Origin of the sequence: Enterobacter cloacae complex sp. 382A5 (genome assembly GCF_050031095.1) — a bacterium.
Classification (GTDB): domain Bacteria; phylum Pseudomonadota; class Gammaproteobacteria; order Enterobacterales; family Enterobacteriaceae; genus Enterobacter; species Enterobacter cloacae.
The window spans coordinates 2,698,079-2,755,749 of the sequence record NZ_JBLGVK010000001.1; the positions used below are offsets into that span (position 1 = coordinate 2,698,079).

The following is a 57,671-nucleotide window of genomic DNA, read 5'->3' on the forward strand; positions in this document are numbered from 1 at the left end:
TGCTGAACTTTCCCCCCCAATAACTTGCCAACCTGTTCTACGTTGACGTTCACTTCTTTAAATCGGTTCCAGGCGGCACCAAAAGCAGGACGCATATGAGACATCTTGTTTCTCCTTGAAAAGAAGCTCAGGAAAAAGTGGGCCCTTTCGGACCCACTACTATTATGCTTCTTTGTTTTCTTTGATGTTCCAGCCAGCGCTGCTTTCAGCACCTTTACCACCAGAGGTGGTCTGCTCCCAGTACTGCTGTTTCACTTTCGCAGCCTGGAATGCATAGGTCACACCAACGGTATCGCCGTTGTCTGCACCGGTGTACTGAACAGACGTTACCAGAACGTCTTCCAGGGTAATGCGAGAGTATTCCACCTGCTGGCCACCGGCTTTACAGACGGACAGCTCAACTTTGGTCAGGTGTTTACCGCTGGCGCAGTGTTTCAGAATTGCTGTGGTGGATTTGTCGATCAGAGCGTTAACGTGCAGATCGTTAAAGTTAACTTTACCGGCACCGCCGCCACCGCCAACGCTCATATTACCTGGCTGGGAAGCGCCCCAGGAGAAGGAGGTAATATCAGTCCAGCCGGTGTGGTTAGAATCTTTAGATTCGCCCGTAACACCCTCGACCTTCAGAAACATATCAATAGCCATAATATCTACTCTTCGTGGATGAACAATATTGCTTTCGAAAAAGCACTTATATGGCAAACAGGAAAGCATGGGGCTGAATAAAACCGTCCATATTTTACCTCTGCCTCACATCAAATGACCCGTGTCATTTGACAGTCTTACATTCCCTCCCGAATAAAAGGAAAGAATGAGAAGTCTTTTACTACCGAACGTTATTCCGGAACCTCTCAGGACCAGACTTTCTTGCCGGGTGGCGCTTTGCTTACCCGGCCTACGCTGTGCAGCGATATCAATATATTTCACGTTGCATTGTAGGCCCGTGCAAGCGTAGCGCCGCCGGGCGAAACTCACAAAAATTACGCGTCTTTCGTCTTCAGCGACGGCAGTTTAGATACCAGACGCAGAGAAACGGTCAGACCTTCCAGCTGGTAGTGCGGACGCAGGAAGAACTTCGCGGCGTAGTAGCCCGGGTTGTCTTCAATCTCCTGCACCTGGACTTCTGCAGCGGCCAGTGGCTTGCGGGACTTGGTCTCCTGAGAGGAGTTGGCCGGGTCACCGTCCACGTAGTTCATGACCCAGTCGTTCAGCCAGCGTTCCATCTCTTCGCGCTCGCGGAAAGAGCCGATTTTGTCACGTACGATGCACTTCAGGTAATGCGCAAAGCGGCAGCAGGCGAACAGGTACGGCAGACGGGAGGCCAGACGCGCGTTGGCGGTGGCATCCGGGTCGTGGTACTCGGCCGGTTTTTGCAGCGACTGCGCGCCAATGAAGGCAGCAAAGTCGGAGTTTTTGCGGTGAACCAGCGGCATAAAGCCGTTTTTCGCCAGCTCGGCTTCGCGACGGTCGCTGATGGCGATCTCGGTCGGACATTTCATGTCCACGCCGCCGTCGTCGCTCGGGAAGGTATGGCACGGCAGGTTTTCAACCGCCCCGCCGGACTCCACGCCTCGAATTGAGGTGCACCAGCCGTACTCTTTGAAAGAGCGGTTGATGTTGGCCGCCATCGCGTAAGCAGCATTCGCCCAGGCGTAGCTGTTGTGGTTCGCGCCGTCGGTCTGCTCTTCAAAGTCAAAGCTGTCGACCGGGTTAGTACGAATGCCGTAAGGCAGGCGCGACAGGAAGCGCGGCATCACCAGGCCCAGATAGCGGGCATCTTCCGATTCACGCAGTGAACGCCAGGCGGCGTATTCGGTGTTCTGGAAGATTTTGGTCAGATCGCGTGGGTTAGCCAGCTCCTGCCAGGACTCCATCTGCATCACGCCCGGTGCGGTACCGGTGATGAACGGACAGTGAGCCGCAGAGCCGATACGCGCCATTTCACCCAGCAGTTCAACGTCCTGCGGGCTGTGGTCAAAGTAGTAGTCGCCGACGATGCAGCCAAACGGCTCACCACCAAACTGACCGTACTCCTGCTCGTAGATTTTCTTGAAGATCGGGCTCTGATCCCAGCCCACACCCTTATAGCGTTTCAGGGTACGACCCAGCTCCTGCTTGGAGATGCTCATAAAGCGGATCTTCAGCATCTCGTCGGTTTCAGTGTTGTTCACAAGATAGCTCAGACCGCGCCAGGCGCTCTCCAGCTTCTGAAACTCTGCGTGGTGAATGATCTGATTCACCTGCTGAGAGAGCTGTTCGTCGATACCCGCAATCAGGTTCTGGATGGTGCGATAGGTGTCGTTGGAGAAGGTAACGGTGTTTTCCAGCGCCTGCTGCGCCAGAGTTTTTACCGCGCTCTCGACGGCGGAACGCGCCTGGTCAGTTTTAGGACGGAACTCTTTGTTCAGCAGTGCGCTGAACTCGTCCTGACTGAACGCCTGACCTGCCTGCTGCTCGTGTTGTTGAGTCTGGTTGCTCATCGATTACTCCTCGCTACCTTTCGCACTTTCGTCATTTTTCGGCAACTGGCTCAGGGATTTGAGCAGCGTCGGATCCTGCAGAATTTTAGCGATCAGCTCTTCCGCGCCGTTTTTACCGTCCATGTAGGTCAGCAGATTGGAAAGCTGAGTACGCGCTTCCAGCAGCTTGTTCAGCGGCTCAACCTTGCGGGCCACCGCATCCGGCAGGAAGTCGTCCATGCTGTCGAAGGTCAGATCGACGTTGAGCTTGCCTTCGCCGGTGAGGGTGTTATCCACCTGGAACGCCACGCGTGGCTTAAGCGCCTTCATGCGTTCGTCAAAGTTATCAATATCGATTTCGAGGAATTTACGCTCATCGACGGCCGGCAGATTTTCCACCGGTTTGCCGACCAGATCGGCCATAACGCCCATCACGAACGGCAGCTGAATTTTACGTTCTGCACCGTAGATCTCTACGTCGTACTCGATCTGCACGCGGGGGGCACGGTTACGTGCGATAAATTTCTGCCCACTGTTACTCATTGCCATGATGTTCTCCATCAAAGATGCGCGGTGAAGGTGAAACGACAAGCTCCGTGCCCGTCGTCATAATGCCTGGACGCGTCATTCGCGGCGTCCAAAGATATTTTCCAGTTGGTTAACGCCGTCTGGCGCCAGGTCGCGAATAATGTCCATAAAGTTAAGTTCTGACAGCCGCTGCACCCGTTCAATCATCAGCGGTGCGGGGTGGCTCGGTTCGTACTGCGCAAAATACTGTTTCGCTTTCTCCAGCATCAGCTGGGCGTCGGCGCGACTGGTAACCTGCACGCTGCGCCAGTCGGTGACCTGCTGCACGGGTTGGGTGGCCACCGTCTGCGGCTCAGCGTGGTGTTCCGCCTGCGCATCCCGATTGGGCAGCAGCTTGCTGATGTCGGTCACCTGACAGGCACTGGCAACCAGGCCCACGGTTTTCAGCAACTGCTCCATTTCCGGTACGCCGCTTTCACCAAGGTAACCGCTGAGCAGATCGCGAATGGCCAGCAGCCTTTCATTAATCAGGATGACGGCCTCTGTACCTGGCTGGTCGCCGCGCGCCAGTTCGTCAATCAGTCTTGGGCGGCCGCCGGGATAATCCGGGCATTCGGTTTTGCTGCCATCCAGCAATGCCTGCGCGTCACGCAGCGAAATTTCATCGCCGTTTGAGCGCAGCAGCGAGGCGTTTCGCAGCGCGACGGTCAGGTCAGATTTATCGCTCAGCGCGGCAAGGGCATTAATGCGATAGAACGGGTCCGTTTCGCCATACTCCTCCAGCAGTGGATAGAGCGGCTCCCAGTAGCGGGTGATCGCCTCCTGCACCAGCAGCAGACCGTCCGCGTAGCCCGGCAGCCCACGACGTCGGGTCCAGGCATGGGTTAACGCCAGCATGACGCGAAGATCTTTGGTGCGCCCCAGCAGGCTGGTGGCGAGCTTTTCTACCGTATTCCAGTCAGCGGGCTCGGCGGGAATGATCGTGTCGCCGAACTGCTGTTCCGCTTTACCCTGGCTTGCCTGTCCCATAGCCTGAAAATCGGCGTCGTACTCAAGGTTGTCGCCGCAGGGTTTTTCGGGGCTTATCGGCGCGAGAAATTCTTCGATATTCATGTGATCCCTGCTTATTCAAACATAGGCGGATAAAGACCGTGACGGCCTGGTCGGGCGCCGCCAGCCGGATCGAACAGCAGCGTAAAGAGCTGCCCGGTGAAGTTTCCGCTGTGGACGTGGGTGTAGAGCGGGTAGCCGTCGCAGCGGTTGGTCCACCAGTAGCTGGTCTGACGAAGCGGGTCAAAACACTCCGCCGCCTGAGGCCAGCCCAGCGTGCTCTGGCCGTCTTCGTCATAACCAATCACATCAAGGATGTCGGAACGCTTTTGCGGCTCGACGGGCTGCGGCGCCGGAACCGACATCAGCATCTCATCCAGCTGCGAGGCGGAAAAACTGTTGCGCACCGCATGCAGCCCGAGACGGCCAATCTGCTGATACCAGCTTTCAGCCTGGCTGAGCAGGTTGGTCGACCACTCTGACGGGGCGAAACTCAGTTGAATGCAGATCGGGTACTGTCGGCCCACGCTGTCGCGGCCCGGCAGCAGGCAGCCCATCTGGATCATCTGGCTGCCCAGCATCGGCGGGACAACAAAGTTCCACACCGGCGCCTTGTTAAACTGGCGTTCGCCGCTGCGCTGCTCTTCCTGTTGCCAGGCCAGCAGGCCGACCTGAAACCAGTGTGACCACTGACGCTGTAGGGTGTCAGGAAAGCGACGCTGCAAAAAATCTCCGGCGCTGGGTAATTTGCCATACCAGCTGTAGCGGTTCATCGCAGGGGTATTCGTCATACGGCTGTCCTTGCGGTTATGGGCATGAGAAACGAGGAAGCTGGAACGGATTGCGAATGCTGTTCGGCGCAAACTCCAGCGTGACCTGATGGCCATCGACGTTGAACGTGGCCTGACGGCTCAGACTACCTGCCCCAGGGCTGGTGCGCGCTTTATCGAAGAAGCGGTTCAGGGCCCAGGCGCCGTTGGTTACCAGCGTCGCGGTGCTGCCGTTAGCCAGCCCCAGCTGCATACGCACCTGGTTGGTGCCGCCCGGCCCTGGCCAGTTCATGATCTGCACCGCCTGTGGACCGTGGCTGTAACGCAGTAGTTGGCCGTCAACGTCCAGCGTCAGGTTAAGAATGGTGTTATCCATCCGCACGGTACGCACCGTCACCTTGAAAGAGGGGGTCGTCGCACCGTTAGCAAAGAAGGCATCGCGAATGGACTGGGCCTGCTGGAACGGTCGCAGCAGTCCTTCACTTCCCGGCAGCGTTTTCCCGTCGATCCCCGGCATAAAGCGCCAGTTCGCCTGAGTGGTATCCACTTTGTTGGTCAGGTTGTCGCGAAAGAAGGTGTCCATCAGCCCGGTACCCGGCGCAAACATGCGTGCCAGATCGTCCGGCGTCACCTCGGTGCTGGCGCTGCGCACCAGCGGGTAGCGACCAGCAATTGCCTGACGGCAGAAACCACCCACTTCGACGTTAATGCGCTTACGGACGTTTTCCAGATCGCGACGCTGGGTATCACTGCTGGCCCCCACCGCCATGTTGCTGAACATGGTTTGCAGCCCGCCCGGCAGACGCCCGGCGCTGGCCTGCAGACGGCTGATTGCTTCACCACCCGGGGCTGGCATGCCGCTGTTGGCAGCGTCCTGCACCGCGGTCAGGTAACGATACAGCTCATCCACCTGCTTGAGGAAATCATCAAAGACGATGGTCTTGCCGCCCTTCTCCAGCGGCTGAGCCAGCTCGATCATTGGCGCGTAATGGTCGGTCACCAGCTGTTCAGGTGCCTGCGTCACTACTGCCCCCTGCGTCGGAGCATTGTCGTTATTGCTGAACAGCGCTTCGAGGGTACGGGTGGCGCGGTTACTCTGGTCTTGCGCTTTCCCCGCGTCCTCCGGCGCTGGCGCGTTGCGCGACAGCGTCAGCACCTGGCTCAGGTTCTGCACCAGACGGCGCAGCGGCGAGTTTGCGCCGGAGAGCAGGCGCGCCGTGTTGATGCGCTGCGAGAGATCGGCGCTGTTGTTAAGCTGAATGTCGGCGAGGAAACGATCCCAGTTTGCGATAAAGTCGCGCATGTAGAGCTGACGCACGGCGTTATCGATCTGCTGCTTGTCTTCCCCGGAGGTGGTCGCGCCCAGCACCCAGGCATCATCTTCGTGCAGCGCCGTGGTCACGCTGTCAATCTGGCTGTTAAAGCTCTTCCAGTAGCCGTCCGGGGTGTAGAGCCCCGGCACGCCTTCGCTCACCGGTTTGCCGCTTTTGCGGGAGAACACCAGTTCGCTCTGCGGGCCACCCAGGTCGGACAGGGAGACCGGCTTCAGGTTGTCGTCATGCTCCAGCAGACGCTTCAGACGCCCATACACGCGGGTGGAGAGCGGCTGCTGGTTGATGAGCGCCCTCTCGCGAGCCACCAGCGCTTCGTCCTGGGCATACGGCGAAGCCTGAATTTTTGGCTCCAGCAGCTGCGTCAGGTGCCACTCCAGCTGTTGCAGCTGCGCCTGCGTCACGTTCTGCGGCAGATTGCGCTGCAAATTGAGCATCACCCAGGAATGCAGGAACTTGCCGTCGTAGTGTTTAGGCTGATACAGCATCTGGTAGGCTTTCAGCGCCTCGTAGCTGTATTCCACGTCGCTGCCGTTGTCGTTACGCAGCCAGGTGGTGATATGCATCGCCACGGCGGGCAGCAGCATCTGATCCAGCGCTTTCTGATACAGCGACTGGGAAGCATCGCTGACGTCATCCCCGCGATAGAGCCCCATACGGCGGGAGACCGGCGGGTCGTTGACATCGAAGGCCTCGCTTTTCGGCAGATCGACCAGGCTGTTCAGCAGCGGCAGGAGCGCGAACAGATCGCGCTGGGGCTGATTCTGTAACGCTTTACTCTGCTGCTCCAGCTGCGGGACTTTAGCGTCCACCTCTTCCAGATAGGCCTTATTTTTGGCATAGCTGGTCAGCCACAATCCGCCGAGGATCACCAGCAGCGCCAGCAGCGCCGCGTATCCGGACCAGATCACCGCGCGGTTGCGCAGTTCCCACCAGCGGTTTTCACCGGCAATACCGGCTTCCTGGAAAATGACGTTTTGCAGCAGGTTTTTAATGAAGAAGCTCTGCCCTTTTGCACCAGGGATAGGCGCCTCTTTACTGACCGAATCCCACTTCTCTGCCTCTGCCCCTTCCGGCAGTGACAGGGCGCGGTTCAGTTCACCCATGACACGGTCGAACGGCATGCCTTCCTGGGTACCGCTGGCGAAGTATATTCCGCGTGGGGAGAACTCGGTCTCAAAGTTAGAGCGGGCAAAGACCGTGCTCAGGTAGTCTGCCAGCAGCGGGCGCAGCGCCGCGAACTCCTGCGGGAAGAGATACGCTTCGGCACGGGTTTTGGCGTCATGCTCTTTCAGCATGGTCTCCGGCAGCCCGGCGTCCAGACGCTGCTGCAACAGCGAGAACTCCTGGTGGAAGTTCCCCATCAGGTCGAAATCGGCGTGTTTGGTCTGTTCCCACGGCAGCGTGAAGCCCCAAATCTGATCGCGCTGCGCTTTGTCGTAGTCAGCAAACCAGGCGCGGAAGCCTTTAAGCAGGTCCGCCTTGGTCACCATCACGTAAACCGGGAAGCGGATACCCAGCTGTTCATGCAGCTCAGACAGCCGCTGGCGCAGGTTGACCGCCTGCTGGCGCGCCGCCTCCGGCGAGAGCGTCAGCAGATCGGAAATGCTGATGGTGATAATGACGCCGTTAATAGGCTGGCGGCGGCGATACTTACGCAGCAGGCCGATAAATTCCAGCCACTCCCCGGCATCCTGAACCTGCTCGCTCTCCTGAGTGGTGTAGCGGCCCGCAGTGTCCAGCAGGACGGCTTCGTTAGTGAACCACCAGTCGCAGTTGCGGGTGCCGCCAATGCCGCGCAGAGCGGTTTTACCGAAGCGATCCGCCAGCGGGAATTGCAGGCCGGAATTGACCAGCGCCGTGGTTTTACCGGCGCCCGGTGCGCCGATAATGACGTACCACGGCAGCTGGTAGAGATATTGCGTACTGAAGCGCTGCGTCCACTGGGCACCGTGTCCCGCTTTGCTGAAGTGGGCTTTTTTCAGCATTTGCGCCGCTTCATCAAAACGTCCGGCGAGGATCTGCTCCTCGCTGTTCAGCCGCTTCTGGGGATCGGCCGCGTCCGGTTTGGCGGTGTTTTCATTAAGCTTGTCCATCAGCTTGCGGTTCAGCCAGGCGTTGTACAGCCGCGGCAGAATATGCCCCTGCGCCCAGAGCAGATAAACCACCGCAATACTGATGATGCGGTTTTGTTCAGATTCGAGCGGGCGGGTATCCACGATGGATAACAGCGGACCAATCATCCAGATCACCGCCGACAGCGCGGTAACGCCCAGGAAGCTCCACAGAATGCGATTGGTCAGTATGGAAAGAAGAGTCGTCAGCATCCTTAGTTTCCTTGCGGCAATCCGTTCAGCTCAGCCTGCGTATTTTCAGGCGACACCAGCAGAGTTATTTCCACACGGCGGTTACGGGCGCGGTTTTCAGGCGTATTGTTTGGCGCCACAGGATTGATCTCTCCCCGCCCTTCCGCTTTCACGCGGTCAGGCTGCGAGAGGCTTCCCTGCAACATTTTTTGCACGGACCGGGCGCGATCCAAAGAGAGTTCATAGTTGGAGGCGAAGCGCGCGCTGCGAATTGGCACGTTATCGCTGTAGCCCACCACCAGAATTTTGCCGCTGACGTTGTTCATCGCCTGGGCAATCCGGTTGATGACCGGCTCATAGCGGTCACGCACCACGGTAGAAGCAGAAGCAAACAGCCCGTCTCCTTTCAGGATCACCACGCTGCGATCCGCTTCATCCTTCACCGCCACCAGACCGGCGTCGATTTCCGGCTTCAGGAAGCCACGCAGGTTAAGCACCGCAGGCAGTTGACGCGCAGGTTGCTGAATGGTGGTTTCAGGCAGCTGAGACTGGTAAATCTTCGCCAGTACCGGGTTGGTGTTGTCGCCAAGACGCCAGTTGAGAATGATGTAGAACAGGCAGGCGATAAACCCGGCCAGCGCGACACAGGCCCACAGCGGCACCATCGGCCGCCACAGCTTGCGCAGCACGGGACGATCTTCCGGGTGTGGAGAGAGCGGTGCCGGATAGCTGCCGCGCACGCCACGGATCATCTGCCACAGCCGCTGCTTGATAGTTTCCAGCTGGGTGCGGCCATTATCCAGAACCCGATAGCGCCCTTCGAAACCGAGCAGCAGGCAGTAGTTGATCATCTCCAGCAGGAGGATATGTTCACGCGGGTTCTGCGACAGACGCGCCAGCAGCTGGAAGAACTTTTCGCCGCCCCAGGTTTCATTATGAAACGTGACCAGCAGACCATTGCTTGACCAGACACCGCTGCTGCCCCAGGGGGTCAGCGCCGCGGCTTCATCCAGCGCCGTGCAGAGGCAATAGCGCGCCCCGACGATCACCTCATACGCCAGCCCTGCCTGCTGGCAGCGGACTTCAAAACGGCGAATCTCGTCGATCAGACGCTGGCGCAGTGCCACCTGATCGTCATGAGACACCGAATGACGGATTTGCGGAATCGCGTTGAGCAGCGGATTGGCGGCCGCCACCAGCTGATTGTTGCTACTGGCTCCGGTAAACGCGGCATCACTGCCGGTATCCTGTCGTTCCTGCATATTAAGCGCTCGCTTTATTATTCAGTCGGGCTACGGATGGCCCAAAACTCCATATCAAGACCCGGGAACTCCCCTGCGAGATGCAGGGCGAATGCACCGGACTTATCCATCTCGTGCCACAGCTCGCTGCCCTTCTCCAGCTCAAAGTAGCTGTAGCCCGCATGCCATGGGATTTGCGGCGGCGCAACCGGCATGGCGCGCAGCATGATGCCCGGCAGCTGTAACTGAACCAGATCGCGGATTTTCGACACCGGCGCGACTTTCATCTGGGCAGGGAAATGGGTTTGCAGGTGTTCGCCCGGCACGTTGGCTTTGACCGCCAGGACGAAGCCGAACTCGCGCACCATGCTGGTCTCCGGCACCGTGGCGATGTTCAGGCCATGGGAGCGCTCGTTCAGCGGCAGCTGAATGGCCTGATCTTCCATCACCAGCGACAACCCCTGACGCAGCATCAGCATCAGCTTGCTGAAGCATCCCGCAAGGTCGTCGTGATCGTAAATCGGCAGCACGCTTTCGGCGGTGCGTTGCGAGGTCCAGGTGGCAAGCTCCGTGGCAAACGGCAGCCAGCTGCGCCAGAGCGTTTCCGGGTGCAGCAGCGGGAGCGTTTTTAAATGGGAGACTTCGCCCAGTTGACGGTTAACCAGCGACAGCAGCGTAAATTCGATCAGCTCTGAGGTGTTAAAGCGGCCAGGCTGGCGCAAACGCCCCCCAATCTGCTGGCTGCGCTGCACCAGCAAGCCGTGGAGATCGTTGACCATGCTGTAGAGTTGCGGGCTGTTGCAGGCGTTCAGCATCGGCGGAATGTAGCTGCTATCCAGACGCACATGGTTGTCGTTGCGCTTTTCCGCGACAAACGCGATGCCAATCGCTGTCCATTCGGCCGTCAGATCTTTTTCCAGCATCAGGGTCAGACGTAAACGGCCAAACTGCACCGTGGCATCCCCCACCGACATGGCGTTATCGTCTTCCACCTCCTGCTCGAAGGCGATGAAACGCGCCAGTGACGCGGGCTCTTCGCTGAAAATAACCTCTTCACGCTCTCCCCTACGTACCGGCAGCGCGAGCACCACCTTTTCGTTGGTGAGATTGTCAGGAATTTTCAGCGGGGCCGGGCCATTGCGCCCGTTGCGAACCTGGAAAAACGTACCGTCGGGTAGCACGCCGCTGGCGTAGCTCAGGGCAATGCAGCCCTGGCGAAGCATCGCTTCGTCCAGTTCAACGTCGAGGAAGCCCCAAAGATACGATCGCTGCAGCGCACCCCATTCCCGAACGTGGTTGAGCAGATAACTTTCTGTCCGTTGAAAATGGTGTGGACGCAGGAACATGCCTTCGGTCCAGACGACCTTCTCTGCTTTGGTCATGATAGGTTTCCTGTTTTTAAGCGCGTTACTGGCTGATGACCCGGATGCCATTTATGTCGAGAAAGACATTGGCCTGGAGTTCATCGGATGACCATTTCCAGAACTGGTAGAGATGGTTTTCGCCCGGAACAGGCAGTGGGAGTGAGACACGCCATTTCTTTCCATCCAGCATCTGATATTCGGCCATAACACCGATATAGCGCGCCTCGGGTGAGCTTTGTCCGCTAAGGGTTTTCGAAAGCTGGCCCGGCATCAGGAAGAAAACATCGCTGTTCAGCAGATTCGCGCCAAGCGTGGCTGACGCGTTGTTCTGCAGGGAATAGAAGTCACTGGACATGAAATCCGCATCGGACTTCAACAGCAGCACTCTGACTTTAAGCGGCGCAGAATCATTGATTTGTGGATGAGCCTGAAACTGCAGATTGTAGCGGGAGGGGTCGCTGTGTGAAGACGACGAACAACCACTGACCAGGGCGAATATCACCGCGTAAAAGACGAACCACAGCTTATGAAAATTTTTATTATTCATAAAAATACGCTCAGAAAAGCCGTTTAGTTCAGGATCCAGGTACCGTTAGCGCTGTCTTTGCAGGCTTTGCTGTTACCATCGACATCTACACAGGTCGCTTTTTTACGCGCCTTAGGACGAATAGCCTGTTTACGCACGGTGGCTTCGTACTGATCGGCTTTGATTACCGCACGCATTGGAACGTAACCAATCAGCTGGTCTTGTCCTTCATCGGCAAGCGCCATCCAGTAGTGTTCAACCTGCCCCAGCACCACGTAGGTTTTACCGGTGACAAGCGTACTGACCACTTTCCCACCGAAATCAGGGCGGCTCATCAGGGAGGCCGGATACATGGCACGGTATGGCTCGTTAACCTGAGTGAACTCAGCAGGAGGCGTGATGGCATGACGGTGGGTTAAGGTGACGCCGTTGACCTGGCTGGTCACGATCGTATCGTCGGTGATCACAGGTTTCTGCGGCGCTTTACAGCCCGCCACCGCCATTACAAACAGAAGTGAAAACAATACGCGCATTTTCATATGCTTTTCCGTAGCGATATTTCGATGATGAGATAAAGGGGATGAAGTTTGACTTAAGTGCTATCGTTAAAATAGCCAGGATATTTTCGGGGCGTTACTATTATTCGGGCATAGCTACCGCACGAGCCCTTCAGAATAAGGCCCAGCGTCTTCCTGACATATTTTGACAAACGGTAAACAAGTTTACATGAGCTTGTCACCAATTCAATATTTCCTTCCTCACAACTGCTGCTTAATGAAGCACCCGACTCATTATAGGATTAATCTGAGAAAAAAAGCTTACTTTGCTGAATTTGTCTTATTATTACGCGTTCCTCTAACACAAACCATTGATTCAGAAATGAAAAAATCAAAAGAGAACCATTGTCATTAACGCAATACTGCTATTATCGCCACTACCATAATTAGTAGAATGGGGATTTTTTCAGGGGAAGTATGAATATATCTTCCATGAATTATTTGTTGCATTGATAGCGTATCTTTAATAGCGATGACTTTTCCGCCCTGAATTAAGACAATTCATAGACGATGAAAAAAATTAATTTCACGGCGCAAAATAACCTGGTGCCTTTAATCCCTTAGAGGCACGATTTACACCGCCCGCAGTGAATTAACAGTTAAGCAGGACTACATCTTTATTCCCTGGCGCATTGTTCACTTTATCGCCTTCAGCATCGTCGGGTAAATATATTGCCGGTTCCCCTGCCCGCCTTTCGTTTGAAATTTTACTGTCACTAACATTGTCGCCTTCACCCCACCCTGGTCAGGACATATTATCGACATGATAAAAATTTGTTATGATTTCTTTAATTTTTCTCAGCCGCATCATGCACGACCGGCGGTCTAACAGGGTAATCTGGAATGAATAACAAACGACGTGCCGTTCCCGGCATCAGACCTTACGACGGCCCTGCAGGCGGCTGGGGAGCATTAAAAGCGACAGCAATTGCCGTGCGAACACAGATGGATGCCCTGGAGGCTCCCGCCACGCTGTTGCGCACCAACCAGCCTGACGGCTTCGACTGCCCGGGCTGCGCGTGGCCAGACAAAGAGCATAAATCCACATTTCAGTTCTGCGAGAACGGGGCAAAAGCGGTCACCTGGGAAGCCACCAGCAAACGGGTGACCCCTGAGTTCCTCGCTCATAACACCGTTAGGTCGTTACTGGCAAAATCTGACTTTGAGCTGGAAGGATACGGGCGCCTGACCCATCCCCTGCGCTATGACCGGGCAAGTGACACCTTCCGCCCCGTTGAGTGGGAGGATGCCTTCGAACGCATCGGCGAGGTTCTGCGTGGGCTTGAACCAGACCAGGTGGAGTTTTATACCTCCGGCCGCGCCTCCAACGAAGCGGCCTGGCTGTTCCAGCTTTTTGCCCGTGAGTACGGAACCAATAATTTTCCCGACTGCTCCAACATGTGTCACGAAGCCACCAGCGTCGGTTTACCACGCTCCATTGGTATCGGGAAAGGCACCGTCTCGCTGGACGATTTTGACAAGACGGAGCTGGTGATCTCCATCGGGCATAATCCCGGCACCAACCATCCGCGTATGATGGGCACCCTGCATGAACTGGCTCGCCGCGGCGTGCCGATAATCGTCCTGAACCCGCTGCGCGAGCGCGCGCTGGAACGGTTTGCCGATCCCCAGAGCGTGATTGAGATGGCGACCTACAGCTCTACCGACATCGCCTCTACCTACTTTCAGGTTAAAGCCGGGGGCGATGCCGCCGCGCTAAAAGGCATCGCCAAACACCTGCTGCAAATGGAAGCCGGGCGCGGCAACGTGCTCGACCACGCGTTTATCACCGAACACACACAGGGCTTTGAAGACTTTGCGGCAGACATTGCGCAAACGAGCTGGGACGCCATTGAGCGCGAGTCCGGGCTGAGCCAGGCGGCGCTGAAACAGGTCGCCGATGCCTACGCGAAATCGAATGCCACCATCATTACCTACGGCATGGGCATTACGCAGCATAATAAAGGAACTTCCAACGTCCGCCTGATCGCCGATGTGCTGCTGCTGCGCGGCAATATAGGCAAGCCCGGTGCGGGGATCTGTCCGCTGCGCGGCCACTCTAACGTTCAGGGAAACCGTACCGTCGGGATAAGCGAGAAACCAACCCCGGCATTTCTGAACCGTCTTAAGGAGGTGTTTGGCTTTGAGCCGCCCTCTCACCATGGCCATGACGCAGTGCAGGCAACCCAGGCCATGATTGACGGTCGTGCCAGAGCGCTTATCTGCCTCGGCGGCAACTTTGCGGTGGCGATGCCCGATCACGAAAACGGCTTCCCGGCGATGAGTAAGCTGGATCTGAGCGTGCACGTTGGCACCAAGCTGAACCGTACGCACCTGCTGGTGGGTAAAGAGACCTTCATTCTCCCCTGCCTTGGCCGCACGGAACTGGATATGCAGGCCAGCGGACGTCAGTCCATTACCGTTGAAGATTCCATGTCGATGGTTCATGCCTCCTCAGGCAAGCTGAAACCCGCCTCTCCTCTGCTTCGCGCCGAACCGGCTATTGTGGCCGGCATGGCGAAAGCGACCCTGAAGACAACCCGCGTGGACTGGATGCACCTGGTTGCGGATTACGACCGCATTCGCGATCTGATTGAGCAGACCATTCCGGGCTTTGAGGACTATAACGCGCGGATCCGGGTACCCGGTGGATTCCGTATGCCGCTGCCGCCCACGAAACGTATCTGGCCGACAGCGACGGGCAAAGCGATGTTCTCGGTATTTGAAGGGGTCAATGAAGATGCCAGCGGTGAAGGCGATAACGTCCTGCGTCTGATCACGCTGCGCAGTCACGACCAGTACAACACCACGATTTACGCTCTCGACGACCGCTACCGGGGCGTCTTTGGCCGTCGCGACGTGCTGTTTATGAATGAAGCGGATATGGCGCAGTCAGGACTGGAGCACGGTGACCGGGTGGATATCGAAACCGCCCTGCCAGGCAGCGCTCAGCGTCTGGAGGATATCACTGTGGTGGCGTATGCCATCGCTCCGGGCTCGGTCGGGGCCTACTATCCTGAGGCCAACGTGCTGGTTCCGCTCGACTATCTGGATAAAGAGAGCGGCACGCCGTCGTATAAATCGGTGCCTGTCCGCCTCACCCTGCGCTCGAAAGAGATCCGTCCGCTGTAATCCCGGTTAACACAGACCAGGCCTCACGCGCCACGACGCTAAACCCGCCGATAAACAGCGCATCACACACGCCCCGGTATTCCGGGGCGCTCACCAGCGTGGTTAGCGCATCACGGATGGCATGAAGCGTTTCGGGTGCGGTGCCGGACGCGGTGATCAGCGGCAGTCCTGGCGTAAGGGGCGTCTGGTCAATCACAGTTAGCCCCGCCAGCAGGGTCGGTTCATGCCGCTGCAACAGCGCATACGTCACGCAGTCGATCGCTGCGATATCCCCTCCCCCACGTTTTACTTCGATCAGCGACTGGCGATGGCTGCCGCTAAAGATAACCTCTGAGAACCAGGCGTTTAACGCACGTGACGGCACGCGGTTGCGCAGCGCATTGTAGCCAGACTGGGAATCGGGCGCGTTACATACCACCCGCCGTCCGCGAAAATCAGCCAGCGTGCGGTGTTTATCCTCATCACGTACTACCAGAAAACTGCGGTAGTGAATGCCTTCGCAGCCCGGTACCCGGTAGTGAAAACAGCCGACGACCTGCACCTCCGGCAGTTGTGTCATCAGCGGGTAGCCGCAGGTCTGGCTCAGGATAAGATTAGGCTGCTGCCAGTGTGCCAGCAGGTCAGGCTCAGGCCTGCCGGGAATAAGCTCCTCCACCGGCAGACCACGCGCCACCAGCAGACGCTGGACGGCCCGCCACAGGGCAAGAGTATCGGTACTATCCACCGCATACATCGGAAACGCCAGCCGGTTACTCATGTCCTTCCTCCTGTTGACGCCAGGGATGTACGGTGACGTCCACCGACGTTTTCCAGAACCGTCGCATCCATTCGCCATACCCTCTGACCAGAAACCCGTGGTTACGCTCCCGGTACGCCTGCTTGTTTTGCAGGTAGATCGTCTTCAGCCCGTACCAGGGCACGCCGGGTAAATCGTGATGTATTGAATGGTAGTTAAGATTTAAAAACAGCACGCGCCAGAACAAGCCTGCTTCGTTAATCACCGAACGCGCCAGCGGGTCGTCCGCCGCGCGATGTTCCAGAAAAGAGCGTACTTTTGTCAGCGCCAGCGCCGGGTAGCTTACCGCCAGCGCAAACCAGAGCGGAGAGAAACCGTTGTGCATCATCCAGGTAAAAAGCAGCGCCAATAACGCTATATGCACAAGCCACATCACCATCGCCCGCAGTTGCAGATGGCGAAACGCCGCCACCGCGCTGCCCAACGTCTGGAGAATATCCAGCAGCGGCGCCAGCAACAGTCGCCCGGTAAAGGTGTTTCGGGCGTGGATCACCCGCTTCTGCCAGGGCGACAATCGCGCCCAGCTCGCCTGCGTAAAGTAATATGACTCCGGGTCATCCACCGGCATGGTGAGATGGTCGTGACGATGGTGGGCCAGATGAGAATCCCGGTACAGGCCATACGGATACCAGACCGCCAGCGGCAGCGTGCCAAAGAGCTGGTTCAGCCACACGAAACGCGTGGGATGGCCGTGGATCAATTCATGCTGAAGGGACATATACCAGGCAGTAAACCCAATCAGCAACAGCGTGGCAGGCAGCAGACCGAGGGTGTGCCAGAACGCCAGCGTCGAGAACCAGCCGCCATAAATGGTGGCGATCAACAGCCACGTGGGCAGTTCGGTTCGCCAGAGAAACCCCGAGGCGAGATGATGAATTTGGTCGCGTTGCTGCGGATGTAAATAGAGGGAGCTTCGTTTACCCATTCCTTCAGAGCCGTTTCGCCAGAGATAATATGCTGACGATCCGGGATAACGCCTGAAATAACAAAGAACTTAAATCACTTTGCTTTGCCAGAAAGGTGTGTTGTGCCAGCCAACGCCCTTGCCCTCCGCTTGACTTATTTTGCAATAAAGGTACTTTTCAGGACATGAAGAAGATCCTGATTATTGTTCCTGACGGCGGCATGTTGTTTGAAGCCGCCGGCATCGCCGACATTCTGATGCAAGCCAACCGCCTGCATCCGGGAGGCCTTGCGCAGCCCTGCTATCGCATCATCATCGCCACGACCCAGCCGCACCAGGTGATCCACGGCCAGTCTGGTCTCAATCTGCTGGCAGATTATCGCCTGCCGGAGCTGGATCCCCGTGAGCCGCTTGATACCATCATCATTACCGGGCGCGGCATGAACGAGCAGGAGAGCACCGCCGTGGTGGACTGGCTGCATCTTGCAGCCCCCCATGCGCGGCGGATCGCCTCCATTTGCGGTGGCGCGATGCTGCTGGCCCAGACCGGTTTGCTTGACGGCCGTCGGGCAACTACCCACTGGCGGCTGCTGGAAACCATGCAAGCGCAGTACCCCACCATCCGTGTTGAGGGGGGGCCGCTCTATATTCAGGATGGCCCTGTCTGGACCTCCGGTGGCGTGAGTTCCGGCTTTGATCTGACCCTGGCGCTGGTGGAAGACGATTATGGCTTCAGCCTCGCGCGCGACGTGGCGCAGGATATGGTGATGTATCTGCGCCGCCCGGGAGGACAGCTGCAGTTCAGCCGCTATAACCTGTCGCAGTCCGGCTCCTCCGGCCCCATCAGCGAGCTGCAAACCTGGATCCTGCAAAACCTGACGGCCGATCTGTGCGTCGAAAAGCTGGCGGAAAAAGTAGCCATGAGCCCGCGCAATTTCACCCGGGTATTCACCCGCGACACGGGGGCGTCTCCGGCACGCTATGTGACCGAAGCGCGCCTTGCCGCAGCCCGACAGTTGCTTGAACAGACCGACGATCCGCTGTCCGTTATCGCCGAGAAAAGCGGATTTGGCACCAGCATCAACCTGCGTCGCGTATTTGAAAAACAGCTCCACCTCACACCCGGTGAATACCGTCAGCGTTTTCACTGCCGCAAAATGGCGTAATGTGATCCTTTTTTGTCGTTTACGCCATCCGGCCTGAAGCCTACAGTGACTCCAGACAACAGAGATAAGGAGTGCATTATGGTTAAGGTCGGCATTAACGGTTTCGGCCGTATCGGGCGTAATTTCCTGCGCGCGGCGCTGGGCAATCCGGACCTGCAGATTGTGGCGATTAACGATCTGACGGACAGCAAAACCCTCGCCCATTTGCTTAAGCATGATTCCCTGCTCGGCACACTACCGGCCCCCGTTGAAGCGGCGGACGGCGCGCTGCAGGTTGACGGCCAGCGCATTACCGTCTTTAGCGAACGCGATCCGGCGAATATTCCCTGGCGCGATGCGGGCGTTGACGTGGTGATTGAAGCGACCGGTTTCTTCACCGAGCGCGAAAAAGCGCTGGTGCATATCACCCACGGTGGGGCGAAGCGGGTCATCATCTCCGCGCCGGGTAAAAATGACGATCTGACGGTGGTGATGGGCGTTAACCACGAGCAGTACAATCCGGCTAAGCACGTGGTAGTAAGCAACGGGAGTTGCACCACGAACGGCCTGGCCCCGGCTGCTCAGGTCCTGCATCAGCAGTTTGGTATTGAGCATGGCCTGATGAACACCACGCACGCTTATACCAACAGCCAGGCGCTGCACGACCAGCCGGAAAAAGATCTGCGCGGCGCACGTGCAGCAGCCCTGTCGATTGTGCCGTACTCCAGCGGTGCCGCGAAGGCACTGGGGAAAGTCATCCCGTCTCTGGACGGCAAGCTGACCGGCTATTCCCTGCGCGTACCGGTTCCGGTGGTATCGATTGTGGACTTAACGGTAACGCTGAGCCGTGACGTTACGGCCGAAGAGGTGAACGATACGTTCCGCAAAGCCGCGGCCAGCGGGCCACTGAAAGGCATTCTGGGATACAGCGATGAACCGCTGGTCTCCAGCGATTATCAGGGCGACCCGCGCTCTTCAATTATTGACGGTCTCTCCACCCTGGTAATTGGTGGTCGGATGGTGAAGATCCTGGCGTGGTATGACAACGAGTGGGGCTTCTCTAACCGCCTGGTGGATCTGGCGGTGCTGATGGATAAGAAAGGGTTGTAATGTTTAAGCCGGGTGGCGCTTGCGCTTACCCGGCCTACGGATTATGTCACCATCCTCGCAGAATAAATAATACTTGATAAGATTAATTATATTCATCGCTTCCAAATTCATCACATCAATTATATATGACCACCAATTTACTTAGAAAATAAATTGGTGGTTATTCTTGCTTTCACTTTTTATAAATGCGAGTGTGATCACTGTCCCCAGTCGACAACGTAGCCCATGATAAACTCTGTACACAACAGGGTCGGCTATGTATTACAGTAAATCGATTATCGAAAAAATAGGGTCCGATAAAGAACTTGCATTAAGGCTTGATCGTGCCGTAGCTGGGGTGAAAGATGCTGATGCGCTAAATAAAGTGATCCGATAATGTGGGAATCTATAAAAGAATTTTTGATGAAATTTTTAAAAAGTTTGTTACAAGATATTATGGATGATTTCTTTTGGTATGGCACTGGAATAGTCGCTGTCATTCCAGGTGCTATCATAGCGAGTTTAATAGAAGATGAAGACATTGCACTGTTGATTTTTTGCATTATTGTATTAGCTGTTTACTTCATTGCATTTCGCTACAAAAACAAAGAATGAATAAATGTCTACACCACACATATATGGTTTACAAGTGAAAATAACGCTCCAGTTACATGAGAATGTTTAACGCCCTCAAGATTGGGTTCTACCGAACTAAAATCATTTAACCATTCGGTGTGAATTCCCACCAAGTCCAACACAGGAAAACTGACAGGGACACGTCTTCATGTGCCAATTATCTTTGAAAAAGAACCAGGTTGCATCACACCCTATCTCTTTCGTGCCGTCTGTACAGATTAAACCTGCAAAACGGCATTAATTAAAAGAAAGAGCGATCGCATAACGCAATCAGCACTCATGACTTCCCTCTCCCACAGGAGAGGGAAAACAATCACTCCGCCTTAACCTTCACGCCCATCAACACAATCACCATCGCCGTTACCAGCAGGAAACCGCTTCCGGCAAAGACGCCGCTGGCGCCGTTGAGGTCAAATACCGCCCCGCCCACGGCCGCACCTGCGCTGATTGCCAGCTGGATAGAGGCCACCAGCAAACCACCTGCGCTTTCGGCTTCATCTGGCACCGTCGTGGCAAGCCAGGTTGACCAGCCCACCGGAACCAGACCAAACGCAAAGCCCCACATCGCCACCAGCAATCCATCCAGTATCGCCAGATGACCAAACGCCACCATGGTGAGTGCCAGCACGCCCATGGCGAACGGTACCAGCGCCAGCGTCAGGCGCAGATTACGCGCCAGCAGATGTCCGGCTACGGAGGTACCGATAAAGTTGGCAATCCCAAAGCCCAGCAGGATCAGCGAGATGCTCTCCACGCTTGCCTGCCCCACCGTTTCAAGGAACGGACGCAGATAGGTAAAGAAGGCAAAATGACCGCTGAAGATCAGAATGGTCGCCAGCATTCCACCGATCATTCCCGGACGACGCAGCACGCGGAACAGTGTGCCCAGGCTGCCGCTGCTCTCCGGCTTCATTGACGGCAGTACCCAGAGCTGCCACAGCAGCGCCAGCATGCTCGGCAGAATGCAGAGGATAAAGACATTACGCCAGCCGATCAGGCTGCCAAGATAGCTGCCCAGCGGGGCCGCGACCACCGTGGCGATTGACACGCTGGAGAAGATCACCGCCAGCGCTTTCGGCACTTTATCGGCAGGCACCAGACGCATCGCCGTGGCGGTCGACATCGCCCAGAATCCCCCGATGGCAATCCCTAACAGCAGGCGTCCCATCAGCAGTACGTGCAGCGTGGGTGCAAAAGCCACCAGCAGGCTGGAGACGATTTGCAGCACCGAGAAAAACATCAGTACCCAGCGACGGTCGATACTTTTGGTCGCCGGGGTGATCAGCAATCCGGTGACCAGCGCGACCAGCGCGGTGGCGGTCACCGCCTGCCCAGCCATCCCCTCCGTTACGCCCAGGCTTGCGGCCATGGGCGTTAACAAACTGGCGGGCAGGAACTCCGCCGTGATCAAACCAAACACCCCCAGCCCCAGTGAATAGACGGCCCGCCAGGCGGGTTTTGCAGGCGCAACAGCCTCTCTCGCCGCGACACATGAACTCATCTGTTGATCTCCCGTTATGAAAATGTGACAACTGTCGCAAAAGGATAGAGTGTTCACCCTGGACGATCTATGACATATAATCTCCACTTATTGATTATTCGTCCGGAGTTTTGCCATGACCGCTCAGTCCCCCGATCTGATTAGCGAGCTGTTGCGCGGAATGCGCCTGTCGGGCGTGAAATACCGCCGCATTGAAGCCAGCGCGCCTTTCGGCGTGGCGTTCCACCAGGCACCGGGCAAAGCACAGTTTCATTTTGTCAGCCGCGGCAGCGCCCTGCTGCGTATGGAGAGTGGCGCAACGTTCACCTTAAGCGGCGGCGATGCCCTTTTTATTCCTAACGGTAATGCGCACGCCCTGCTGTCTGACGAGAAAGCAACCATCACGCCGGTTAGTGCGTTTCCCAGCGAGCCTATCTGCGGCTCGGTCTGCGCCATCACCTGCGAACCCTGCCCGGACAGCGAGAACACCGTGATTTTCAGCGGATGCATGGACTTTGAACTGGGCGGAATGCAGCCGCTTATTAAAGCGATGCCGGAGGTGATGATGGTGAGCCGGTTGATGTCCACCTGGCCGGAGATCCACCCGCTGCTGGCGGCGATGGAGCGCGAATCCATGACGCGTCAGGCCGGATTCGCCGGGATCCTCGCGCGGCTGGCGGACGTGGTGGCGGCGCTAATCGTGCGGGGCTGGGTTGAAGGAGGCTGCGGAAAAGCCACCGGCTGGGTGCAGGTACTGCGTGACCCGCGTCTGAGCCGGGCCATTTACGCCATGCACCAGCAGCCGGGTCTGAACTGGAGCGTGGCGGATCTGGCAAAAGAGGCCGGCACCTCCCGCTCGGTGTTTGCGGAACGTTTTCTCGCCGCGACGGGCACCACCCCGGCGAAATACCTCAGCGAATTGAGGATGCGCCTGGCCATTCAGTACATTCGCCATGAAAATCAGCCTATTGAAACGGTCGCGCTGCGCCTGGGGTACGGATCCCTTGCGGCGTTTAGCCGGGCGTTCAAGCGAATTATCGGCCATGCGCCGGGCACGCTGCGGGAGACCAGCCAGACCCCGGAAGAGGCCTGACTGGCGCAGGACATCAGAAGTAGTATTTGAAGCGCACGCGCCCTCCATAGCGATCGTCGTTACGGTCATCGCCGTCATTCGGATGTGCTTCAACCCACGAAGCATACGCGCCAAGATAGATATTGAAATTCTTCATCTTCATGACGTTCGGGATCAGGTACGACGCATGAATGGTGTGAATATCATAATCACCGGGATCGGTCACCCAGCAGTCGCCATCACAATCCGCATTAAAGTTGGCGGTGTTGAAATTATCGATCTGGTTATGCGCGTAGATATAGCCCAGCTCAACATTGCGCCATAAGGCATTCACGCCCGCGGTGAAATCCGTCTCGTCGGTGGCATCCATGTAGGCGGTATTCAGGTTCGCCACGATACCGTCATCCGGATCGGTTTTTTGCCCGTTCCAGGTCATGGTAAAGCCATAGCCGGTGCGGTCAGACTGGTCGACCCATCTTCCGGACGCATCGTGGTAACCGTAGGCATTGTTGACGAGGTTGCTCTCCATCGCGATGGCGGTCGAGAAGTTTCCTTCCTGCCAGGCAATCACCGGACGGACGTAGGCGACGTTTTTATCGTTATCCAGGTCCATGCCATGATACTGCTGGTCAACAAACAGCGAGCTGCCGTCTTCCAGCAGCGTGTTAACCTCGAGATACCAGTTGCCCAGGGTTTTACTCAGCAGGAAGTTACCGCCGCTGTCGCTACGCCCCCGCCCCTCTTTCATCATATAGATATAGCCGTAACCATCGCCGTAGAGATCGTTAGCGGTGTTGCCGGAATATTCAACGAAGGTATCCTGGTTTAGCGGGAACATGTCATAGGCTTCAAAGCGGCCAACTTTTACCTTCCAGTCGTTTTCCGTGCCAAAGAAGAAGACCGCGTCATCCAGGTTCATTTTGCCCGTTAAGTCCGCCAGCGGCTGTACGGAGAAACCGGCAAAATTGCCGTTTTCCATTCGCTTATAGCCGTCAAACCCCAACAGCAAACGCCCGTTAATATCCCAGCGTTCATGGTTACCGGGTGCCCAGTCTTTATTGGCTGTCGTTTTCATGGACGTTAAACTGCCGGTCTTGCTGGCCGCATCCATATTAAATTCAACGTCACCATAAAATTTAATATCACCGTAGCCGGATAACGTAAGCTTAGGTGCCGTTTGCGCAGTCGCAGGCTCTGTGGATTCAACCACCACAGGATTTGTGGCTACCACGGTATGCTGCTGTTGCTCAAGAACCTGAATTTGTGCTTCTGCCTTTGCTGCCCTTGTTTCGGCCTTTTCGAGGCGCGCCTCCAGTTGCGCCAGTTTATCTTCCAGACGTTGGGTATCATTTGCTGCCATTGCTGCGGTAGAACAAAACGCACTGACGAGCAGTGCAAGGTATTTCACTTTCATCGACTCCATCCTCGTGAGTTAATCATTATTTCCTGACGGACACAGAGAACCTCACCGATAATTCAAATGAATTATCGGCTTACTGCTTCAACTATTAAGAGTTAGCGAATTCGCCTTTGTTTAAATCACTCACCACGCCATTCATGACGTTTTCAGTTAATTTATAAAATTTGATCGAGAATGCGGTGAGTAAATAAAAGAGTGAAGGGATTAACGTGAACAATAAAATAACGCCCTGAATGGCGGATTCTGACTGTACGGTACTGTTCGACTGGTAATTAAACCAGGCCAGCACCCAACCCAGAATGGCACCACCGACGGCGACACCCAACTTAATCACGAAAATATTGGCCGCAACATTCATACCTGTAATACGACGTTGGGTTTTCCATTCACCGTAATTATTTGCATCAGTGATCATTGACCACTGCAACGCGCCGTTACCGCCCTGGACAATCTGAATGAACACATGGGCAATCAGTGGAATGACCCAGAACTCCAGCGGCAGCCAGAAGCAGGCCACGCCTAACGCAGCGTTGAGAATATTGATCCAGAACGAGAGTTTAACCTTGCAAAAACGGGTACCGAACGGCTGCGCCAGAACCGAACCAAACATCGAGGCCAGCATCCCACCCAGCATAAAGAACGAGATGACGTCAGCCCCCTTGTTGAGAACAGTGTTCACGTAATAGACCACTGCGCCACCGCGGATCACCACCGCCACCAGCATCATAAAGTTGTAGATCGAGAGAATCCGCCACTGATCGTTACGAAAGAGAATTTTAACGTCCCGGGCGATGTTCAGATTTTCCTCTTTGATCGGCTGGACGCGCTCTTTGGTGGTAACAAAACAAATGATAAACATCACGCAGCCGATTGCGCCAAAAAGCGCCATCGCCACCTGGATGCCGGTCGCCCTGTCGCCGGGGTAGAGATAGTCCGCCAGGGGCAGAATCAGCGCGGTGCCGAGCGCCCCGCCAATTGGCGTAATGGCAAAGCGCCAGGACTGCAACGAGAGGTTTTCACGCGGATCGGACGTTAGCGCCGCTCCCAGAGAACAATACGGGATATTTATGGCGGTATACATCAGGGTCATAAATATATACGCGCCAACGGCATAATAAATTTTCCCGGTTTCAGTAAAATCAGGTATGGAATATACCAGCACGCAACTCACCGCAAAAGGAACGCATATCGCCAGCAGCCAGGGACGAAAACGTCCCCAGCGAGTGGATGTTGCATCGGCAATCGCTCCCATAACGGGGTCGGTAATGGCATCTAATAAGCGGACCAAAAGAAACATGGTTCCCATTACGGCCGGGGGTAAACCATAAATATCCGTATAGTAATACGCCAGAATGGCGACCGAGGAGTCAAAAACAATATGACTCGCGGCATCTCCAAGGCTGTAGCCTATTTTTTCCCGGACCGGAATTTTTTCACTCACTGACATCACGTTACTCCTTATTGATGAAACCGGTTTCTGCTTTGGCAATAATTTCGCCTGAGCGCAACGAGGCGATCCATTATGTTTTTTCACCATGAAGTTATGTTTTTTGCTTTATGTGATCGGGATAATTAAAAGAAAGCCTTTATCCGGAAAATTATGCGTAACGGATCGCAATTTATTTTCTCGCCTACAGCCATTCACAATATCAATATTTCAGCCGCGCCACCGGGGCATTAAACGCAACGGTAAATTGTCTGGATTTGTGCAAAGTGCGATGTTCGACACGCGAAGCGCGGAATATTCGACTAAGGTTTTCTGGTGAATGATTACAGCGTGACCGCTGCTCAGCGAAATAAGGAGAAGCACCGATGATAACACCTCAAAAGCTGCGCCCTCGCCTCTTACCTCTGGTTCTGGGCAGTGCGCTGCTCGCGGTTGCCGCGACAGGCAACGCGGAAGAGATGAACTCTGGCCAGACAAATTCACCGGATATCTTGCTCGGCCCTCTTTTCAACGATGTCCAGAGCGCCAAACTCTTCCCCGATCAAAAAACCTTTGCCGATGCCGTACCGAAAAGCGATCCCCTGACGATCCTGGCCGACTACCGCATGCAGCGTCGTCAGTCCGGGTTTGATTTACGCCATTTTGTTGATATGAACTTCACGCTTCCCGCGGAAGGGGAAAAATATGTTCCTCCTGCGGGGCAGAGCCTGCGTGAGCATATTGACGGGCTGTGGCCTGTGCTGACGCGTACCACCGATAAAGCCAGTAACAAATGGGATTCACTCCTGCCCTTACCAAAATCCTACGTCGTGCCGGGCGGGCGTTTCCGTGAGGTCTACTACTGGGACAGCTATTTCACCATGTTAGGGCTGGCGGAAAGCGGCCACTGGGACAAAATCAGCGATATGGTGGACAACTTTGCCTACGAGCTGGATACATGGGGGCACATTCCGAACGGCAACCGCAGTTACTATCTGAGCCGCTCCCAGCCGCCATTTTTCTCGCTGATGGTGGAACTGCTGGCCACGCACGACAGCGAGGCGCTGAAGAAATACCGTCCGCAAATGGAAAAGGAATACGCCTACTGGATGGAGGGCGCAGATGCGCTGCAGGCCGGAGAGGCCAACAAACGCGTGGTGAAGCTGGAGGATGGCTCGCTGCTTAACCGCTACTGGGATGACCGCGACACGCCGCGTCCGGAGTCGTGGCTTGACGATATCACCACCGCCAAAAGCAACCCTAACCGCCCGGCAACCGAAATCTACCGCGATTTGCGCTCTGCGGCGGCCTCAGGCTGGGACTTCAGTTCCCGCTGGATGGACGATCCGCAAAAGCTGGGCACCATCCGCACCACCAGTATTGTGCCGGTGGATCTGAACGCCCTGATGTTCAAGATGGAAAAACTGCTCGCCCGGGCAAGCCAGGAGAGCGGCGATGCCGCCAGCGCGAGCAAATATGAAGCCCTGGCCACGGCGCGCCAGAAGGCGATGGAGAAGTATCTGTGGAACGATAAAGAGGGATGGTACGCGGATTACGACCTGAAGAGTAAGAAGGTGCGTAATCAGCTCACGGCTGCAGCGCTCTTCCCGCTGTATGTGAAGGCCGCGGCACAGGATCGCGCGGATAAAGTGGCTGCAGCGACGTCCTCACGTCTGCTGAAACCGGGCGGCATCACCACCACCACCGTGAACAGCGGCCAGCAGTGGGACGCTCCCAATGGCTGGGCGCCACTGCAGTGGGTAGCCACGGAAGGGTTGCAGAATTATGGACAGGACAAGGTCGCGATGGATGTCACCTGGCGCTTCCTGAAAAATGTTCAGCATACCTACGATCGCGAGCAGAAACTGGTGGAGAAATATGATGTCTCCTCCACCGGTACGGGCGGCGGCGGCGGTGAGTATCCGCTACAGGATGGATTCGGCTGGAGCAACGGCGTGACGCTGAAGATGCTGGATCTGGTCTGTCCGAAAGAGAAACCGTGTGACAGCGTGCCGCAGAATCAGCCTGCGGCGAATGATGAGGCTGCGCCGGTGAAAAGTACGGCGCAGTAGGCGAACAATGCCGGGTGGCGCTAACGCCTACCCGGCCTGCATTCCCTGCGGGAGAGGGAAACGATAATCAGAAGCTGTAGCTCGCCCCCAACTGATACGTCCGGTCACGCCCAATCCAGCAGTTTGTCGCGTCGTAGCAGGTCAGCGTCTCTTTGTTGGTGATGTTTTGCGCACTGGCTTTCAGCGTCAATCCCTCCAGCGACGGCAGGATTTCCCCCATACGATAGGAGGCCGCCAGATCGTACTGCATGGTGCCGCCCAGTTTGCCCGCATCGTTGTTCGGTGAAATTTCCATTGGACCGGTGTAGCGCGCCCCTGCCCCCAGCATCAGCCCTCTCAGCGGCGTGTTGTCAAAGGTGTAATCCCCCCACAGGTTGAACGCGTTCTCCGGCACCTGCGTTGGCCGTTTGCCCTGGTATTTGTCATCTTCGGTATTGATCAGATGGGTGTAGGCATAGTTGGCAATCAGGGTCACGTTATCCGCCGGGCGGCTGACGATTGAGAGCTCAGCCCCTTTAGATTCCACTTCTCCGGTCTGGCTGTAATTCAGGAAGCCCGGATCGGAGGTGACGACATTTTTCTGACGGATATTAAATACCGAGGCGGTAAAGGTTGTGGCGTAATCCGCCAACAGGTATTTCACCCCGCCTTCCACCTGCTTGCTGGTGGTTGGCTTCACATCTTTAGCCGTGAGCGTACCCTGCGGCGACACCGGGGCAAACCCTTCGGAGTAGCTGATGAACGGTGAAAGCCCATTCTCAAACGCGTAAAGCGCGCCCAGGCGTTTGGTCACGCGGTCCTGCGAGACCCACGCCTTGTCGCCATTCTGCATATAGTTGGTGGTTACCGAGCGGTAATCGTCATAACGCAGGCTGGCCAGCAGATTTAAACCGCCAAACTCCACCTGATCCTGCAGGTAATAGCCGTTTTGCTGATAGCTCAGACGATTTTTCTGCCCCGTATACAACCCGAGACCGCGTTCATTGATCTGCGAATAGTCAGGATTTCGCATATCGATGCCAGGCGTTGTTGAGGCATAACGGTAGTAGAAGTGAGAGTCCATCTTTTGATAGTCAAACCCGGCCAACAGGTGGTGTTTCCACTCTCCCAGCGCCACGGTTTTGGTTACCTGGTTATCGATGTTGAAGCTCTTCAGATCTTCATCCGTGGTGTAAGCAAACCGGTTAAGCTGGTAGACCGCGCTCCCCGTCCCCGTGGCATAAACGCTGCGCTGGTGGGTGTCGACATCAAAGTACCGTGCCTTCTGGTTAAAGCCCCAGCCACTGTCAAACTCATGTTCAAAGCTGTAGCCCAGCATCCACTGACGCTGTTTGAAACCGCTCCACTCATCCCCGGCATACTCCCGGCGGTCGGCATATTTCGAGCGCAGATAAGCAAGCGGCAACGGGTTGGATGGAGACAGGCTCGGGGAGTTTTGCGCCAGTGCATCAACCGTAAGACGCGTTTTGCTGTCCGGCTCCCAGGTCACGGACGGGGCAACCAGATAATTTTCATAGCGCGTGGTATGGGGCTGATCGTCATTTTCCGTGGCTTTGCCCAGCAGGCGGTAGTTCCAGTCGCTGTCGGCAATTTGTCCGGTCGAGTCGAGATAACCCTCCTTCAGATTGCGATTGCCGGTGTTGAAACCCAACTCGGTATGGGCGGTTTTTTGTGGCTTTTTACCCTGAATATTCACCAGTCCCCCCGGGGAGCCACCGCCGTAGAGCACAGAAGATGGCCCTTTGAGGATATCAACGCTTTCAATCAGCAGTGGATCGATGCGCGCTTTGGTATTTCCGGTGACGTTATACGGCAGTTGCAGTCCGTTGTAGAACTCCTGGTCAACGGAAAAACCACGGATTTTATATTCGCTCATGTAGGTGGTATTGCCACGCAGCTCTGTCGAAACGCCCGGAACATAGCGCAGGATTTCGTTCACGGAGTTGGCATGGCGTTGTGCGATCTGCTGCGCAGAGACGGTATCGATCACCTGCGGCGTTTTACTTTCGGCAACGGCCGATTTGGTTGCGCTGTTTGTCCATGCGGGGAGAACGCTGCCCTGCTCAGAGCCGGTGACAAGAATGGTGGATTCTTCAGCAAATGCCTGTGCCTGTAATGCCAGTGTCACGGCTCCTGCCAACGCGCATACTGCAAAACGTGAGGTGTTCATAATGTCGTCTTGTGATTATATGTAACTAGGAACGACAATTATTATCATTTCGATTAGCAAATCAATATCACGGCAAAAAAAACGGCCCTGTCGCGAGAGCCGTTTTGTGTCATCTATGCCCGTCGGAGCAACCTGAATATGCCCAGGACAACAATGGCGCCCACCACAGCCACAAGGAAACTGTGCAGGTCGAATCCACTGATGTCGCCCCCAAAGCCAAACATGGTCGCCAGCCAGCCGCCGACAACCGCACCAACAACCCCAAGAACACAGGTCAATATAAAGCCGCCGCCATCATTTCCCGGCATGATGAGTTTAGCGATAGCCCCGGCAATAAGACCAAAGATGATCCACGCGATAATACCCATAGCGATGCCCTCTTGCAGGTTTAACGCATGCGCAGAAAACCTTCCGCGCAGGTAACGTAAGTATAGGTCATCACGGTAAAACCGATTTCATCTCACCGACTTAACTTCTCTGTACTGCGAAAAAAACTCACCGGTTTGTATTAAGTTTCGTTTCACGCTGCCGATAACGCAGAGACAGTCTGTCATTTATCAAGGAGCCATCCGGCGTGAGTAATTACAGTGAGCAGTTCCTGAAGCAAAATCCGCTGGCTGTATTAGGGGTATTGCGCGACCTGCAAAAAGGCGAGGTGCCGCTGCGCATCAGCTGGTCAAACAATCAGTTCATCAGCAAGATCCTGGATGCTTCTGCAGAGAGGCTGGTCATTGACCTGGGCAGCCAGGAGCATGAAAACCGCGCCGCGCTGCGGGCGGAGAAAATCTCGGTGATGGCAGAAACGCACGGCGCAAAAGTGGAATTTGTCCTGCCGCGCCTGGAGCTGAGCGAATACGGTGGTCTTCCGGCGTTTGTCACCCCGCTGCCGGCCAACCTCTGGTTTGTTCAGCGCCGTGAATATTTTCGTATCAGTGCCCCGCTTCACCCTGCCTATTTTGGTAAGGCCAAAATGCCGGACAAAAAAGAGATCCGCTTTCGCCTTTTTGACCTCTCCCTGGGCGGCATGGGTGCGCTGATGGATACGCCAAAGCCTGACGGACTGGTAGAAGGCATGCGATTTACCCAAATCGAACTGGATATGGGAGGCTGGGGGCGTTTTTACTTTGATGCGCAGCTGATCGCCATCAGCGAGCGTAAGGTGGTCGACAGCAAAAATGAAACGATCGTCACGCCGCGTCTGAGCTTCCGCTTCCTGAACGTCGGGCCGGGCGCAGAGCGTGAACTGCAGCGGATTATCTATTCTCTGGAGCGAGAGGCGCGGGAGCGGGCGAATAAAGTGTTGTGACAGGAGCCGGGCAGCACACAGGCCGCCCGACAACGGCATTACATGGCATCCATCGCTTTCTGAACTTTCCAGATATAACGCGGAGCCTGTGGTGCCGGATGATTTTTCACCACGTGTTCAAAGAACTCGTCTTTGTCCATGTCGTTGATCTCTTCTATCGCCTCTTTACGGTCCGATGAGAACGTCCTGAGCAGCGCACCCGCGCCGTTCACGTAAGAGACCACCAGCGCATACTGCATCACTTCAGGATCCTCGATTCCCTTCAGCACGCCGTGTTCCAGAATGCTCAAATAGGCCGTGCCCATGGAGATGTTGCGTTCCGGGTTTTTCAGCTCGCTGGTTGACGGCTGACCACGCCAGCCCATATAGCGGTAGACCTCTCTCCCTGCGGTTGAGGCCTTAAGCTGCATCAGCCCCACGGCGTTAGATTTGCTGACAAGCGTTGGGTTACCTCCGGATTCCACGGCAATGATCGCCGTGATCAGTCGCGGGCTGACGCCCCAGGCCTTGCCTGCCTGTTCACTGATCGGCATCCACTGCATGGCCCGTTTTACAGGCACTTCCGGGTTCCATGCCGGGTTTTGATAGTCATGTTTTGAACTACAGCCAGCCAGCAACACAATCAAAAAAGCAAACCATCTCAATTTCACGTCATCTATCCTTATAGCCGGTCATCGCCCTTGAAGCAGGCAACGTATAAGCGGCATGATATAGACAATTAGATTCTCATTCAGCAAGGAATTGCCATGTCTCAGTTTCATCTTATCGCGCCGTCCGGGTACTGCATCAACCAGGAGGCGGCACAGCGGGGCGTTGAGCGCTTACTGGAACTCGGTTACCCGGTAGAAAATCAGACAATTATCCCCCGCCGCCAGCAGCGTTTTGCCGGTACGGAAGCGCAAAGGCTGAATGATATCAACAGCCTGGTGAACCTGCAGGGTGAGAACAATATCGTGCTGGCGGTGCGCGGCGGCTATGGTGCGAGCCGGTTGCTGGAGAGTATTGACTGGCAAGGGCTGGCAAAGCGTCAGCAGCAGGATCCGCTGCTTATCTGCGGCCACAGCGACTTTACCGTAATCCAGCTCGGGCTGCTCGCGCTGCATAACGTGGTGACCTTCAGCGGCCCGATGCTGGCCGGTAATTTCGGAGCACCCGAGCTTGACCCATTTACGGTGGAACACTTCTGGCGCGCCCTGAAAAACCCGACCTACAGCGTTGAGTGGCAGGGCAACGGGCCGCACTGGTCGTGTGAAGGACAACTCTGGGGCGGAAATCTGGCAATGCTGGTGTCGCTCATTGGAACGCCATGGCTGCCGCAAATTGACGGCGGCATTCTGGTGCTGGAAGATATTAATGAACATCCGTTCCGCGTCGAGCGCATGTTATTGCAGCTGTATTACGCCGGTATTCTGGAACGTCAATCCGCGGTTATTCTTGGCAGTTTTACCGGTGCCGCGCCGAATGACTATGACGCAGGATACTCGCTGGAAACGATGGTCGATTTCATCCGCTCACGCCTTGATATTCCTGTTATTACCGGGCTGGACTTCGGCCACGAGCAGCAAACCGTCACCCTGGCGTTAGGCGCGCAGGCCACCCTGAAGCATGATGAAACGGGCAGTCGGTTAACGATTGGGGGTCATCCGGTCTTAAAGGCATAAAAAAGCCGTTAATCCCCCTCAATAAACCGCTGTTTCCGTCGTTAATATGTTAGGGTTTTAGTAACAGCATTAACATTGAGGTGGGAGTAAGACAACATTGGATGCCACAGCGATAATCAGTCTTTTCATTCTGGGTTCTGTGCTCGTAACCTGTAGTATTTTATTAAGTTCATTTTCATCGCGTCTCGGCATACCTATTCTTGTTATTTTCCTTGCCATCGGCATGCTGGCGGGTGTCGATGGTATCGGCGGTATTCCTTTCGATAACTACCCTTTCGCTTACATGATCAGTAACCTTGCGCTGGCGGTGATCCTGCTCGACGGCGGGATGCGCACCCAGGCGAGCTCATTTCGCGTGGCGCTGGGGCCTGCCCTGTCGCTGGCGACGGTCGGGGTGTTAATTACCTCCGGTCTGACCGGCATGATGGCGGCGTGGCTGTTCCATCTCGATCTGATGGAAGGTTTACTGATTGGCGCGATTGTCGGCTCAACCGACGCGGCGGCGGTGTTTTCCCTGCTGGGGGGCAAAGGGTTGAACGAACGCGTCGGCTCCACGCTTGAGATTGAATCCGGCAGTAACGATCCGATGGCGGTATTTCTCACCATCACGCTGATAGAGATGATCCAGCAGCATGAAACGGGCTTAAGCTGGATGTTTGTCCTGCATATCCTGCAGCAGTTCGGCCTGGGGATTGCGCTCGGCCTGGCCGGGGGTTACCTGCTTCAGCAGACGATCAACCGGATATCGCTGCCTTCGGGGCTCTACCCGCTGCTTGCCCTGAGCGGCGGCATTTTGATTTTTGCCGTCACCACTGCGCTGAACGGCAGCGGGATCCTCGCGGTTTATCTCTGCGGCTTCCTGCTGGGCAATCGCCCTATTCGCAACCGTCACGCCATTTTGCAGAACTTCGACGGGCTGGCCTGGCTGGCGCAAATCGGGATGTTCCTCGTGCTGGGCCTGCTGGTGACGCCGTCAGACCTGCTGCCGATTGCCGTTCCGGCGCTGATTTTATCGGCGTGGATGATCTTCTTCGCACGCCCCCTGTCGGTGTTTGCCGGTCTGCTGCCGTTTCGCGGCTTCAACCTGCGCGAACGGGTCTTTATCAGCTGGGTGGGGCTGCGCGGCGCGGTGCCCATTATCCTGGCTGTCTTCCCGATGATGGCCGGACTGGATAACGCGCGGCTATTCTTTAACGTCGCCTTCTTCGTGGTGCTGATCTCGCTGCTGTTCCAGGGAACCTCGCTCGGGTGGGCGGCGAAAAAAGCCAAAGTGGTGGTTCCTCCTGTGGGCTGGCCGGTTTCCCGCGTGGGGCTGGATATTCACCCGGAAAACCCGTGGGAACAGTTTGTTTACCAGCTCAGCGCCGATAAATGGTGCGTGGGGGCATCGCTGCGCGATTTGCACATGCCTGCGGAAACGCGAATTGCCGCCCTGTTCCGCGATAATGTCCTGCTGCACCCAACCGGCAGCACCCGGCTACGCGAAGGCGATATTCTGTGTGTGATTGGCCGCGAGCGGGACCTGCCCGCCCTGGGTAAACTGTTCAGCCAGTCGCCTCCGGTGGCGCTGGATCAGCGTTTCTTCGGCGATTTTATTCTGGAAGCCAGCGCCAGGTTTGCGGATGTGGCCCTGATTTATGGGCTCGACGAAGGGGCTGAAGGCGACGATAACCAGCAAACGCTGGGCGAAATCATCCAGCAGCGCCTTGGTGCGGCCCCGGTTGTGGGTGACCAGGTGGAGTTTGCCGGGATGATCTGGACCGTAGCAGAGAAAGAAGATAACGCAGTGCGGAAAGTCGGTTTGCGGCCGATGGAAGAGGACGTGGAGTAGTGGTTTTTTGCCGGGTGGCGCTAACGCTTACCCGGCACACAGACATGTTACACCGTCACAACCGGCACTCTCGGTGCCAGCGCGCACATCAGTTCATACCCTACCGTCCCCGCCGCGGCAGCCACGTCATCAATTTTGACTTCGTTACCCCACAGCTCAACCGGGGAACCAATGCCCGCCTGCGGACATGGCGTGAGGTCAACGGCCAGCATATCCATAGAGACAGTGCCCACCGTTCCCGTACGCACCCCGTCTACCCAGACTGGCGTGCCGCTCGGCGCGATACGCGGGTAGCCGTCAGCATAACCGCCCGCCACAATACCAATCCGTTGCTCGCCCGTCGCCCGGTAACGGCTGCCGTAGCCCACCGTGTCGCCGGCCTTCAGCGTCTGCACACCGATGATTTCGCTGCGCAGGGTCATCACCGGCTTAAGGCCGCTGTTGGCGATATCCTGCCACTGGCCTGAGGGAGAGGCGCCATAAAGGACAATGCCCGGACGTACCCAGTTATAATGCGCCTCAGGATGCCACAGCGTGGCCGCTGAGTTGGAGAGCGAACGTGGGCAATCCAGCCCTTCTGCCGCCTGCTCAATGCGCACCATCGCATCGGCAATGCCGTCCGGTTTTTCCGCATCGGCAAAATGCGCCATCAGCGTCATTTCGCCCACGTTCTTCAGGGCGCGCAGCTGTTGCCATACCGTATGGACCCGCTCAGGCTGGAAGCCCAGGCGGTTCATACCGCTGTTCACCTTGAGATAAATATCCAGCGGCGCATGCAGTTTTGCATCCTGAATCGCTTTAATTTGCCAGTTGCTGTGAACGCTGGTGGTCAGCCGGTACTTATCCAGCAGCGGCAGATCGTCGGCGTGGAAGAACCCCTCAAGCAACAGAATGGGCCCTTTCCAGCCGCGCTCGCGCAGCAGAATGGCCTCTTCCAGATTCAGTAACGCAAAACCGTCGGTGGCGCTGAGCGCACTCCAGATACGATCGATACCGTGGCCGTAGGCATTGGCTTTCACCACCGACCAGACGCGTGAACCTGGCGCCGCCCGGCGAACAATTTGCAGGTTATCCTTCAGGGCCTGCAAATCGAGCTGAGCCAGAACAGGACGGGACATGACAACTCCTTAGCTATGCGCGCCGTGCAGGTGCTGTGGACGCGAAGGGGTAAACCCCGATTGATAGCGTGCGGCACTTAAATCGTCAAACGGAATTGCCGGCGTGCGCCCGGATATCAAATCGCTAAGCAGCTGGCCAGAGCCGCAGGCCATTGTCCAGCCAAGCGTACCGTGGCCGGTATTGGTCCACAGGTTTTTGAACGGCGTACGGCCAACAATTGGCGTGCCGTCTGGCGTCATTGGACGCAGCCCGGTCCAGAAGGTTGCCTGCTCGACAAAACCGCCACGCGGGAACAGGTCGCCCACCACCATCTCCAGCGTTTCACGGCGCGGCTTCAGCAGCTCGGTGTTAAAGCCGACAATCTCCGCCATCCCGCCAACGCGGATGCGGTTATCAAAGCGGGTAATGGCGATTTTGTAGGTTTCATCCAGAATGGTGGAAACTGGCGCCCCGCTGTCCTCTTTTACCGGAATGGTCAGGGAGTAGCCCTTCAGTGGGTAAACCGGAATGTCGAGAATACCCTTCAGCATCGCGGTGGAATAGGAGCCAAACGCCATAACGTAGGCATCCGCTTTAATGACTTCATCGCCACACTTCACGCCGTAGATACTGCCGCCTTCTGACAGCAGTTTGTCGACCGCGGTATTAAAGCGGAATTTCACCCCCGCCTGCTCGCACATCTGCGCGAGACGCTGCGTAAACAGCTGGCAGTCGCCGGTTTCATCATTCGGCAAACGCAGGCCGCCCGTCAGCTTGTGCGACACTTCTGCCAGCGCCGGTTCAACCTGCCCAAGCTGGCTGGCTTCGAGCAGTTGATACGGTACGCCCGCATCTTCCAGCACGGCAATATCACGGGTGGCGTTTTCATACTGTTGCGCCGTGCGGAACAGCTGCAGCGTGCCGCCCTGGCGACCTTCGTACTCAATACCGGTGGAGGCGCGCAGCGCTTTCAGGCAGTCACGGCTGTATTCCGCCAGACGCACCATCCGACCTTTGTTTTCCATGTAGTGCCGGGTGTCACAGTTGCGCAGCATCTGCCACATCCACTTCAGCTGGAACTGGGTGCCGTCGAGGCTGATGGCCAGCGGCGCATGGCGCTGGAACATCCACTTAATTGCCTTCAGCGGAACGCCGGGTGCCGCCCACGGCGCGGCATAGCCCGGAGAGATCTGTCCGGCGTTCGCCGCACTGGTTTCCAGCGCAGGCCCTGACTCACGATCGATTACGGTCACGTCATGTCCCGCCTGACTTAAATACCAGGCGCTGGTTACGCCAACGACACCACTTCCCAGTATGACAACACGCATAGCCACTCCATATGTGCAAAAGAACAATCTTCTAATTACAGATTGATAACCTAGTTGAAAATATTATTCAACATACGACTTTTTTATGGTGACTTACCTCACACATCCCCCAGCATCAGGGGATGAGGCGAATTTGGGATCTCCTGCTGCGCGTTATTTTTAACCAGTATAAAATTCTGTGAAGACCGCTTTTTTTGCCGCATCAAAAACGGGAAATCGCAAAGAAAAAATTTCTGCTCCAGCACGCTTTTTAACACGGTGATCTATGCTTATCAGGAGGCTCTCCAGACAGAGAGAGCTCCCACAACGAGGGCGCGCTAATGGCTACTATTGATTCCCTGAATAAGGACAGCACACGTCTGAGCGATGGACCCGACTGGACCTTCGAGTTGCTGGATGTCTATCTCGCCGAAATCGACCGGGTGGCAAAACTGTATCGTCTGGATACTTATCCCCATCAGATTGAAGTCATTACGTCCGAGCAGATGATGGACGCCTACTCCAGCGTCGGGATGCCGATCAATTATCCGCACTGGTCGTTTGGTAAAAAATTCATTGAAACGGAGCGCTTATATAAACACGGTCAGCAGGGGCTGGCGTATGAGATCGTGATCAACTCCAATCCGTGTATCGCCTATCTGATGGAAGAGAACACCATTACCATGCAGGCGCTGGTGATGGCGCATGCCTGCTACGGGCATAACTCGTTCTTCAAGAATAACTACCTGTTCCGCAGCTGGACGGATGCCAGCTCGATTGTCGATTACCTGATCTTCGCGCGTAAGTACATTACCGACTGCGAAGAGCGCTACGGCGTGGACGAAGTGGAGAAACTGCTCGACTCCTGTCACGCGCTGATGAACTACGGCGTTGATCGTTACAAACGTCCACAGAAAATCTCCCTTCAGGAGGAGAAAGCGCGGCAGAAAAGCCGCGAAGAGTATCTGCAAAGCCAGGTGAATATGCTGTGGCGCACCCTGCCGAAACGTGAAGAAGAGAAAGCGGTTGCCGAAGCGCGTCGCTACCCGTCTGAGCCGCAGGAAAACCTGCTCTATTTTATGGAGAAAAACGCGCCGCTGCTGGAGCCGTGGCAGCGTGAGATCCTGCGCATCGTGCGTAAGGTCAGCCAGTATTTCTATCCGCAGAAACAGACCCAGGTGATGAACGAAGGCTGGGCCACCTTCTGGCATTACACCATCCTTAACCATCTGTACGATGAAGGGAAAGTCACCGAGCGGTTCATGATGGAGTTCCTGCACAGCCATACAAACGTGGTGTTCCAGCCGCCTTACAACAGCCCGTGGTATAGCGGCATTAACCCGTACGCGCTCGGCTTTGCGATGTTCCAGGACATTAAACGCATCTGCCAGTCGCCAACGGAAGAAGATAAGTACTGGTTCCCGGATATCGCCGGCTCTGACTGGCTGGAAACGCTGCATTTCGCGATGCGTGACTTTAAGGATGAGAGCTTCATCAGCCAGTTTATGTCGCCGAAGATTATGCGTGATTTCCGCTTCTTCACCGTGCTGGATGACGACCGCAATAACTACCTGGAGATTTCTGCGATCCATAACGAGGAAGGCTACCGTGAGATCCGCTCTCGCCTCTCCTCCCAGTACAACCTGAGCAACCTTGAACCCAATATTCAGGTCTGGAATGTGGATTTACGCGGCGATCGTTCCCTGACGCTGCGCTATATTCCGCATAACCGGGCGCCGCTGGACAAAGGCCGCAAAGAGGTGCTGAAGCATGTGCATCGCCTGTGGGGCTTTGATGTGCTGCTGGAGCAGCAGAATGAAGATGGCAGCGTGGAGCTGCTGGAACGTTGCCCGGCGCGGTTGAATACGTTGTAATGTTTTTTGCCGGGTGGCGGCTGCGCCTTACCCGGCCTACGGGTTTTGTAGGCCCGGTAAGCGAAGCACCACCGGGCGAAAAAAAACCTCTCACCTGAGAGGTTTTTTATTTCAGCGGCCCTGAATGGCTAAATCACCCGGCAGCGTTTTCTGCATCCGGTGCCAGATTTCACCTGAATCGTGGCCGTAGCGGCGCACCGTTTCATACACCTGATCGTGCAGGCCTTCAGTACAGAGCTTGCTGAGCTTATGGTAGAAGCCCAGCGCCAGGCTGCGCGCCTCAGGGTTGGCAAAGTAGTGGCGACCGATACGGGTATACAGCCCTTTCATGCCGTTCAGGATCAGACCGTACACCGGGTTACCGGAGGCAAACGCCAGTCCGCGGAAAACGTTGTAATCGAGCGTGGCAAAGGCATCCGCGTGATCTTCCACTTCGTTCGCGCTGGCAAGCACCTGCAGCGCGTCTTCCGGATGCTGACGAAAAGCGGTACGAATAAAGATTGTCGCAATGTTGGTACGCACCGAGAGCAGATTATCGATCAGCTGTGGCACGCTTTCGTGATCGAGGCGCGCCAGCGTTTCAAGAATGTTCAGCCCGGAAGTTTCCCAGAAGTTGTTTACTTTCGTTGGCTTACCGTGCTGGATCGTCAACCAGCCATCGCGCGCCAGTCGCTGGAGCACTTCACGCAGCGTGGTGCGAGTGACGCCAATCAGTTCAGAGAGTTCGCGTTCAGCCGGAAGAATGGATCCCGCAGGGAAGCGATTATTCCAGATGCTTTCAATGATGTACTCTTCCGCGAAACCCGCCGGGCTCTGCGCCTTAATGACCATAGTGAGATTTCCATTACACAGCTTTTGCAAATTGCACTCATCATACCAGAGGCATGCAGTGGCAGGTAGCGCGTGAAAGAGAGAAAAGAGGGATCGCTGTTTTATTTTCGTGAAATTTACAATACACGCTTATCCGCCTCTGCCCCTCGTTTTTTGCGTATACTGATGTTTTGTTTTACCTGACGGGGAAGGACGTCTGTTGTGGAAATTTCTTTTGGGCGCGCGCTGTGGCGCAATTTTTTAGGCCAGTCTCCTGACTGGTACAAACTGATACTTCTGGTTTTCCTGGTTGTTAATCCCATTATTTTTAGTATCACTCCGTTCGTCGCTGGGTGGCTGCTGGTGGCGGAGTTTATCTTCACCCTGGCCATGGCGCTGAAATGTTATCCCCTGCTGCCGGGTGGTTTGCTGGCTTTTGAAGCCGTGGTTATCGGCATGACGAGCGCAGAGCATGTCAAAGCCGAGCTGGCATCCAACCTGGAAGTGCTTCTGCTGCTGATCTTCATGGTGGCCGGTATCTACTTTATGAAACAGCTGCTGCTGTTTATCTTCACCCGCCTGTTGCTCAGCATTCCGTCTAAAACGATGCTGTCGCTGGCGTTCTGCCTTGCTGCCGCATTCCTTTCGGCCTTCCTGGATGCGCTAACCGTCGTGGCGGTGGTCATCAGCGTTGCCGTCGGGTTTTACGGCATTTATCACCGCGTGGCATCGTCCCGTCCGGGCGAGGATTTGCAGGACGACAGCCACGTCGAGGCGCATAACCGTGAGGTGCTGGAACAGTTCCGCGCGTTTCTGCGCAGCCTGATGATGCACGCGGGCGTCGGTACCGCATTAGGTGGCGTGATGACCATGGTTGGTGAACCGCAAAACCTGATCATCGCCAAAGCGGCTGAGTGGCATTTTGGCGAGTTTTTCCTGCGCATGGCCCCGGTCAGCCTGCCCGTGTTCGTCTGCGGGTTAGCGACCTGTATCCTGGTCGAGAAATTTAACGTTTTCGGCTACGGTGCGCAGTTACCTGAGCCAGTTCGCAAAGAGCTGCATAAATTTGACGAGCAGAACCGTACGCAGCGCACGCGCCAGGAGACGCTGCGTCTGATTGCGCAGGGGATCATCGGTATCTGGCTTATCGTCGCGCTGGCTTTCCATCTTGCCGAAGTCGGGCTGATTGGTCTTTCGGTTATTATTCTTGCGACGACCTTTAGCGGGGTAACGGATGAACATGCTATCGGTAAAGCCTTTACCGAAGCCCTGCCATTTACCGCGCTGCTGGCGGTCTTCTTTGCGGTGGTGGCGGTGATTATCGACCAACACCTGTTCGCCCCGATTATTACTTTTGTACTGCAGGCGGCGCCCGACGCGCAGCTGTCGCTCTTCTATCTGTTCAACGGCCTGCTGTCGTCCATCTCCGATAACGTTTTTGTCGGCACGGTCTACATCAATGAAGCCAAAGCGGCGATGGAAGAAGGCATTATCAACGCCGGGCAGTTCGAGCTGCTGGCGGTTGCCATTAATACCGGCACCAACCTGCCGTCGGTGGCGACGCCAAACGGACAGGCCGCTTTCCTGTTCCTGCTGACCTCGGCCCTCGCGCCACTCATACGTCTTTCTTATGGAAAGATGGTCTGGATGGCGCTGCCCTATACGCTGGTGCTCACCATTGTGGGATTGCTTTGCGTCAAAATTACCCTCATTCCCTGTACGCAATGGCTGATACAAGCGGGTATACTTGCGGCGCATTAAAATTCGTTTACACTGCGCTTTCTAAGCATGTTCCAGGGAAATGATTATGTTGAGATTTTTAAACCAGTGCTCCCGCGGTCGCGGAGCATGGTTGTTAATGGCCCTGACCGCCTTTGCGCTGGAAATGGTCGCGCTGTGGTTCCAGCATGTGATGGGACTCAAACCCTGCGTGCTCTGTATCTACGAGCGCTGCGCGCTGTTTGGCGTCATGGGCGCGGGTCTGTTGGGTGCGATTGCACCTAAAACACCGCTCCGTTACGTCGCTATCGCGGTCTGGCTGTACAGCGCCTGGAAAGGGATTGAGCTTTCCTGGCAGCACACCATGATGCAACTGCACCCGTCGCCGTTTATGACCTGTGATTTCGCTGCCCGCTTCCCGAGCTGGTTGCCGCTGGATAAATGGCTGCCGCAGGTGTTTGTCGCCTCCGGTGACTGCTCTGTACGTCAGTGGGAATTCCTGTCGCTGGAGATGCCGCAGTGGCTGGTGGGCATTTTTGTGGCCTACTTCGTCGTGGCACTGCTGGTGCTGATTGCTCAGCCGTTTAAGCCGAAGAAGCGCGATCTGTTCGGAAGGTAAAAGCAAAACGGCAACGATAGTTGCCGTTTTTAGTTTTTGCACCCTCTCCCGTGGGAGAGGGTTGGGGTGAGGGCATCAGGCCGCACCCCAATAAAAACCCGCCTCGGCGGGTTTTTATTTATCACCGGGTCGGGTGATTCATAATGTGGTCTTCCCAGTCCCGCACCTCGGACTCTTTCACCGCGATGTGACGCACAGAGATACGCTCGCCGTGCATGGCCGCTTTAGAGCCGGTCAGCAAGGGGTGCCATGTCGGCAGATCCTTCCCTTCCGCCAGCAGGCGATACGCGCAGGTATGCGGTAGCCATTCAAACGTCGGCAGGTTCTCACGGGTGAGCTTAATGCAGTCCGGCTCGAACTCGAAGCGGCGCTCGTAGTTGCGGCACTGGCAGGTTTTGATGTTTAACTGCTTACAGGCAACGTTGGTGAAATAGATTTCATCAGTGTCTTCATCCATGAGCTTATGCAGGCAGCACTGCCCGCAGCCGTCACATAACGACTCCCACTCCACGTCTGTCATTTCGTCGAGAGTTTTGCGTTGCCAGAAAGGGATGTCGTTCATCAGGATGTCCACACGTCAAAAGAAAGCGCACCTTATAACGAGTCTGGCACGTTGATGCAAGTTTTGCCGCCCTGAGGGGCGGCAAAATGCGTTTACAGTACGCGGGTTTTCAGTGACAGGCCGTTAAAGCTCACTTCCAGTTCGTCTCCACCGTTAAGAGGGCCGACACCTTCTGGCGTACCGGTCAGGATCACATCACCCGGCTTAAGGGTAAAGAAGCGGCTCATATAGGCAATCAGCGGCACGATCTTATGGATCATATCTGCCGTGGTGCCCTGCTGGCGGATCTCACCGTTCACTTTCAGGCTGAGGGACGTGTTCTGTGGATCGCCGGTAAATTCGCCGACCGGAACAAAACCCGAGATCGGGCAGGCATTATCAAAGCCTTTGGCTTTTTCCCACGGCTGCCCTGCTTTCTTCAGCTTTCCCTGTACCTCACGCAGCGTCAGATCCAGCGCCACGCCGTAACCGGCAATAGCTTTTTGCACATGCTCTTCGGAGGCCTGGCGTAGCGTCGCGCCAATCAGCACCGCCAGCTCCACTTCATGATGCACTGAACCCAGTCCCTGCGGCAGTGCCAGCGGCTGGCGGATATCGCAAAGCGCGGTTTCCGGCTTAATGAACAGCACCGGCTCTTCTGGCGTCGCGCTGCCCATCTCCTGAATGTGTTTGGCATAGTTGCTGCCCACGCAAACCACTTTGCTGACGGGATAATCCAGTAATGCACCTTGCCAGTTATGATGTTGATACATGGTCGACCCCTAAACGGTTGATGTGTTATGCCCGAAAACAGGTGAGGCTATTTTTTACCGGTCGCCTCAAGATGCTGTTTTAATAAATTCTCGGGAGGTGGCGGAAGCTGTAAATAATAGCCTTGCTCCGTTAAGGCCGTTTTAACTTTTTCCAGATCGGCGTTAACCAGTTTCTTACGACCGTCGAGCGGCAGCAGCATCGCCAGCTGAGGTCGGCCAAAGCTCTTCATTAATTCTTCTGGCACGCGGGAAAAATCGTCTTTCTTTTCGACATAAAGATAGGTCTGGTCGCGGCTTGTACTTCTGTAGATCACACAAAACATGTTTTTACTCTGAATTCATAGGTGGTTGCTTGCCTCAATATACTCCTGACTATAACATGCCTGATACTCTTCGGAATATCGCAGCGAGTGGTTGCGGTTAATAGCAAATTGAGTAAGGCCAGGATGTCAAACACGCCCATCGAGCTTAAAGGCAGTAGCTTCACCTTATCAGTGGTACATTTGCATGATGCAAAACCCGAGGTTATTCGTCAGGCGTTAGAAGACAAAATCGCTCAGGCTCCCGCCTTTCTGAAACACGCCCCTGTTGTTATCAATGTCAGCGGTCTGGAATCCCCGGTTAACTGGAAACAACTCCAGCAAGCCGTCTCCTCTACCGGTCTGCGCATTGTGGGCATCAGTGGCTGTAAAGATACTGAGCTGAAAGCGGAAATCGACCGTGCGGGACTGCCTCTTCTGAACGAAGGCAAAGAAAAAGCCCCACGTGCGGCCCCCGTTGCCGTTGAAACGCCCCCACCTGCGGTACAAAACGTTACCGCCCTCACAAAAACGCGAATGATTGATGTGCCGGTTCGTTCCGGACAGCGCATTTATGCACCAAACTGTGATCTAATTGTTACAAGCCACGTCAGCGCTGGCGCTGAGCTGATTGCAGATGGCAATATTCACGTTTACGGTATGATGCGTGGGCGTGCACTCGCCGGGGCGAGTGGCGATCGGGACGCACAAATATTTTGTACTCACCTGACTGCGGAACTGGTGTCCATCGCAGGTGAATATTGGCTGAGCGACAAGATCCCAGCCGAATTTTATGGCAAAGCGGCTCGTCTGCGACTGGCAGACGACGCGTTGACCGTTCAACCGTTGAATTGATCCCTTTTTAACAAGGAATTTCTATGGCACGCATTATTGTTGTTACTTCGGGTAAAGGAGGCGTTGGCAAGACCACCTCCAGCGCGGCCATCGCTACTGGTTTGGCCCAGAAGGGAAAGAAAACCGTCGTTATCGATTTCGATATCGGTCTGCGTAACCTCGACCTGATTATGGGTTGTGAACGTCGCGTCGTGTATGACTTCGTAAACGTGATTCAGGGCGATGCCACCCTTAACCAGGCGCTGATTAAAGACAAGCGCACCGAGAACCTTTATATCCTCCCGGCCTCTCAGACGCGTGACAAAGACGCCCTGACCCGCGAAGGGGTTGAAAAGGTGCTCGATGAGCTGAAAAAAATGGAGTTCGACTTCATTGTCTGTGACTCCCCTGCCGGTATCGAAACCGGTGCCCTGATGGCGCTCTATTTCGCTGATGAAGCGATCATCACCACGAACCCTGAAGTGTCATCCGTCCGTGACTCTGACCGCATTCTCGGGATCCTCGCATCCAAATCCCGCCGTGCGGAAAATGGCGAAGACCCGATTAAAGAGCACCTGCTGCTGACCCGCTATAACCCGGGCCGCGTAAACAAAGGTGACATGCTGAGCATGGAAGACGTGCTGGAGATCCTGCGCATTAAACTGGTGGGCGTCATCCCGGAAGACCAGTCCGTGCTGCGCGCCTCTAACCAGGGCGAGCCAGTGATCCTTGATACAACAGCAGATGCCGGTAAAGCGTATGCGGATACGGTTGACCGTCTGCTGGGAGAAGAACGTCCTTTCCGCTTCATTGAAGAAGAGAAGAAAGGTTTCCTCAAACGCCTGTTCGGAGGATAAGTTATGGCATTACTGGACTTTTTTCTCTCGCGGAAAAAGAACACCGCCAACATCGCAAAAGAACGACTGCAAATCATCGTTGCGGAGCGTCGTCGTAGCGACGCCGAGCCTCACTACCTGCCGCAGTTGCGCAAGGACATCCTGGAAGTGATCTGCAAATATGTGCAGATTGACCCGGAGATGGTCACCGTGCAGCTGGAGCAAAAAGACGGGGATATTTCGATTCTGGAGCTGAACGTCACGCTCCCGGAAGCGGAAGAGTCGCGTCCGTAGTTTTTGATTTCGTAGCCCCGGTAAGCGCAGCGCCACCGGGGGAATATGCCGGGTATATCGCCCGGCATATTTATTATCGTGGATACCCTTCCAGCAACGTATTCAGGCGATCGGCCATCAATTCCCCGCGCCAGCCCGCCATCATTTCCGGTAAGCCATTCTGCGGTTTCAGCTTCCAGTGCCAGTTCAAAAGCTGGTTTATCTGACGACGTGATGCCAGCAATTCCGCACTCAGTTTGCTTTCTGCCGCCACAGCCTGCACCAGCGCTTTAATATCTTTAAACGCTTTGCGATAGCCCGGCATATCCATCAGATTCAGCAGCGGCTCTGGCAGTGCGTCATCCGGTATCTGCTGCGCTTTGGCCACCAGCGCGAGCAGCGTTTTTCCGTGAAAACGGATTTCGCTGCCTGACAGCCCAATGCTGTCCAGCTCACCCATGCTGCCTGGCATATAGCGTGCGACCGCCCACAGGTGCTCTTCGCGTACCACAAAGTTAACGGCCAAATCGCGTTCGCGCGCTTTACGCAGGCGCCAGTCGGCTAATAATTGCAGACAGGCCAGCTGACGCGTACGCAGCTGCCACGCGTTGCTTATGTCGCGCCAGGCATCTTTCGGGTCAGCGATTTCCTGGCGACGCTGCTGCGTCATGCGGCACTCATCCAGTGCAGCAGGCAGCCAGCCGGAGGCTTCTGCCTCTTTCATCAGTTGTCCGGCAATCGGCAGCAGGTAAAACACATCTGCCGCAGCGTAGTCCAGCTGACGCTCTGTGAGCGGGCGCGCCAGCCAGTCGGTACGGGATTCACTTTTATCCAGCGTCAGGCCGGTGTACTCCTCAACCATGGCGGCAAAGCCCCATGAAAGCGGACGATTGCTGAACGCGGCGAGGATCTGCGTGTCAATCAGCGGCTGCGGCATGATGCCAAACGTATTCAGAAAGACTTCCAGATCTTCACTGCCTGCGTGCAGGTATTTGGTGACCGCAGTATCAAGCAACAGGTCACGCAGAGGCGTCCAGTCGGTAATGCCGAGCGGGTCAATCAGCGACACGTGTTTGCCGTCGTACATCTGAATCAAACCCAACTGCGGATAATACGTCCGGGTACGGACAAACTCGGTATCCAGGGCGATGGCAGGAAAGTCGCGCGTCACTTCGCACAGCGAAGCCAGCTCGTCGTTGGTCGTGATCATCTGGTAATTCAAAACGGTTTCTCTTTTGTTTGCGCCCATAAAAAACGCCGGCTAAACCGGCGTCTGGGCGATTAGCGTGAAGCTCAGGCCTTATTGTCCACTTTGGCACGGGCTTCGTCACGTAATTCTCGTCGTAATATCTTCCCGACGTTCGATTTCGGCAACTCATCGCGGAACTCCACCAGCTTCGGCACTTTATAGCCGGTGAGCTGACGGCGGCAGAACGTGATGAGCTCCTCCTCGGTAAGAGAGGCGTTTTTCTTCACCACAAAAATCTTCACTGCCTCGCCGCTGCTGCCGGAAGGTACGCCAACCGCGGCAACTTCAAGCACGCCGCTATGCTGCATCACCACATCTTCGATCTCATTCGGATAGACGTTAAATCCGGAGACGAGGATCATGTCTTTCTTACGATCGACAATGCGCAGGAAGCCCTCTTCGTCCATCACCGCGATATCACCGGTGTGCAGCCAGCCGTCTTTGATGATTTCGTCGGTGGCATCAGGACGCTGCCAGTAGCCCAGCATCACCTGTGGCCCTTTAACGCACAGTTCACCCGGCTCGCCCGGTGCAACTTCGTTGTCGTCATCATCCACCAGTTTGGCTTCCGTCGACGGTACCGGCAGGCCGATACTGCCGCTGTGATAGTCGATATCATGCGGATTGACGCTGACCAGCGGGGCGCATTCGGTCAGGCCATAGCCTTCGAGTAAATACTGGCCGGTGAGTTTCACCCAGCGCTCGGCCACCGCCTGCTGAACCGGCATTCCGCCGCCCGCAGAGAGGTGCAGCGTGGAGAAATCAAGCTGCTGGAACTCTTTGTTATTAAGCAGCGCGTTAAACAGGGTATTGACCCCGGTCATGGCGGTGAACGGGTATTTCGCCAGCTCTTTAACCAGCCCCGGAATGTCGCGTGGGTTGGTGATCAGCACGTTCTGACCACCCAGCTCAATAAACAGCAGGCAGTTCATGGTCAGCGCGAAAATGTGATAAAGCGGAAGCGCGGTGATGACCACCTCTTTGCCCGGATGCAGCAGCGGCCCGTAGGTCGCATTCACCTGCTCAAGGTTCGCCAGCATATTGCGGTGAGTCAGCATGGCGCCTTTGGCCACGCCGGTAGTGCCACCGGTGTACTGCAGGAACGCAAGATCCTCTGACACCACTTCTGGTTTGACGTATTGCATACGATACCCGGCATGCAACGCGCGGCGGAAGGAGATGGCATCCGGCAGATGGTATTTCGGTACCAGACGTTTAATGTATTTGACGACAAAGTTAACCAGCGTGCCCTTGGCGGTGGAGAGCTGATCCCCCATGCGCGTCAGGATGACGTGTTTCACCTGGGTTCTGTCGACCACTTTCTCCAGCGTGTGGGCAAAGTTGGAGACGATCACAATTGCGGTCGCGCCACTGTCGTTCAGCTGATGCTCCAGCTCACGTGGGGTGTAGAGCGGGTTGACGTTGACGACAATCATCCCGGCCCGCAGGATACCAAATAACGCGACCGGGTATTGCAGCAGGTTCGGCATCATCAGCGCGACGCGATCCCCTTTTTGCAGCCCCAGCCCTTCCTGCAACCAGGCCGCGAACGCCCGACTCCGCTCCTCAAGCTTACGGAACGTCATCACCTCACCCATATTGATAAACGCGGGCTGATCGGCGTAACGCCTTACCGAGTGTTCAAATAATTCAACCAGGGATTGATAACGGTCAGGATTGATCTCCGCAGGCACATCTGCGGGATAACGGTTAAGCCAAACCTTGTTCAATGCATCACCTCTGAATTGAGTGTTCGTCGTCATCACAACCCCGATAATAAACAGTTTGTTAACATTATATTAACTCAGCGTACCAGTTTATTAATTGCCCAGATTTAAGGTTGCGAAGCGCGTCACTCTTTTTTTTCGTTTTAGCCGTAAAAAAACAGAGACAGCGGCTGAGCCGCTGTCTCTTTTCTAACAATAACAGTAAGTTACTCAGTAACGATCGTCTGTACCTGCGCCGGACCCGGGTTATACCAGCCCCAGCCGGGGTAGCCGTAACGATACGGGTGTGGGCCCCACATCCACGGATCGACAGGCTGAGGCGGCATGATCACCTGCTGTGTCAGCCGCCAGCGTTTGTAGCCGTTAACCTGCATGGTCATAAATTTGTAAGGCGTTGTGCCGATTTTGCCCTGTGTCGTGCCGGTAATCGGCCCGACGACGGTCACCAGCTGTCCACGGAAATCAACCGGGTCGAGGAAGCCGCTGACATCGGCAAAAATGCGCCCACGCGAGGTTTCGCCGAGGATCGGCCGCGCGCCGCTATCCAGTGGCACGGTGGCGATCTCCAGCCGGGTTTTCCCCTGCTGGTTTTGCACCTCAATCACCTTCCCGCCGAAGCGCGCTTCCTGACCGACGTAAAGCTCAGGGGCATTCATCACGCGAACCAGATCCTGCTGTGGCGTAGGGCTACTGCCCTTAATCGCATCAGGAACGGAAACGCATCCGCTCAGTGCTATGGCCACAGCGCCTGCCATAATTAGGCGTACTACTTTAGTCTGAACCGCCATGATGCGACTCCTTTTTCTCAGTTCCTGTTACTGAGATTCACTCGCGGCCTGGAAGTTTCTTCCACGCGACGGTGTTTCGCAAATAAACCGGCTCGGCATGTTCAACAGCCACGGTTTTTCCTGCTGCGAGCAGCTGGCAAGCCAGGGGAAGCATATCCTCTGCGGCAGGCAGAAGCATGTTGCCGTCCACCAGCGTTACGCCGGTACCGTTTGCCATGTCAGGCCATGCCGCCCAACCGGTCCCTACCGTCGCCCACTCACCGGAGAGGTTCTGCAACCGTTCGGTTACCGCTTCCGGCTTGAGCACCGCTTCCGTCTCTTCGCCGTGCCACACGCCCTGCTCGTCGCGGGTGTATTCAGCCCAGTAGACTTCGCCCATGCGGGCATCTATCGCTGCCAGCACACGGGTAGCACCGGTCATACGCCACGCGCCCTGCGCCATCGTCGCCAGGGTGGAAACACCGATCATCGGAAGGTCAGCGCCCAGCGCCAGCCCCTGCGCAATACCGATCCCAATGCGTACACCCGTAAAGCTGCCGGGGCCACGGCCAAAGGCCAGCGCATCGAGGTCGGTTAAGGTGGTGTTGCCCTGGGTCAAAATCGCTTTCACCAGGGGCAGAATACGTTGGGTGTGTTCTCGTGGGCACTCTTCGAAATGAGCAGAAATAGCACCGTCGTTCCACAGAGCAACGGAACACGCCTCTGTAGCGGTATCAATAGCCAGAATTCGCATCAGTCGTCGCGCTCTCGCAATGGTCAGTCACAAAATGGCGCGCATCTTAGCACACTCCCGGGCAAATTACTCCGCCGTTGGGTTGGCCAGGAAGCGAACCGCGCGTTTAATGTCCCGCGTACGCGGCGCGGGCGGCAGGCTGGCGAGGAAGGTCGCACCGTAGGGGCGCATCACTAGCCGGTTATCACAGATTACGAGCACGCCGCGGTCGTCCACGTCACGGATCAGGCGTCCTACCCCCTGTTTGAGGGTGATCACCGCGTCCGGCAGCTGTACCTCGTCGAAAGGATCGCCCCCGCGCAGACGGCAGTCTTCCATTCGCGCTTTGAGCAGCGGATCGTCCGGCGAGGTAAAAGGCAGTTTATCGATAATGACCAGCGACAGGGTATCGCCCCGCACGTCTACGCCTTCCCAGAAACTGCTGGTTGCCACCAGAAGCGCATTTCCGGCACTGACAAACTGCTGTAACAGTTGCCCTTTGCTGGTTTCCCCCTGCAGCAGCACAGGCAAGGTCATGGTGGCGCGGAACTGTTCTGCCAGGTCGCGCATCATGGCGTGAGAGGTGCAGAGCATAAAGCAGCGGCCATTGTTGGCCTCAATCATCGGCTTCAGCATGGCTGCCAGCAGGCGTGCGGCGCCGGGCTGGTTGGGTAACGGCAGATTACGCGGCACACAGAGCAGCGCCTGTTTTTCATAATCAAACGGGCTCGGCAGCAGCAGTGACTCCGCCTGTTCAATCCCGAGACGCTCGGTGAAGTGGTGCAGATCGTCATTCACCGACAGGGTCGCGGAGGTAAATATCCAGCTCCCCGGTTTTTGCGCCATCACCTCTTTGAATTTGTCTGCCACCGTCAGCGGCGTAAGCGCCAGGGTGAAATGACGCGAGGTGCATTCATACCAGTAGCTGTACCCCGGCTGGTTGATCTCCTTCAGCCGTTTCAGCCGCCCGCGATAGAGCGTGGCACGCTCGAAGGCGGCGTCCAGCAGCGCAGAACGGCCAAGCGACAGTTTCGCCACGTCGTAACAGAGTTCCAGCGCATCATCCAGCAGCAGTAGCGCGCGCTGGATATTATTGTCCGCCAGCAGCTCGCGCAGATTGCCGCGGTAGCCCGGCTCGCCAAGCTGCAGGCGAAAATCCTGCGCGCTTTGCGCGAGGCGATCGGCACATTTTTGCAGCTGCTGGGTATCTTTTAATTCAGTGCGATAAGCAATGGTGAAATCTTTCGCCAGATCCAGAAGCTGGCGGCTGGAGAGCGACTGGCCGAAATACTGGCTTGCGATATCCGGAAGCTGATGGGCTTCGTCGAAGATCATCACTTCCGCTTCAGGAATAAGTTCGCCAAAACCGCTGTCTTTCACCACCATATCCGCGAGAAACAGATGGTGGTTGACCACCACCACATCTGCATCCATCGCCGTTTTACGCGCTTTGACCACAAAACAGTCTTTATACAGCGGGCAGTCGCTGCCCAGGCAGTTGTCATTGGTGCTGGTCACCAGCGGCCAGGCGGGAGAGTCTTCCGCCACGCTCGCGCAGGTGCTGATATCCCCCTCTTCCGTCTGGTTAGCCCAGGCGCGAAGGATGATCACATCACTCAGAGTCTGCACCGGCAGGTCGCCGCCCGCCAGCGCCTGCTGTTCGAGACGCTCCAGGCAGAGATAGTTGGAGCGCCCTTTCAGCAATGCCAGCCGCCCTTTGTATTTCAGCGCTTTTGCCACCGTCGGCAAATCACGGCTGTAGAGCTGATCCTGCAACGCCTTCGAGCCGGTAGAGATGATCACCTTCTTTTTCGCGCGCAGCGCCGGTGCAAGGTAAGCGTAGGTTTTTCCTGTGCCGGTTCCGGCCTCGACCACCAGCGGCTGTGCCTTATCGATGGCGCGAGCGACGGCATGCGCCATCTGACGCTGCGGTTCACGCGGTTTAAAACCGGGAATAGCCTGTGCTAACTGCCCTTCAGGGGAAAAATCGTCTGCCACGGTGTTCTCTCACTGTATTTTTGCACAGGGATTATGTCAGCCCATCCTCTCCTGTGCCACCCCAAATAGTGACGACGGCGAAACAATATGGCAGTCTTGCCGCCTGATGACGAAAGTAACGAGGAAACGTTTATGACAATTGTGCGCATTGATGCCGAAGCCCGCTGGTCTGATGTAGTCATTCATAACCAGACGCTCTATTACACTGGCGTGCCGTCCAATCTGGATGCGGGTGCCTTTGAACAAACAGCTGACACCCTGGCGCAGATCGATGCGGTGCTGGAAAAGCAAGGCAGCGACAAATCGCGTATTCTGGACGCCACCATTTTCCTGGCGAATAAAGACGATTTTGCGGCCATGAACAAAGCCTGGGATGCGTGGGTGGTGGCGGGTCACGCGCCTGTACGTTGTACCGTACAGGCCACGCTGATGAAGCCGGAATACAAGGTAGAGATTAAGATTATCGCGGCTGTGTAAGCCGGTTACTCTTCATCTTCATCCTCGAAACGCGCCACGATCCGCTCGCCGGTATGGGTGGCGCGAAGTTCTTCCGCCACCTGAGAAATGGCCTGCCCGCTGCTCATCCCCTGGGACATCAGCTCCTGGATCCGCTCAACCGCTTTCTGCTGTTGCTCGTGGCTCAGAGAAGGTAAACCTGCAAACATCGTCAACTCCTGCTAAATTATTCGCGCTAATTATTTCACGCTGCCCGGTAGTATGCCACACATGAACATGCGCTTCCCCACTGTTATTACCCTGCCGTGGCGTACTGACGCCGCTGAATTCTGGTTTGCTCGTCTGAGCCATCTTCCCTGGGCGATGCTGCTGCATTCCGGCCATGCGGACCATCCTTACAGCCGCTTCGACATTGTGGTTGCTGATCCGGTGCGCACGGTGACATCCGAAAACCAGCCCTCCACGCACGATCCGCTGATCAAGCTTCAGGAGGCTATCGACGAGCTGGGTTTGTCTGCCACGCCGAACCCGGATCTTCCCTTCCAGGGCGGTGCGCTGGGCGTGTTTGGCTATGACCTTGGTCGCCGCTTTGAAACGCTGCCTTCCGTTGCGAAGGCAGATATTCCGCTGCCGGATATGGCGGTGGGACTTTACGACTGGGCGCTGATTGTCGATCACCATAAAGAGGTGGTCTCCCTGCTCAGCCATTCGGATGTGGAGGCACGCCTGGCGTGGCTGAACGCACAGCAGCCCTTAGCCGCGCCGGATTTCCGTCTGACCTCTGCGTGGCGTTCAAACATGACCCCGCAGACCTATGCGGAAAAATTCGCACGCGTGCAGGCGTATCTGCAAAGCGGCGATTGTTATCAGGTTAACCTTGCCCAGCGCTTCCAGGCGACGTATCAGGGCGATGAATGGCAGGCCTTTACCCGCCTCAATGCCAGCAACCGGGCACCTTTCAGTGCGTTTATCCGTCTCGATCAGGGCGCGATCCTGAGTCTTTCGCCTGAGCGGTTTATTCATCTGGCGGAAGGCAAGATCCAGACACGCCCGATTAAAGGGACCTTGCCGCGCCTGAGCGATCCGGCTGCCGACCGCCAGCAGGCGGAAAAGCTCGCCGCGTCACCGAAGGACCGCGCCGAAAATTTAATGATTGTCGACCTGATGCGCAACGACATTGGCCGGGTGGCGGTACCGGGCAGCGTTCGCGTGCCGGAGCTGTTCGTCGTCGAGCCTTTCCCGGCGGTGCATCATCTGGTCAGCACCATTACCGCACAGCTGCCGGCTTCGCGTACCCCCTGCGATCTTCTGCGCGCCGCGTTCCCGGGTGGCTCCATCACCGGCGCGCCAAAAGTGCGGGCGATGGAGATTATCGATGAGCTGGAACCGCACCGTCGCAACGCCTGGTGCGGCAGCATTGGCTACGTTAGCGTCTGCGGCACGCTGGATACCAGCATCACTATTCGCACCCTGACGGCCTGCGACGGCCAGCTTTACTGTTCCGCAGGCGGCGGGATTGTTGCTGACAGCCAGGTCGAGGCGGAATATCAGGAAACTTTTGATAAAGTTAACCGTATCCTGCAACAACTGGAGAACTGACGGGTGGAGAGAGAGAACCTGACGCTGGATGATTTTCTGTCGCGCTTTCAGCTTTTGCGGCCACAGGTGAGCCGCGAAGCGCTTAATCAACGTCAGGCGGCGGTGCTGATCCCCGTGGTGCGTCGTGAGCAGCCCGGTTTGCTGCTGACCCAGCGCTCCCCTCATTTACGCAAACATGCCGGTCAGGTCGCTTTCCCCGGCGGCGCGGTAGACAGCAGCGATGCCTCGCTGATTGCCGCGGCGCTGCGTGAAGCGCAGGAAGAGGTGGCGATCCCACCGGAGGCCGTCGAGATTGTCGGCGTCCTCCCGCCGGTGGACAGCGTGACCGGTTTCCAGGTGACGCCGGTGGTGGGCATTATCCCGCCCGGCCTGCAGTATCACGCCAGTGTTGATGAGGTGTCTGCGGTGTTTGAAATGCCACTGGAAGAAGCCCTTCGCCTCAGTCGCTATCACCCGCTGGATATTCAGCGCCGTGGGCACGATCATCGGGTCTGGTTGTCCTGGTATCAGCATTATTTTGTCTGGGGCATGACGGCGGGCATCATTCGTGAACTGGCTCTGCAAATCGGCCTGAAGCCTTGACTATACTTTACATTCCACCCTCTTTTGTCAGGTTTGCGATCGGCGTCGCGCTATTAGCAAAACCATCGTTAACCATTAGTTTAATTCATGTGAATAGTTAAGCCGAGGTCGATGTTCCCTCTTACACTATGCGCAGTTATAACATCGTTACTGGAACCCCGGTAACCCTGTCAGGAGTGTGAAAGTGATTAGTATATTCGACATGTTCAAAGTGGGAATTGGCCCTTCGTCTTCCCATACTGTTGGGCCGATGAAGGCCGGTAAACAGTTCGTCGATGATCTGGTCGAAAAAGGATTACTGGAAAGCGTTACCCGTGTCGCTGTGGATGTCTACGGCTCACTGTCATTAACGGGTAAAGGCCACCACACCGATATCGCCATTATTATGGGTCTGGCGGGCAATATGCCGGACACTGTAGATATTGATGCCATCCCGGCATTCATCCGTGACGTGGAAGCGCGCGGTCGTCTGCTGCTGGCTAACGGCCAGCACGAAGTGGATTTCCCGCAGGATGACGGGATGCGTTTTCGTAGCGACAACCTGCCGCTGCATGAAAACGGCATGACCATCCATGCCTGGAATGGCGAAAAAGAGATTTACAGCAAAACGTACTACTCCATCGGCGGTGGATTCATCGTGGATGAAGAGCATTTCGGTAAAGAGAGCACCGGCGACGTCAACGTGCCGTATCCGTTCAAATCGGCCACCGAGATGTTGGGTTATTGCAAAGAGACCGGCCTGTCGCTGTCCGGCATGGTGATGCAGAACGAACTGGCACTGCACAGCAAAAAAGAGATCGAAGACTATTTTGCAAACGTATGGCAGACCATGCGCGCCTGTATCGATCGCGGGATGAACACCGAAGGCGTGCTGCCGGGTCCGCTGCGCGTACCGCGTCGTGCCTCTGCCCTGCGCCGCATGCTGGTGACCACCGATAAATTCTCCAACGACCCGATGAACGTGGTCGACTGGGTGAATATGTTCGCTCTGGCAGTTAACGAAGAAAACGCTGCCGGTGGCCGCGTAGTGACGGCGCCCACCAACGGTGCGTGCGGTATTGTTCCGGCGGTGCTGGCTTATTACGATCACTTTATTGAACCTGTTACGCCAGATATCTACATCCGTTACTTCCTGGCGGCAGGTGCCATTGGTGCGCTGTACAAAATGAACGCCTCTATCTCTGGCGCTGAAGTAGGATGCCAGGGTGAAGTGGGTGTGGCCTGTTCCATGGCGGCCGCTGGTCTGGCTGAACTGCTGGGCGCAAGCCCTGAGCAGGTTTGCGTGGCGGCGGAAATCGGTATGGAACATAACCTGGGCCTGACCTGTGACCCGGTTGCCGGGCAGGTGCAGGTACCGTGCATTGAGCGTAACGCCATTGCGTCGGTGAAAGCGATTAACGCCTCACGTATGGCAATGCGCCGTACCAGCGAGCCTCGCGTGTCGCTGGATAAAGTTATTGAGACCATGTACGAAACCGGTAAAGACATGAACGCGAAGTACCGTGAGACTTCCCGTGGTGGTCTGGCCATTAAGGTACAGTGCGACTAATACCTCCCCTCGCCCATCTGCAACGGATGGGCGAAATTTCCTTCTGATTCTCGTCGCCTTTCACTTTCCCCACTACACTTTCACTGTTGCGTCTGGCTTTTGGGGCTGGAGGTGTATCAGGCGACCGTTCATGCAAACCGCACAAACGATCATTAAAAACTATCGCCGAAAACGCGTTATCGTCTGCGTGACGGTTGCGCTCCTTACGCTCATCCTGACGTTGGGCATTCGATTTATTTCACAGCGCAATGTTAATCAACAACGCATTGTCGATTTCGCCAGCCATACCGTTCGCTCACTTGAAAACGTCCTGCTTTCTCTGGATAACCGCCGACCGGAGTTGTTGGATCTTGTCGGCCAGCCGTGCCCGCAGGCGCATCTGACTCTGCGTAAGCAGGCCGCCATTTTACAGACCGTCCGCTCGATTACCCTGATTAAAGAGGGGATCCTCTACTGCTCCAGTATTTTTGGCAGTCGCGCCGTCCCGGTTCATGAATTATTTCCCGAACTGCCGTCAGGTCTGCCAAAACTGATTTTATCGACCGATAAGTGGCTGCTTAAAGGCAGCCCTATTCTTATCCAGTGGCACCCGACGTCACAACGCGGTGAAGAGGGGGTGATGGAGGTGATCAATATCGATCTTATCACCAGAATGATCCTTGAGCCGCCCCGCCCGCTTATCACTGACGTGGCGTTAACCGTGGGAGATCGCTCTTTACGCTACGGTCAAGGTATTACCGACGCGCTGAAGTTTAATGAGGCTGACTCGCGAATAGAGGAAGTCTCTACACGCTTTCCATTTACCATCACGGTCAGTGGGCCGGGTCCTGGCGCGCTGGCACTTAAAAGCCTGCCGGCACAGCTGCCGCTGGGGTTAATGCTGAGTCTGGTTCTGGGGTATCTGGCCTGGCTGGCCACAGCAAACCGGATGAGCTTCACGTGGGAGATCGATATGGGGATTGCGGCGCGGGAATTTGAGCTTTTCTGTCAGCCGCTGGTTAATGCCCGTACGCAGGAGTGTATCGGCGTGGAAATTCTTCTGCGCTGGAACAACCCGCGTCAGGGTTGGATCTCCCCGGAAGTGTTCATCCCTCTGGCAGAAGAACATAACCTTATTGTTCCCCTGACGCGCTACGTGATTGCCGAGACGGTACGCCAGATAGGCTACTTCCCCTCCCACCCGGGCTTTCACATCGGTATTAACGTGGCGGCCAGCCACTTCCGTCACGCCGTGCTACTTCAGGATCTGAACCGTTACTGGTTCAGTGCAAACCCGAGCCAGCGGCTGGTTATCGAACTCACGGAGCGTGACGCGCTGGTCGATGCAGATTATCGCATCGTGCGCGAGCTGCATCGCAAAGGGGTCAAACTGGCTATCGACGATTTTGGTACCGGGAACAGTTCGCTCTCCTGGCTTGAAAAGCTTCATCCTGACGTACTGAAAATCGACCAGTCCTTTACTACCGCCATTGGGACCGATGCCGTGAACTCAACGGTGACAGATATCATTATTGCGCTGGGTCAGCGGCTGAATATTGAGCTGGTTGCGGAAGGGGTCGAAACGGAGGAGCAGGCGCGCTACTTACGCCGACACGGTGTTCATACTCTGCAGGGGTATTTCTATGCGCGGCCGATGCCGCTGCGGGATTTTCCACAATGGCTGGCGGAGAGTTCACCTCCGCCAGCGCATCATAACGGGCACATCGTGCCCTTAATGCCGTTGCGTTAAGAAGCGTTACTCATCTTCGTCGTGCAC

At 56.0% G+C, this 57,671-nt stretch carries 52 protein-coding genes and 1 pseudogene (2 of these 53 running past the window's edge); 21 read left to right on the top strand and 32 right to left on the bottom strand.

Translation table 11 applies throughout. The features are described from left to right. The 11 genes from ACQG2G_RS12725 to ACQG2G_RS12775 all read right to left on the bottom strand — a co-directional run. Positions 1-104 carry the start of a type VI secretion system amidase effector protein Tae4 gene (locus tag ACQG2G_RS12725; RefSeq protein ID WP_013096182.1) on the bottom strand. It extends 388 nt beyond the left edge of the window, so 104 of the gene's 492 nt are visible here — the first part of the coding sequence; the start codon lies at positions 102-104; the stop codon falls past the left edge of the window. A 58-nt stretch (positions 105-162) separates the two neighbouring features. Then, positions 163-645, bottom strand: coding sequence for an Hcp family type VI secretion system effector (locus tag ACQG2G_RS12730; RefSeq protein WP_008502640.1), 483 nt, complete (start codon positions 643-645; stop codon positions 163-165). Positions 646-980: 335 nt separating this feature from the next. Further along, complete coding sequence (gene tssC / locus ACQG2G_RS12735; RefSeq protein WP_248766546.1) at positions 981-2,480, bottom strand: type VI secretion system contractile sheath large subunit; 1,500 nt, start codon at positions 2,478-2,480, stop codon at positions 981-983. Between the two features lie 3 nt (positions 2,481-2,483). Further along, complete coding sequence (gene tssB / locus ACQG2G_RS12740) at positions 2,484-3,008, bottom strand: type VI secretion system contractile sheath small subunit (RefSeq protein ID WP_008502644.1); 525 nt, start codon at positions 3,006-3,008, stop codon at positions 2,484-2,486. A 75-nt stretch (positions 3,009-3,083) separates the two neighbouring features. Further along, entirely contained in the window at positions 3,084-4,100 is a 1,017-nt protein-coding gene (gene tssA, locus ACQG2G_RS12745; RefSeq protein ID WP_013096180.1) for a type VI secretion system protein TssA, read from the bottom strand. Positions 4,101-4,111: 11 nt separating this feature from the next. Beyond that, positions 4,112-4,828 carry a type VI secretion system-associated protein TagF gene (tagF, locus tag ACQG2G_RS12750; protein ID WP_061771444.1) on the bottom strand — a complete coding sequence of 239 codons (717 nt, stop codon included), beginning with the start codon at positions 4,826-4,828 and terminating at the stop codon, positions 4,112-4,114. A 16-nt stretch (positions 4,829-4,844) separates the two neighbouring features. After that, positions 4,845-8,465, bottom strand: coding sequence for a type VI secretion system membrane subunit TssM (tssM, locus tag ACQG2G_RS12755; RefSeq protein WP_061771443.1), 3,621 nt, complete (start codon positions 8,463-8,465; stop codon positions 4,845-4,847). Positions 8,466-8,467: 2 nt separating this feature from the next. Continuing rightward, entirely contained in the window at positions 8,468-9,706 is a 1,239-nt protein-coding gene (locus ACQG2G_RS12760; RefSeq protein ID WP_013096177.1) for a DotU family type VI secretion system protein, read from the bottom strand. Between the two features lie 17 nt (positions 9,707-9,723). Beyond that, on the bottom strand, positions 9,724-11,067 hold the full coding sequence (tssK, locus tag ACQG2G_RS12765) for a type VI secretion system baseplate subunit TssK (RefSeq protein ID WP_020690866.1): 1,344 nt from the start codon (positions 11,065-11,067) through the stop codon (positions 9,724-9,726). A 25-nt stretch (positions 11,068-11,092) separates the two neighbouring features. Beyond that, positions 11,093-11,596 carry a type VI secretion system lipoprotein TssJ gene (gene tssJ / locus ACQG2G_RS12770; RefSeq protein WP_013096175.1) on the bottom strand — a complete coding sequence of 168 codons (504 nt, stop codon included), beginning with the start codon at positions 11,594-11,596 and terminating at the stop codon, positions 11,093-11,095. Between the two features lie 23 nt (positions 11,597-11,619). Further along, entirely contained in the window at positions 11,620-12,114 is a 495-nt protein-coding gene (locus tag ACQG2G_RS12775; protein WP_013096174.1) for a hypothetical protein, read from the bottom strand. Positions 12,115-12,975: 861 nt separating this feature from the next. On the opposite strand from ACQG2G_RS12775, the gene ACQG2G_RS12780 reads away from it, so the two are divergent. Beyond that, positions 12,976-15,264 (top strand): FdhF/YdeP family oxidoreductase, encoded by a 2,289-nt coding sequence (locus ACQG2G_RS12780; protein ID WP_061772650.1) that lies wholly within the window; start codon positions 12,976-12,978, stop codon positions 15,262-15,264. Here ACQG2G_RS12780 and ACQG2G_RS12785 read toward each other — a convergent pair. Further along, positions 15,230-16,021, bottom strand: a complete 792-nt coding sequence (locus ACQG2G_RS12785; protein WP_061772651.1) for a phosphate/phosphite/phosphonate ABC transporter substrate-binding protein — start codon at positions 16,019-16,021, stop codon at positions 15,230-15,232. The genes ACQG2G_RS12780 and ACQG2G_RS12785 overlap by 35 nt on opposite strands. Further along, entirely contained in the window at positions 16,014-16,985 is a 972-nt protein-coding gene (locus ACQG2G_RS12790) for a fatty acid desaturase (RefSeq protein WP_061772652.1), read from the bottom strand. Before ACQG2G_RS12790 ends, ACQG2G_RS12785 begins: the two co-directional genes overlap by 8 nt. A 164-nt stretch (positions 16,986-17,149) precedes the next feature. Between ACQG2G_RS12790 and ACQG2G_RS12795 the strand changes: the two genes are divergently transcribed. From ACQG2G_RS12795 to ACQG2G_RS12810, 4 genes and pseudogenes are all read left to right on the top strand, one after another. Next, entirely contained in the window at positions 17,150-18,130 is a 981-nt protein-coding gene (locus ACQG2G_RS12795) for a GlxA family transcriptional regulator (protein ID WP_020690861.1), read from the top strand. A 78-nt stretch (positions 18,131-18,208) separates the two neighbouring features. After that, complete coding sequence (gap, locus tag ACQG2G_RS12800; RefSeq protein WP_061772653.1) at positions 18,209-19,219, top strand: type I glyceraldehyde-3-phosphate dehydrogenase; 1,011 nt, start codon at positions 18,209-18,211, stop codon at positions 19,217-19,219. 402 nt (positions 19,220-19,621) lie between these two features. Further along, positions 19,622-19,813, top strand: coding sequence for a hypothetical protein (locus tag ACQG2G_RS12805; RefSeq protein WP_240514604.1), 192 nt, complete (start codon positions 19,622-19,624; stop codon positions 19,811-19,813). A 123-nt stretch (positions 19,814-19,936) separates the two neighbouring features. Then, positions 19,937-20,050: pseudogene (locus ACQG2G_RS12810) on the top strand (type VI secretion system tube protein Hcp); the annotation flags it as partial. Positions 20,051-20,147: 97 nt separating this feature from the next. Here the strand turns inward: ACQG2G_RS12810 and ACQG2G_RS12815 are convergent. Beyond that, complete coding sequence (locus tag ACQG2G_RS12815) at positions 20,148-21,335, bottom strand: MFS transporter (RefSeq protein WP_094084427.1); 1,188 nt, start codon at positions 21,333-21,335, stop codon at positions 20,148-20,150. 115 nt (positions 21,336-21,450) lie between these two features. On the opposite strand from ACQG2G_RS12815, the gene ACQG2G_RS12820 reads away from it, so the two are divergent. Beyond that, positions 21,451-22,407, top strand: a complete 957-nt coding sequence (locus tag ACQG2G_RS12820) for an AraC family transcriptional regulator (protein ID WP_013096166.1) — start codon at positions 21,451-21,453, stop codon at positions 22,405-22,407. Between the two features lie 13 nt (positions 22,408-22,420). Here ACQG2G_RS12820 and ACQG2G_RS12825 read toward each other — a convergent pair whose 3' ends face one another. Together ACQG2G_RS12825 and ACQG2G_RS12830 are read right to left on the bottom strand one after the other, a co-directional pair. Next, a complete protein-coding gene (locus ACQG2G_RS12825) occupies positions 22,421-23,800 on the bottom strand; it encodes a carbohydrate porin (RefSeq protein WP_094084428.1) in 1,380 nt (459 codons plus the stop codon). A gap of 94 nt (positions 23,801-23,894) precedes the next feature. Then, complete coding sequence (locus ACQG2G_RS12830) at positions 23,895-25,253, bottom strand: glycoside-pentoside-hexuronide (GPH):cation symporter (RefSeq protein WP_020690856.1); 1,359 nt, start codon at positions 25,251-25,253, stop codon at positions 23,895-23,897. A gap of 365 nt (positions 25,254-25,618) precedes the next feature. On the opposite strand from ACQG2G_RS12830, the gene ACQG2G_RS12835 reads away from it, so the two are divergent. Continuing rightward, the gene (locus tag ACQG2G_RS12835; RefSeq protein ID WP_040020044.1) at positions 25,619-27,304 is read left to right on the top strand and encodes an alpha,alpha-trehalase; all 1,686 of its coding nucleotides are present in this window, start codon (positions 25,619-25,621) and stop codon (positions 27,302-27,304) included. A 67-nt stretch (positions 27,305-27,371) separates the two neighbouring features. Here ACQG2G_RS12835 and ACQG2G_RS12840 read toward each other — a convergent pair whose 3' ends face one another. Together ACQG2G_RS12840 and ACQG2G_RS12845 are read right to left on the bottom strand one after the other, a co-directional pair. Then, on the bottom strand, positions 27,372-29,474 hold the full coding sequence (locus ACQG2G_RS12840) for a TonB-dependent siderophore receptor (RefSeq protein ID WP_061771662.1): 2,103 nt from the start codon (positions 29,472-29,474) through the stop codon (positions 27,372-27,374). 113 nt (positions 29,475-29,587) lie between these two features. Beyond that, complete coding sequence (locus ACQG2G_RS12845) at positions 29,588-29,842, bottom strand: GlsB/YeaQ/YmgE family stress response membrane protein (protein WP_013096161.1); 255 nt, start codon at positions 29,840-29,842, stop codon at positions 29,588-29,590. Between the two features lie 206 nt (positions 29,843-30,048). On the opposite strand from ACQG2G_RS12845, the gene ycgR reads away from it, so the two are divergent. Continuing rightward, entirely contained in the window at positions 30,049-30,780 is a 732-nt protein-coding gene (gene ycgR, locus ACQG2G_RS12850; RefSeq protein ID WP_023621730.1) for a flagellar brake protein YcgR, read from the top strand. A 38-nt stretch (positions 30,781-30,818) separates the two neighbouring features. Here ycgR and emtA read toward each other — a convergent pair whose 3' ends face one another. Further along, the gene (gene emtA / locus ACQG2G_RS12855) at positions 30,819-31,430 is read right to left on the bottom strand and encodes a membrane-bound lytic murein transglycosylase EmtA (protein ID WP_023621731.1); all 612 of its coding nucleotides are present in this window, start codon (positions 31,428-31,430) and stop codon (positions 30,819-30,821) included. A gap of 96 nt (positions 31,431-31,526) precedes the next feature. On the opposite strand from emtA, the gene ldcA reads away from it, so the two are divergent. Together ldcA and ACQG2G_RS12865 are read left to right on the top strand one after the other, a co-directional pair. Further along, a complete protein-coding gene (gene ldcA / locus ACQG2G_RS12860; RefSeq protein ID WP_020690850.1) occupies positions 31,527-32,441 on the top strand; it encodes a muramoyltetrapeptide carboxypeptidase in 915 nt (304 codons plus the stop codon). Between the two features lie 97 nt (positions 32,442-32,538). Beyond that, positions 32,539-34,272, top strand: a complete 1,734-nt coding sequence (locus ACQG2G_RS12865) for a potassium/proton antiporter (protein ID WP_013096157.1) — start codon at positions 32,539-32,541, stop codon at positions 34,270-34,272. Positions 34,273-34,319: 47 nt separating this feature from the next. Here ACQG2G_RS12865 and dadX read toward each other — a convergent pair whose 3' ends face one another. Next, positions 34,320-35,390 (bottom strand): catabolic alanine racemase DadX, encoded by a 1,071-nt coding sequence (gene dadX / locus ACQG2G_RS12870; protein ID WP_013096156.1) that lies wholly within the window; start codon positions 35,388-35,390, stop codon positions 34,320-34,322. Positions 35,391-35,399: 9 nt separating this feature from the next. Then, the gene (locus tag ACQG2G_RS12875; protein WP_061772953.1) at positions 35,400-36,698 is read right to left on the bottom strand and encodes a D-amino acid dehydrogenase; all 1,299 of its coding nucleotides are present in this window, start codon (positions 36,696-36,698) and stop codon (positions 35,400-35,402) included. 320 nt (positions 36,699-37,018) lie between these two features. Here ACQG2G_RS12875 and ACQG2G_RS12880 point away from each other — a divergent pair, with 320 nt between their 5' ends. Next, complete coding sequence (locus ACQG2G_RS12880; RefSeq protein WP_013096153.1) at positions 37,019-38,551, top strand: SpoVR family protein; 1,533 nt, start codon at positions 37,019-37,021, stop codon at positions 38,549-38,551. 111 nt (positions 38,552-38,662) lie between these two features. Here the strand turns inward: ACQG2G_RS12880 and fadR are convergent, their stop codons facing one another. Next, positions 38,663-39,382 carry a fatty acid metabolism transcriptional regulator FadR gene (gene fadR, locus ACQG2G_RS12885; protein ID WP_013096152.1) on the bottom strand — a complete coding sequence of 240 codons (720 nt, stop codon included), beginning with the start codon at positions 39,380-39,382 and terminating at the stop codon, positions 38,663-38,665. A gap of 201 nt (positions 39,383-39,583) precedes the next feature. Here fadR and nhaB point away from each other — a divergent pair, with 201 nt between their 5' ends. Both nhaB and dsbB read left to right on the top strand, forming a co-directional pair. After that, complete coding sequence (gene nhaB / locus ACQG2G_RS12890; protein ID WP_020690847.1) at positions 39,584-41,122, top strand: Na(+)/H(+) antiporter NhaB; 1,539 nt, start codon at positions 39,584-39,586, stop codon at positions 41,120-41,122. A 46-nt stretch (positions 41,123-41,168) separates the two neighbouring features. Continuing rightward, on the top strand, positions 41,169-41,699 hold the full coding sequence (gene dsbB / locus ACQG2G_RS12895) for a disulfide bond formation protein DsbB (RefSeq protein ID WP_028028084.1): 531 nt from the start codon (positions 41,169-41,171) through the stop codon (positions 41,697-41,699). A 121-nt stretch (positions 41,700-41,820) separates the two neighbouring features. Here the strand turns inward: dsbB and ACQG2G_RS12900 are convergent, their stop codons facing one another. The 3 genes from ACQG2G_RS12900 to ACQG2G_RS12910 all read right to left on the bottom strand — a co-directional run bounded on the left by ACQG2G_RS12900 (position 41,821) and on the right by ACQG2G_RS12910 (position 43,336). Then, complete coding sequence (locus tag ACQG2G_RS12900; protein ID WP_014832353.1) at positions 41,821-42,261, bottom strand: YcgN family cysteine cluster protein; 441 nt, start codon at positions 42,259-42,261, stop codon at positions 41,821-41,823. A gap of 92 nt (positions 42,262-42,353) precedes the next feature. Further along, positions 42,354-43,013 (bottom strand): fumarylacetoacetate hydrolase family protein, encoded by a 660-nt coding sequence (locus ACQG2G_RS12905; RefSeq protein ID WP_029882294.1) that lies wholly within the window; start codon positions 43,011-43,013, stop codon positions 42,354-42,356. A 47-nt stretch (positions 43,014-43,060) separates the two neighbouring features. Further along, positions 43,061-43,336, bottom strand: coding sequence for a YcgL domain-containing protein (locus tag ACQG2G_RS12910; RefSeq protein ID WP_013096146.1), 276 nt, complete (start codon positions 43,334-43,336; stop codon positions 43,061-43,063). A 123-nt stretch (positions 43,337-43,459) separates the two neighbouring features. Between ACQG2G_RS12910 and minC the strand changes: the two genes are divergently transcribed. From minC to minE, 3 genes are read left to right on the top strand one after another with little or no spacing between them, the layout of a single operon-like run. Continuing rightward, positions 43,460-44,167 carry a septum site-determining protein MinC gene (gene minC / locus ACQG2G_RS12915; RefSeq protein ID WP_020690845.1) on the top strand — a complete coding sequence of 236 codons (708 nt, stop codon included), beginning with the start codon at positions 43,460-43,462 and terminating at the stop codon, positions 44,165-44,167. A 23-nt stretch (positions 44,168-44,190) separates the two neighbouring features. After that, entirely contained in the window at positions 44,191-45,003 is an 813-nt protein-coding gene (minD, locus tag ACQG2G_RS12920; protein WP_013096144.1) for a septum site-determining protein MinD, read from the top strand. A gap of 3 nt (positions 45,004-45,006) precedes the next feature. Then, a complete protein-coding gene (gene minE, locus ACQG2G_RS12925; RefSeq protein ID WP_008500504.1) occupies positions 45,007-45,276 on the top strand; it encodes a cell division topological specificity factor MinE in 270 nt (89 codons plus the stop codon). Positions 45,277-45,349: 73 nt separating this feature from the next. Here minE and rnd read toward each other — a convergent pair whose 3' ends face one another. The 5 genes from rnd to ACQG2G_RS12950 all read right to left on the bottom strand — a co-directional run bounded on the left by rnd (position 45,350) and on the right by ACQG2G_RS12950 (position 51,729). Next, entirely contained in the window at positions 45,350-46,477 is a 1,128-nt protein-coding gene (gene rnd / locus ACQG2G_RS12930) for a ribonuclease D (protein WP_094084495.1), read from the bottom strand. A 71-nt stretch (positions 46,478-46,548) separates the two neighbouring features. Beyond that, positions 46,549-48,234: a long-chain-fatty-acid--CoA ligase FadD gene (gene fadD / locus ACQG2G_RS12935; protein ID WP_133082831.1), complete on the bottom strand. Its 1,686-nt coding sequence runs from the start codon at positions 48,232-48,234 to the stop codon at positions 46,549-46,551. A gap of 203 nt (positions 48,235-48,437) precedes the next feature. Continuing rightward, positions 48,438-49,019 (bottom strand): Slp family lipoprotein, encoded by a 582-nt coding sequence (locus ACQG2G_RS12940; RefSeq protein ID WP_013096141.1) that lies wholly within the window; start codon positions 49,017-49,019, stop codon positions 48,438-48,440. 37 nt (positions 49,020-49,056) lie between these two features. Beyond that, the gene (gene tsaB / locus ACQG2G_RS12945; RefSeq protein WP_013096140.1) at positions 49,057-49,752 is read right to left on the bottom strand and encodes a tRNA (adenosine(37)-N6)-threonylcarbamoyltransferase complex dimerization subunit type 1 TsaB; all 696 of its coding nucleotides are present in this window, start codon (positions 49,750-49,752) and stop codon (positions 49,057-49,059) included. A 66-nt stretch (positions 49,753-49,818) separates the two neighbouring features. Further along, positions 49,819-51,729, bottom strand: a complete 1,911-nt coding sequence (locus ACQG2G_RS12950; protein WP_013096139.1) for an ATP-dependent DNA helicase — start codon at positions 51,727-51,729, stop codon at positions 49,819-49,821. Between the two features lie 132 nt (positions 51,730-51,861). Between ACQG2G_RS12950 and ACQG2G_RS12955 the strand changes: the two genes are divergently transcribed. After that, positions 51,862-52,206, top strand: coding sequence for a RidA family protein (locus ACQG2G_RS12955; protein WP_045294454.1), 345 nt, complete (start codon positions 51,862-51,864; stop codon positions 52,204-52,206). 5 nt (positions 52,207-52,211) lie between these two features. Here ACQG2G_RS12955 and ACQG2G_RS12960 read toward each other — a convergent pair whose 3' ends face one another. Beyond that, positions 52,212-52,394, bottom strand: coding sequence for a YoaH family protein (locus ACQG2G_RS12960; protein ID WP_008500497.1), 183 nt, complete (start codon positions 52,392-52,394; stop codon positions 52,212-52,214). A gap of 61 nt (positions 52,395-52,455) precedes the next feature. Here ACQG2G_RS12960 and pabB point away from each other — a divergent pair, with 61 nt between their 5' ends. The 4 genes from pabB to ACQG2G_RS12980 all read left to right on the top strand — a co-directional run bounded on the left by pabB (position 52,456) and on the right by ACQG2G_RS12980 (position 57,644). Next, positions 52,456-53,784 carry an aminodeoxychorismate synthase component 1 gene (gene pabB / locus ACQG2G_RS12965; protein WP_333037687.1) on the top strand — a complete coding sequence of 443 codons (1,329 nt, stop codon included), beginning with the start codon at positions 52,456-52,458 and terminating at the stop codon, positions 53,782-53,784. Between the two features lie 3 nt (positions 53,785-53,787). Next, positions 53,788-54,366: a CoA pyrophosphatase gene (locus ACQG2G_RS12970; protein ID WP_013096136.1), complete on the top strand. Its 579-nt coding sequence runs from the start codon at positions 53,788-53,790 to the stop codon at positions 54,364-54,366. 184 nt (positions 54,367-54,550) lie between these two features. Beyond that, positions 54,551-55,915, top strand: coding sequence for an L-serine ammonia-lyase (gene sdaA / locus ACQG2G_RS12975; RefSeq protein ID WP_038419892.1), 1,365 nt, complete (start codon positions 54,551-54,553; stop codon positions 55,913-55,915). A 130-nt stretch (positions 55,916-56,045) separates the two neighbouring features. Then, a complete protein-coding gene (locus ACQG2G_RS12980) occupies positions 56,046-57,644 on the top strand; it encodes an EAL domain-containing protein (protein ID WP_038419893.1) in 1,599 nt (532 codons plus the stop codon). A 6-nt stretch (positions 57,645-57,650) separates the two neighbouring features. On the opposite strand, the gene yoaE is transcribed toward ACQG2G_RS12980, so the two are convergent. Further along, a protein-coding gene (gene yoaE, locus ACQG2G_RS12985) for a CNNM family cation transport protein YoaE (RefSeq protein WP_013096133.1) crosses the window boundary here: on the bottom strand, positions 57,651-57,671 show its 3' end. 1,539 nt of this gene lie beyond the right edge of the window; only the last 21 of its 1,560 coding nucleotides appear in the window; the start codon falls outside the window, past its right edge — the gene reads right to left on this strand; its stop codon occupies positions 57,651-57,653.

Bases quoted from the DNA above. Each gene is read 5' to 3' on its own strand.
- tssJ (WP_013096175.1), bottom strand. From the start codon at position 11,596: ATGAATAATAAAAATTTTCATAAGCTGTGGTTCGTCTTTTACGCGGTG.
- minC (WP_020690845.1), top strand. From the start codon at position 43,460: ATGTCAAACACGCCCATCGAGCTTAAAGGCAGTAGCTTCACCTTATCA.
- dsbB (WP_028028084.1), top strand. From the start codon at position 41,169: ATGTTGAGATTTTTAAACCAGTGCTCCCGCGGTCGCGGAGCATGGTTG.
- ACQG2G_RS12775 (WP_013096174.1), bottom strand. From the start codon at position 12,114: ATGAAAATGCGCGTATTGTTTTCACTTCTGTTTGTAATGGCGGTGGCG.
- gap (WP_061772653.1), top strand. From the start codon at position 18,209: ATGGTTAAGGTCGGCATTAACGGTTTCGGCCGTATCGGGCGTAATTTC.
- ACQG2G_RS12980 (WP_038419893.1), top strand. From the start codon at position 56,046: ATGCAAACCGCACAAACGATCATTAAAAACTATCGCCGAAAACGCGTT.
- ACQG2G_RS12960 (WP_008500497.1), bottom strand. From the start codon at position 52,394: ATGTTTGCAGGTTTACCTTCTCTGAGCCACGAGCAACAGCAGAAAGCG.
- ACQG2G_RS12790 (WP_061772652.1), bottom strand. From the start codon at position 16,985: ATGGGTAAACGAAGCTCCCTCTATTTACATCCGCAGCAACGCGACCAA.
- ACQG2G_RS12785 (WP_061772651.1), bottom strand. From the start codon at position 16,021: ATGAGTAACCGGCTGGCGTTTCCGATGTATGCGGTGGATAGTACCGAT.
- tssK (WP_020690866.1), bottom strand. From the start codon at position 11,067: ATGACCAAAGCAGAGAAGGTCGTCTGGACCGAAGGCATGTTCCTGCGT.
- minD (WP_013096144.1), top strand. From the start codon at position 44,191: ATGGCACGCATTATTGTTGTTACTTCGGGTAAAGGAGGCGTTGGCAAG.
- ACQG2G_RS12805 (WP_240514604.1), top strand. From the start codon at position 19,622: ATGAAATTTTTAAAAAGTTTGTTACAAGATATTATGGATGATTTCTTT.
- fadR (WP_013096152.1), bottom strand. From the start codon at position 39,382: ATGGTCATTAAGGCGCAGAGCCCGGCGGGTTTCGCGGAAGAGTACATC.
- ACQG2G_RS12900 (WP_014832353.1), bottom strand. From the start codon at position 42,261: ATGAACGACATCCCTTTCTGGCAACGCAAAACTCTCGACGAAATGACA.
- ACQG2G_RS12780 (WP_061772650.1), top strand. From the start codon at position 12,976: ATGAATAACAAACGACGTGCCGTTCCCGGCATCAGACCTTACGACGGC.
- ACQG2G_RS12815 (WP_094084427.1), bottom strand. From the start codon at position 21,335: ATGAGTTCATGTGTCGCGGCGAGAGAGGCTGTTGCGCCTGCAAAACCC.
- ACQG2G_RS12875 (WP_061772953.1), bottom strand. From the start codon at position 36,698: ATGCGTGTTGTCATACTGGGAAGTGGTGTCGTTGGCGTAACCAGCGCC.
- tsaB (WP_013096140.1), bottom strand. From the start codon at position 49,752: ATGCGAATTCTGGCTATTGATACCGCTACAGAGGCGTGTTCCGTTGCT.
- ACQG2G_RS12730 (WP_008502640.1), bottom strand. From the start codon at position 645: ATGGCTATTGATATGTTTCTGAAGGTCGAGGGTGTTACGGGCGAATCT.
- ACQG2G_RS12820 (WP_013096166.1), top strand. From the start codon at position 21,451: ATGACCGCTCAGTCCCCCGATCTGATTAGCGAGCTGTTGCGCGGAATG.
- ACQG2G_RS12830 (WP_020690856.1), bottom strand. From the start codon at position 25,253: ATGTCAGTGAGTGAAAAAATTCCGGTCCGGGAAAAAATAGGCTACAGC.
- tssB (WP_008502644.1), bottom strand. From the start codon at position 3,008: ATGGCAATGAGTAACAGTGGGCAGAAATTTATCGCACGTAACCGTGCC.
- ACQG2G_RS12940 (WP_013096141.1), bottom strand. From the start codon at position 49,019: ATGGCGGTTCAGACTAAAGTAGTACGCCTAATTATGGCAGGCGCTGTG.
- pabB (WP_333037687.1), top strand. From the start codon at position 52,456: ATGAACATGCGCTTCCCCACTGTTATTACCCTGCCGTGGCGTACTGAC.
- ACQG2G_RS12910 (WP_013096146.1), bottom strand. From the start codon at position 43,336: ATGTTTTGTGTGATCTACAGAAGTACAAGCCGCGACCAGACCTATCTT.
- tagF (WP_061771444.1), bottom strand. From the start codon at position 4,828: ATGACGAATACCCCTGCGATGAACCGCTACAGCTGGTATGGCAAATTA.
- ACQG2G_RS12760 (WP_013096177.1), bottom strand. From the start codon at position 9,706: ATGCAGGAACGACAGGATACCGGCAGTGATGCCGCGTTTACCGGAGCC.
- minE (WP_008500504.1), top strand. From the start codon at position 45,007: ATGGCATTACTGGACTTTTTTCTCTCGCGGAAAAAGAACACCGCCAAC.
- ACQG2G_RS12905 (WP_029882294.1), bottom strand. From the start codon at position 43,013: ATGTATCAACATCATAACTGGCAAGGTGCATTACTGGATTATCCCGTC.
- tssA (WP_013096180.1), bottom strand. From the start codon at position 4,100: ATGAATATCGAAGAATTTCTCGCGCCGATAAGCCCCGAAAAACCCTGC.
- ACQG2G_RS12840 (WP_061771662.1), bottom strand. From the start codon at position 29,474: ATGAACACCTCACGTTTTGCAGTATGCGCGTTGGCAGGAGCCGTGACA.
- tssM (WP_061771443.1), bottom strand. From the start codon at position 8,465: ATGCTGACGACTCTTCTTTCCATACTGACCAATCGCATTCTGTGGAGC.
- ACQG2G_RS12845 (WP_013096161.1), bottom strand. From the start codon at position 29,842: ATGGGTATTATCGCGTGGATCATCTTTGGTCTTATTGCCGGGGCTATC.
- ACQG2G_RS12880 (WP_013096153.1), top strand. From the start codon at position 37,019: ATGGCTACTATTGATTCCCTGAATAAGGACAGCACACGTCTGAGCGAT.
- tssC (WP_248766546.1), bottom strand. From the start codon at position 2,480: ATGAGCAACCAGACTCAACAACACGAGCAGCAGGCAGGTCAGGCGTTC.
- ACQG2G_RS12955 (WP_045294454.1), top strand. From the start codon at position 51,862: ATGACAATTGTGCGCATTGATGCCGAAGCCCGCTGGTCTGATGTAGTC.
- ACQG2G_RS12825 (WP_094084428.1), bottom strand. From the start codon at position 23,800: ATGAAAGTGAAATACCTTGCACTGCTCGTCAGTGCGTTTTGTTCTACC.
- ACQG2G_RS12795 (WP_020690861.1), top strand. From the start codon at position 17,150: ATGAAGAAGATCCTGATTATTGTTCCTGACGGCGGCATGTTGTTTGAA.
- dadX (WP_013096156.1), bottom strand. From the start codon at position 35,390: ATGTCCCGTCCTGTTCTGGCTCAGCTCGATTTGCAGGCCCTGAAGGAT.
- ACQG2G_RS12835 (WP_040020044.1), top strand. From the start codon at position 25,619: ATGATAACACCTCAAAAGCTGCGCCCTCGCCTCTTACCTCTGGTTCTG.
- ldcA (WP_020690850.1), top strand. From the start codon at position 31,527: ATGTCTCAGTTTCATCTTATCGCGCCGTCCGGGTACTGCATCAACCAG.